Origin of the sequence: Ferruginibacter paludis (genome assembly GCF_030409685.1) — a bacterium.
GTDB lineage: Bacteria > Bacteroidota > Bacteroidia > Chitinophagales > Chitinophagaceae > Ferruginibacter > Ferruginibacter paludis.
In genome coordinates this window covers 288,358-346,028 of the sequence record NZ_JAUFQJ010000006.1, presented here as the reverse complement: position 1 = coordinate 346,028, position 57,671 = coordinate 288,358, and the positions used below count along the sequence as shown (strand labels likewise).

The following is a 57,671-nucleotide window of genomic DNA, read 5'->3' as shown; positions in this document are numbered from 1 at the left end:
CCAAAACCTGTGAATGTACAGGGTGTGCTGGCTTTGAGCGATACGGATGAATTGACCGGCGGCTTTCAATGCGTACCTGAACTATACAGAACTTTTGATGAGTGGGTGAAAACACAGCCCGCCGACCGGGATCCGTTTAAACCGGACACAACTGGTTTTGAAATTAAAAAAGTGATGTGTAAAAAAGGCGACCTGCTGATATTTAACAGCATGCTGGCGCATGGCATTCGTAAAAATGAAAGTGACCGCCCGAGACTGGCGCAATACATTTCTATGACGCCTGCGGTGGAAGATAACGAAGACCTGGTAAACTGGCGGGTAAATTCCTGGCGGCATCGCATAGCGCCGGAAGGCTATGCGTTTCCGGGAGACCCTCGTAAATGGGAACAGACCAAATATGAAAGAGCGGAGTTGACAGAGTTGGGTGAAAAATTATTGGGTTTGAAGAAGTGGCATTGATATACCTGCGGGTTAAATGCGGATTCTATAAAATAAAAACGCCATGATGCAAAAATGCATCATGGCGTTTTTTTGCTTTGGTAATTTTTACCAGATATGTATCCTGTCTTTTTCCGCAACAAACATTTTATCACCTTCCTTTACATTAAAGGCGTTGTAAAAAGGCGTGAAGCTCATCAGTGGTCCCCATACCCTGAATTTGGCGGGCGAGTGCGGGTTGGTGTTGATTTGTTGCCGCAATGCTTCATCCCTGCGTTTACTTCTCCAGCCCTGTGCGTATGATAAAAAGAAGCGCTGATCAGGTGTGTAGCCCTGAATTTTCGTTGTATCTTTTCCCTGTGCCGTCATTTTAAAAGCATCGTAAGCAATGGCGATACCGCCAATGTCTGCGGTATTTTCACCCTGTGTCAGGCTGCCATTGATGTGCAGTGTATCCAGCACCGTAAAGCCATTGTATAATTTGATCACCTGTTCTCCTTTGGCTTTAAATTTTTCAAGGTCTTCTTTGCTCCACCAGTTTTTTAGATTGCCATCTTTGTCGTATTGAGCGCCCTGGTCGTCGAAGCCATGCGTCATTTCATGACCGATGACCATGCCGATACCGCCATAATTCATAGCATCGTCTGAGTTGGCATCGAAGAAAGGAAACTGTAAAATACCTGCCGGAAAGACGATTTCATTAAAGGTTGGATTGTAATACGCGTTGATGGTTGGTGGCGTCATTGTCCATTCTGTTTTATCTACGGGTTTATCCACTTTACTAACCTGGTAAGCATATTCATTTTTACCGCATGAAAGCAGGCTGCCGATAAAATCATTGCGGTCGATTGCGACTTTACTGTAATCACGCCACTTGTTTGGGAAGCCGATCTTCTTGATAAAAGTATGCAGTTTGGCAATGGCTTTTTGTTTGGTGCTATCGCTCATCCAGTCCAATTGGGTGATGCGCTTTTCGAAGGCTGCCTGGAGGTTGTTCACGAGGTCGAGCACTTTCTTTTTAGACTCTTCACCAAAGTATTTATTTACATACAGCTGCCCCAGGGCCTCACCCAAATTTTCATCCACCACCACATAATTCCTTTCCCATCTTTCTTTTAATTTCTTCTGGCCGTTCAATGTTTTGCCATTGTATTCAAAAGATGCATTTACAAAATTACTGCTGAGGTGGTTAGCGAAACGGTCTGTCAGATGAAAATGCAGGTAAGTTTTCCAGTCTGCAAGCGGTACCGATTTTAGCAACTCATTCAATTTAATGTAATATGCTGGCTGGCTTACATTCACTGAGTCTGTTTTTATGTTAAGGTTTATCAGTAATTGCTTCCAGGCAATTGTTGGCATCTTCGCATCCAGGTCTGCCACCGCCATTTTATTGTAATTGCTTTGTGGATCCCGCAGCTCTACATTGGTGCGGTGGCTGGCTGCCAGCTGCTTTTCCAGGGCATACACAGTGGCGGCGTTTTTTGCGGCGGAGGCACTGTCGGTACCGGTTAACATAAACAACGTGCGGATGTATTGCTGGTATGCGGCAACTACGCTCAGAGTCGCTGCATCAGTTTTAAAATAATAATCCCTGTCTGGTAAACCAATCCCGGCCTGGTAGTATACCGCAATATTTTTTGCACTGTTTTTTTCATCGGATCCTACATATTGCCCGATCAGCATAGGGATACCCGAGGTGCATAAAGCAGTTACAAACTGCAGCATTTCTTTATTATCTTTTAACGAATCAATATTTTTCAGCAATGGTTTGATGGGTTCGTAACCCAGCTTTTCTATTTTGGCTGAATCCATACTGGCGGCATACAATCCGCCCACCTGTTGTTCGATACTATCGCTTTTTTTTGTGCTTGCAGCGGCTTCTTCCAGGATCGTTTTAATGCGGGATTTTATAATGTTTTGCATCTCCAGGCCTGAACTGGCACCGGATTCGGTCGGCAGGATAGTAGCTGTATCCAGCCATTTTCCGTTGGCGTATTGAAAGAAATCATCGCCTGGCCTAACGGACGAATCAATGTATTGAACCGATAATCCTCTTACCTGTGATGTGTTCGTTTGCGGCGAATTTTTACAGGCAAACAAACTAATTGCCATTAATGAAATAATCCATGCTGCTGGTGAATATTTTGACATAAAAAATTGTTTGGTGAAAGAAAAACTGACTGTACAAGATAAACATTTTAAGCAAGCCCGGCTGTTTAAGTTGCTTGTTTTCTTTGGCAGTTGGACGGCTGGCAAAATGCCGTGGCAGGCGGTGATTTATGGCGCTACGGAGTGAAAGGCCGCGAGGTATTTGTCAATATACAATTGCTTTGATTTTGATTTGTATTGCATTACAAACCTGGGATGTTCCAATGCGATGATGTTGTTGAAAAAGCCGTGTTTGTCGTTTACTTGCCGTAAGAATTTTTCATTTTTACCATTGCCAAAACAAAAACAGGTATCAGTTTCAACACCAAAGCTGATTTGTTTTTGAATGTTTTCGATAATGAAATCGTATACCGCATTGGTAAGTTCCTTGCTGTCGTAATAATTATAATTGATTTCTTTGCCATTGGCTGTAGTGGCAGTAAAGCCAAGCGGGCAGATTGAGTTGATATAAAAATCCCGGTAAAAGTTGGTTGCTCCGCCGTATGCATCAATTACTTCGTATACAAATACGGACGATGGTTCATGTGTTTCTTTGCCTTCATATTGCAGGTGACATTTTTCAACCAGCCTTTTGGTATCTGTAAACGGAATGCCGGTTACGCCACCGCCGAACCTGCCGGGATTGATGCCTAAAATTAAATGACGGCGCCCGGTATCGTTATAATATTTTTTATAAAAAGAAGTGGATAATGCAAGTACGTTTTTATTTTCTTTGAAAGGATTCATCATGCTGATACTGGCGGGGAGACTGCCTTTAAAATCAATTGTTTTATTAAAGGCAATTACTTTATCAGCGAATGTTTTCATTGTGTTGTTTTACACAAAGGTATTTCACACAAAGGGAACAAAGAATACAAAGAGCGCAAAGGTTTTTTCGTTGTTTGCTTTGTACTCGTTGCGGTCGTTGTGTGAAATTAAATATACGGCAAAATGCAAAGAGGCAGCATTGGGTTTTGCTGCCTCATTTGTTTTTTCATGCCGCTTTAGTTAATCACTATGTCACGTTTTGCTGCTTCCTTTCCGGGAACCAGGGGCAGACTTACCTGCAACACACCATCCACATACTTAGCGGTAATGTTTGTTACATCAACCGTTTCATCCAGGTCGAAGGTTCTTTCAAATCCTCCACGGCTGTATTCTCTTAAAATCCAGTCGGGGCGGGGGAAACCCTCCGGCGGAAGATAAGAAACTGTGAGGGTGGAACCTTTCACATCCAAATGAAAATGTTCTTTGATGCGGCCGGGAGCAAACACCAGCATTTCGTAACTGCTGTCTGTTTTGTAAATGTTTACTGAGGCCCTTTGCATTGAACGGATAAGCATGCCACGGTGGCGTGGGTTGCTTCCATAGTTGTTGCCTTTTGCGGCGCATGACTGATTGTAGTGCATGTTTTTCAATTTTAGAATTAACAATATTGTTATATTGGATTAGACGAATGAGGAGCAAGCATATTTTAATTGAAATCCTTTTTGATAATGAAAATATTTCAGGCTCCATCTTAATTGCCCCGCCCTTCAGGGCGGGGATAAATAAAAAATAAGAAGAGGCTTTAGCCAGGTTTGTTTGGCTAAAGCCACATAATGTGGGTTGTTACATTGGCCCCCGCCCTTCAGGGCGGGGCAATGAAAAAGTTTGGATTAATATGACGTCGTAGTAGTTTGATAATTCAATTATCTCCGGGAAATCAGGTGAAGTCATAAGTTTGTTGGACACACCAACCAGGAGGCTGAAGATGCCATGAAAATATACAGTTAAATGGTGCGACGCCAATGCGGCTGCCATGAAAAATTGATGCTGGTCAAAAAAAAATTATGACCGCTTATGATAATTTAGAATAGCCCAGGTGTTAAAAACTACCGCCAGGCCAAGTACGGCCAACAGGTGATACTTGATGTCTGCAAAGCCGCTTCCTTTTAAAACGATCATGCGCATCACTTCAATAAAATACGCAACGGGATTTACTTTGGTGATCCATTTGGCCCACTCCGGCATGCTGTCGATAGACGTGTATAAACCTCCGAGGAGCATAAACACCATCATCACAAAAAAGCCTACAAAAGTGGCCTGGGTTTGGGTTTCAGCATAAGTGGAAATTAATAAGCCGATGCCTAATAAGGCCAGCAGAAAAACCATGGCGAATAGATAAATCAGGGCGATGTTACCTACGGGAACGATTTGATAAAATAACCGGGCGATCAATAAACCAATGGTAAGCGTGATTAAACCCATGATCCAAAAAGGGATGAGCTTGCCTAAAATAAAGGTTGTTTTGCTGATGGGACTTACGTTGATTTGTTCGATGGTGCCGCTTTCTTTTTCCTGCACAATGTTGAGTGACGTAAGAAAGGTGCCGATCATAGTGAGCAACGTAACGAGGATGCCGGGCACCATAAAATCTTTATAATTCATGGTGGGGTTGTACCAGTTGGAAGAAGTGATTTCAATGGTTGGTATGGCGTTGAAAGCCGGGAAAGTCATCCAGTCCAATCGTATTTCCTGGTTAAAATCCCGGATGATGTTGGCCGCGTAAGCGCCGCCCAGGTTGGCTTTGGCGCCATTCACAGCATTTACAGCGAGCAGCATACTGCTCTTGGTTTCTTTCACAAGATCTTTCTCAAAGTTTTTGGGGATTTCAATTACCAGGTCAGCCTTATCTGATTCGATGGCTTCCAATGCCTTGTTGTATGAAGGCGAATAATCGGTTAAAATGAAATACCCGGAGGCCGTAATTTTTGAAATAAATTTTTGTGAGTAGGAAGAATGATCATGATCAACGATACTAAGCAGTACATTCTTTACTTCGTAATTGGCGGCGAATGGAAAGATGAGCAACTGTATGATGGGCATGATAAGTACCGACCGCAGGATAGCAGGATTGCGGAACACCTGCCTGAATTCTTTTTCCAGTAAAAAAGACAATTGTTTCATGCAAGCCTGGTTTTAAATTTTGAGAAACTGATAGCAAGAAAAAACAAGGTCATTCCAAAAAGTATCAGCGTTTCTTTCCAGATCATTTTAAAGCCGAGGCCTTTGATCATGACATCTTTTACAATGATAAAAAACCATTTGGATGGTACGATGTTCGACATAACCTGCAGTGGCTTTGGCATGCTTTCAATAGGAAACATAAATCCACCCAACAATAAAGTAGGCAACATTAAACCCAGCAAAGAAATCATTTGAGCGGTTTGTTGCGAACTGGTGACGTTTGAAATCATCAGTCCCAATGAGACTGCTGTTGTAATAAACAGCAATGCTTCGCCCATCAATAACAACAGGTTTCCGTTGATGGGAACTTCCAGCAACGTGACGCTTACGATCAATATGGTTGATACATTTACAAGTGACAAAAACATGTAGGGAATGGCTTTGCTTAAAATAAACAGCAAGGGCTTTAAAGGCGATACCAGCAATACTTCCATAGTATTGATTTCTTTTTCCCGTACGATGGAAACCGAAGTCATCATGGCTGAAATAATAATCAGGATCATCGCCATTACACCGGGCACAAAAGTATAAGCGCCCTTTAACTGTGGGTTGTACAACATCCTTACCTGCGGCTCAATCTGGTAGGGCAGGGGAGTATTTGTGGTGAGATCGTTTTGATAGTCGCGAATAATACTGGTGGCATAATTGGTAACGGTTGTGGCTGTGTTGGGATCCGTTGCATCAGCCAATAATTGTATCTGGGCATGATTGGTATGCAGCAGGTTTTCGCGGAATTTATTTTGGAAAATCACCACCAGTCTTATTTTACCGGTTTTAAAGGCCGCTTCAATATCGACTTGTGAATGCAGGTAGCGGGCAACATTAAAATAGCGGCTGGCATCCAGCCGGTGAATAATTTCTGCAGTGGCAACATCTTTGGATTCATCCAGCACGGCAATGTCAGAATCTTTTATTTCATTGGTTAATGCAAACCCAAAAAGAATGATTTGCACAATCGGCATCAGGATAATAATGAGCAATGATTTTCTATCCCGAAAAATGTGGTAGAATTCTTTTTGAACAAAAATTAGAAATTGCTTCATTGTATTTTTTATATGTTATTCGATTGCTCTAAATACCTTTCATCTTTTTTGCACTGCGTTTTATTTTCCCCTTGGAGAGTTAGTGGGCGCTAGTCGTCGCTCCGCTTCGCACCTCTTGCCAGTTGTAAAAAAACTTCATCCATTGATGTTGCGTTGAATGTCTTTTTCAGGTTGCGGGGTGTATCCAGCGCTTCAATTTTTCCATCCACCATGATGGATACCCGGTTACAATATTCCGCTTCATCCATGTAATGCGTGGTGACAAAAATGGTAATGCCTCTTTCTGCAGCCCGGTAAATCAGGTTCCAGAATTCACGCCGCGTTATAGGGTCAACGCCGCCGGTTGGTTCATCTAAAAAAACAATTTTAGGTTCATGAAAAATGGCCACTGAAAATGCCAGTTTTTGTTTCCACCCTAGCGGCAATGCTTTTACCAATGTGTTGGCTTCGGGAGTAAGGTTTAGCTGATTTAAAAGCTGCGCCGTTTTTTCTTTGATTGCTTGTCTTGCCATACCATAGATACCGGCGTAAAAGCGGATATTTTCGGATACGGTGAGATCTTCATACAGAGAAAATTTCTGGCTCATATAGCCGATGTTTTGCTTTATTTTTTCTGTTTGTTTGTACACGTCGAAACCTGCTACAGTGGCTGACCCGCTGGAAGGCATGGAGAGTCCGCACAGCATCCGCATGGCAGTTGTTTTGCCTGCACCGTTGGCGCCAAGAAATCCGAAAATTTCTCCCTTGTCTACCTCAAACGATACCTCATTGGTGGCGATAAAATCGCCAAACTTTTTGGTGAGCTTATTGGCTGTTATAACGGCTTCTCTCATGTCTGTAAAATATTATTGGCTCATCAGCTCAATGAAGCAATCTTCAATATTGGGCTTGGCCAGCTGCATTTCAATTTCAAGATGGGACAGATGCTCTAAATAATGCATCACCGGGTCCATTCCTTCTGCATCATTTTTTAATACGAGGTGATGAAATTCACCAAAGGCGTAACATTTTTCCGTGTTGCTGTATTGCTGCAGATCATTGAGCAAGCGGAACATTTCTGCTGAACGTACTGACCACATTTTTTTTGTAAATTTTTTGATGATAGACTGGGGTGAATCAATGCTCATAATTTTGCCGGATTGAATCAGCGCCACCCGGTCGCACAATTCAGCTTCGTCCATATAGGGGGTACTCACCAAAATGCTGATGCCTTGCTTTTTCAAGCTCTTTAGCATCTCCCAGAATTCTTTTCTTGACACCGCATCCACACCGGTAGTAGGTTCATCCAGGAACAATACTACGGGGCGGTGTATTAATGCACAACACAAAGCCAGCTTCTGTTTCATACCACCCGATAACTTGCCTGCACGGCGGGTTTTAAACGGTTCCAGCTGAATATAAATATCTTTAATAAGGTCATAATTTGCTTCAATACTGGTATTAAAAATGGTGGCGAAAAAGCGCAGGTTTTCCTCCACCGAAAGATCCTGGTACAAAGAAAATTTGCCGGGCATGTAGCCAATGCGGTTGCGGATTTGCTTGTATTGTTTTACCACATCAAAACCATCAACGGTTGCATGGCCGCCATCTGCCAACAGCAGGGTTGTCAGGATTCTGAACAAAGAAGTTTTACCAGCACCATCCGGACCAATAACGCCAAACAATTCACCTTGTGCAACGTCCAATGAAACATCATCCAATGCAGTCACAGTCTCTTTTTTTGAGCCGTATTTTTTAACAATATGTTCAACAGTTACTGCTTGCATTTAGATTGTTGGATGGTTGAATTGTTGGATTGTTTTATTGTTGGATTGTTGATTGTTAGATTGTTGAATTGTTTTATTGTTAATGGTTACATGTTGCTTGTTTCATTTTTTGATTGGATGGGTTGCTCAACGATTGCTACGATGATGAGTAGAGTGAAATTTTTTATGTTTAGAATGTTAAAAAAGCAGTAAGTTCTTTCCAGCATTGAACTTCAAATAACCATTCAGCACTCCAACAGCCAAAAGCATTAACTAACAACCCGAAAGAAATCAGACATCAGCCATCAGCCATCAGACATCAAAAAATAACTTCCCCATACATCCCAATCTTCAAATACCCATCGTTCTTCACATTGATTTTTACAGCATATACCAGGTTGGCTCTTTCTTCTTTTGTCTGTATTGTTTTTGGTGTAAATTCTGCCTTGTCAGATATCCACGTAATGATGCCTTGCAGCTCTTTGTATTTTCCCTTTCCGTCATCTACCAACACTTTTACTGGCTGGTTTAATTTTACCTGTGCCAGTTGGTCGCCGGTGATATAAGCACGCAATTTCATGTTAGTGAGATCAGCAATTTTATAGATGGCTTTGCCGGTGTTGGTAAACTCATTTGCATCGGCATATTTAGTAAGCACTGTGCCTGTAACAGGATTTACAATATTGGTTTTATTCAGTTGATCCTGAATCTGCGCCACTTTTTTCTCCATCGGATTTTTTTCACTTAGTATGCCGCGGTTTTGTATAGCCACTGACTGGCGCTGCGATTTTACCTGGCTTTGCAAAACAGCCAGTTGACTTTTGGAAGCCAATATTTGTTGCTGTAACACATTTACCTGGCCGTTGATATCATCCAGTTGTTTCACAGGGGAAGCGCCAGCATTCACGAGGTTCGTAAAACGTGCCTGTTCTTTTTGCAGTGTTTTTAATTGTTCTTCCTGCACGGCGATTTGTCTTGTTTGGGCAACCATCTGGGCTTGCAGAATATTGATCTGTGGCAGCGCATCGTTTGTTTTTTGCGTGATGGCATCTACTGATGAAGCTGCTTGTTCCTTCTGCAATTCAATAGCAGAAGGATCAATGTTGCCGACTACCGAATCCTTTATCAGTGTAGCACCTTCTTCAACATTCAGCCTCATGATTTTACCGGTAGCTTCTGCTGAAACAATAATTTCATCTGCTTCAAAAGTTCCTGTAGCATCATATTTTGCATTGCCATTTTTACAGGAAACTGTACTTATCATACAACTCAGTAAAAGCAATTTAATAGTAGACTTCATATTTTCAGATTGATTAATTATTGAACTTAAATTTACTCACCTGTGATGATTTTATAATTGTATTGCGCCTGCAGCAGCGACACTTCATGTAATTTTTGGTTCAGCATTGCCTGGCTTTCTGCATTCTGTTCCCTGATAAAATCGTTGGAGGTGATGATACCATTGCTTAGCTGAAGCGCTGCATTTTCCCTGATGCTAGTCCGCAGGTTTATAATGGCCGAATCACTTTGCACCAGCTGATTGTATTTATCTATTTCGCCTTTTTGGCGCACGAGTAGTTGCTGGTTATTTTTTAAAAAATTTTCTCTTTGTTTGCTCACTACCTGCTGCTGTATCTTTAAAACGTCTTTATCTTTTTGTTGTGTAATGCGGCTCATGATAGGTATATTTAACCGTACACCCGAAATATAAAACCACTGAAAACTATTTTTTAATTGATTTAATCCGGGTTTGCCATAACCGCCATCTGCAAAAAGTGATAGCTTCGGGTTCGTTTTTGCATTGATCAATTTGGATTGTAATTGGATACTTTGTTGCTGAAAGTCAAACAATTTCAATTCCGGTCGTGCAACAATAGAGTCTGCATTTTTGTAGGAAGTAACAGGTTTAGAAAGTACAGTATTTTGATCCAAATCGGCGCCGGTAATAATTGCCAGCATTTCAACCACCTCTTTTTTGGCCGATGCGAATTCTATTTTTTGCTGATCTGTTTTCAGCAATTCAGCCCTTAATACATCTGCGTTGCTTTTAATGGCCACACCATTTGTAACCTGCGCTGTTACTACCTTCAGACTGTTGTTTAAATTATCCTCTGCAACATTCATCAATTGTATATTCTCCGCCATCAGTAATGCAGTAAAGTAATAATTGTTGATGGTAGTTTTCAGTTGATATAAATCCACTTCCACTCTTTGTGCTTCTGTTTGAGTTGTGATGCGTTGCAGTTTTTTCTGCCCGGCAATCAGTCCACCATCGTACACGGGTTGCACCAAGTCAAGCGTTCCCTTGTACTGATCTTTATCCAGCGATTCAATGGTGAGGTTGGGCAATTTGATAGGTAACGACGTAACGTCCGATTGATAGGTAGCCTGTGCATTGATATCCAACTGGGGTAGCCATTTCAGGTTAAGATTTTTTTCTGTTTTGTTGCCTGCGGCAATCGTTAATGCCTTCTGCTGGTATAGCGGCGAGTTGGCAGCTGCCAGATTATAACACTGTTCTATTGTAACCTCATTCAAATGCTGAGCACGCAGTAATTGATTAGCTGAAAGGAAGGTAATCAGCAGCAGTATTTGTTGAGGTATAAATTTTTTGTTTTTATGCATATCTGATCGCTTTAATCATGGTATTCATTATTATATCATGCTTTGATGGCGTTGATGATAAACTGCGCTACTTCTTTCTTTCGTGCCTGTATCATTTCCTGGTATTGTTTTTCCGTCATCTGCATTACTTTCCTGATCATAGGTTTGGCTACAAAGGGAAAGATGCTCAGCGACTGGATATTGATCAGTAATTGTTGGGCGCTTATCTTCCGGATAATTCCCTTTTTTACCTCAGCATCAATTTGCTGCTGAAAGCCAGCTAGAACGTTTTTTGCCTGCAGCTGTTTAAACTGTTTTACCATCATAGTAGGGTTACGGCTTATCTCGTTTAACACAAACAGGGGCATGTCAGGAAACTGGCTGATGCGCTCGATATCCAGCGCTACAATTTCCTGTATTTTGTCAAACAGGCAAATATCGGCAGACAAAACAGCCGCCAGGTTGGAAAAGAATTTCCTGAACTCCTGCTGAAAAATCAGTGCGAATAATTTTTCTTTTGATTCAAAATAGTAATGTACCAGCGCTTTATTGATACCTGCTCCATCAGCAATATCCTGCATGCGTGCCCCTGTAAGACCCTTTTGGATAAAGGCTTTTCGGGCTACCTGCAAAATGGCTTCTTCTGTCTTGTTGTCTTTTTGCTTCATGTCAGGAATTTAACCATTTGGTTAAACTGGATGTAAAGGTAAGCGATCAATTATTACAACACAAAAAAATTAACCATTTGGTTAATTTTTGAATTCATTGAACTGAAGTGATACGTTGAGATGGAAAAAAACACGATTTAGTTATAGCAGACTTGCATCAATAGCGGCACTGATATTTTGCAGGCCCTGTTGCAGAATAAGATCAGTTGTCCAGCCAAAGCCAATACGCATGTAGGTATCGGGCATGCCGAACCAATGGCCCGGCCCAACCATTGTGTGGTAAGTGGCCATGAGGATATCATAAAACCGGTTGGTATCAATTTGCAGTTCCTTTTTAAAGCGTGCAAAACAAACCACGCCACCTTCCGGTAAAATACATTCCATGCGGGTTTCCTTTTGAAGCCATTCTTTAAGGAGTTCGAAATTCTGCAGGCACTTTTTATTAATATTAGTTGCAAATATTTCTTTCTGAAGGTAAAACTGGTATGCTACCTCTTCATCCAAAACAGAGTTGCTGATGTAGATCATTTCTTTGGCAGCAAGAAAGCGTTCCATCATCACTTCATCCAGCGTAATCAGCCAGCCGATGCGCAACCCAGGTAGTCCAAATGCTTTTGATAAAGAAGATACCGTAATGACCTTGTTACTTTTTGTAGCAGCAAGCGGGTAAGGCGTTTTAAAACAGGCATCCCGGTAGGTTTCGTCTACCAGCAAATGAATATTGTGCCGTTCGGCAATAAGAATAATTTCGTCTATGGAAGCTTCGCTCATCAGCATACCTGTAGGATTGTGCGGCGTTGTAATGCTGATCAGCTTTGTGCTTGGCTGAATGGCTGCTTCAATTTCAGCGACATCCAATTTCCATTCGGTTTCAAAATGCAGGTCAATAAAAGAGATGCTGCAGCCAATGGTTGAGGGTACTTCAATATTGGTAGCGTAGTTAGGCCGCACAACAATTAAATGATCATCCGCAGTAAGCAGGGAACTGTTGATAATAAATAAAGCTCCAGCAGCTCCGTTCGTGAGTAATACATTTTCTTTATCAAGATTGATAAAGTCCTGCACAATCAATTCCCTAAGAGCCGGTTTACCCCGATGACCAGTGTACTCCAGTGTAAGGTCATTAATTGAAAGATTTAATTCTCCGATTGTAAGATCAGTAACTGAGCTTTCTGAAAGGTTATAGTGGATATTACCATAACCGATCTCCTCCGGAGATTCCTTCTCAATAGGCATGCGTTTGTACAGCATAATAATTGTTTATTTAGCAGGATAGGAACGCGGATGACACTGATTTTGGCTGACTAAAAACGGATTTTTCTGTTTTAATATACTAACCAGTTTGGCAAAATACAATCCGCCATTATCCGTTCAACTCCGTGTCATCCGTGTTCCATTCATCCGCAAGAAAAAATCCGTTTTTAATCTGTGCTTTCCGCGTCATCTGCGTTCCATCCATCCGCAGGATGAAATCCGTTTCAAATCAGTGCCTTCCGCGTCATCAGCGTTCCTATAAATGTTGCGCCGCAACTATTTTAATTGTGTTGCATCAACCCTTGATGGCGTATCTTTTCCGCTTATAATGGTCGCAGAACTCAGCGCAATGGCTTTTATAATTTCAGCCATGTTCTTCATATCCAGCGTACCGATTTCATCAGATGCTGTGTGGTAATTTTTTTCGTCATCCATTTTTGACGTTGAGATAGTATGCGCCGGAACACCCAGCCTGGCAAGGGTTGCATTGTCTGACCGGTAAAATAATTGTTGCTCGGGATAGGGGTCAGGATAAAAATTAAAGGAACTGCCTTTCAGGTTTTCCTGCAGAATTTTACCCATGTTTGACTTTTCAAAACCGGTGATGTAGGCGGATTTAGTCCCCCATTTGGACTCGGTGCCAATCATTTCAATATTAAACATCGCCATCACTTTTTCAGGAGCCAATTGTTTGGAAAAATATTGCGAACCAAAGCCGCCCAATTCTTCCGCCACAAAAGTCGTGAATACCAGCGTGCGTTCGTTGTTGTTCAGTTTTGCAAAGTATCTGGCCAGCATAATCACTGCGGTGGTACCGGCAGCATCATCATTGGCGCCGTTATAAATAGAGTCCTTCTCACCATGCGGTGCACCTTCTGCAGGTGAACCAACACCCAGGTGATCATAATGACCAGAGAAAACAACATACTCATCCGGCTTGCTTTTGCCTGGCAAAACGCCTACTACGTTATTCAAACTTTTCTTAGAAATAGTATTGGTACATTCAACCGAAAATGCAGCAGCCTCTTTAGTTCCAAAAACAAAAACAACTGTATTGCTGCCAGGAGAAGAGGTAATTTTATCAATATGCTGTATGTTCTTTAAACGGTTGCTAAAGCTGCTATCAACCAGTACCAGTAAATTCTTTTTGCTTTGATAATACTCATAAAATTTGGGTCCGAATTTATCGCCGGCATTTATTTTCACTATTTCCACATCACTTTTCTCTGTAAGACTAACTGAAGGCTGGTAAGAAAAAATTGCCGTTAGTGAGTCTGGAATTGCTTTTCCATCAATCACAATTTTGCTGTTTTGGGTTTCAGCCTGCGTCATGCTAAATTCCTGTCGGTAGTTGGCTGAACCGTTAAAAGTCTGCAAACCCGCCTTTCTAAATTGTGTTTCTATAAAAGCAGAAGCTTTATCAATACCGGGGGTAAAAGTTCGACGGCCCTGCATGTCATCGGCTGACAGTACCTTTTCAATTTTCTTTACCTGTTTAGCCGTAATAATTTTTAGGGCTGATTGCGCATGAACTGTAAACAGCATGCCTGCACTAAGTGACAATAAAACAATTTGCTTAAGCATAGTTTGTAAGAAGCGTTATTTAAATGAGTAATAAAAATCCGACCTACGGTTCTAAGAGGAAAGATACTTGTTTTTTTAAAAGACCATTGCAGCGGAAGTATTTTGTAACAAACTGCTTTCGAAAAAAGGAATTTAAAATAATAAAAGTATTTAAATACTTTTATTAAAAATAAACTCCTATCTTTGTGGAGTAAAAAATTAAAAACAACATTTTATGCAAACACTCACAGACAATATCCTGAACGTAACCTTACTGGAACCCCGTCAGAAACACCCTACTATCTTTTTACGTTTTGATGAACTGACAGAAGGGGAGAGCCTGACCATTCACAATGACCATGACCCGAAACCTTTGTACTACCAGTTGCTGGGCGAAAGAGGTAATATTTTTGTTTGGGAATACGTGGAACAGGGACCCGAATCATGGAAGGTAAAAATTACCAAACGCATCAGTACCGAAGGTGAAGAAACCCTGGGAGCCCTTGCTGCAGCTGATTTTCGCAAGGCGCAGATATTTAAAAAATATGGTCTTGATTTTTGCTGCGGTGGTAAAAAAACGGTGAAGCAGGCTTGTGCTGAAAAAGGTTTGGACGTTACTAAAATAGAGCAGGAATTGCAACAGGCTGATCAGCTGCCGTCATCAAGACCCATTCCATACACTGACTGGCCGCTTGATTTTTTAGCAGATTATATTGTGAACACACATCATAGTTATGTTATCAAAAGTCTGCCCGATTTAAGGAGCTACGCACATAAAGTATTGAAGGTGCACGGTAGCCATCATCCTGAACTGGCAAGAATTTATGAACTGGTGGAAGCCATCAACACAGAGCTTACTTCACATCTTGCAAAAGAAGAAAAAGTGTTGTTTCCTTACATCAAAGAAATTACGAAAGCAGGTAAAAATACCGAGCCATTGCATGCTGCACATTTTGGAACAGTGCAAAATCCAATCAATATGATGGAAATGGAGCACGAAGAAGTGGGCAAAAACCTGGAAGAGATCAGGGAACTTACAAAAAACTACACCTTGCCTGAAGATGCCTGTGCCAGCTATAGTTTGCTGTACCGTTTGCTGGATGAGTTTGAAGAAGACCTGCACCTGCATATTCACCTGGAAAATAATATCCTGTTTCCCAAAGTGCTGGCCATGGAAAAACAATTGCAGGCTTAATACAATTATTACCTGTCAGCGTTCATAAAAATTATTAGAAGTGATCATCAATGTCAATACTAAAATAGGTACAATTATCAAACACCAGCCAGGTGCGCTGGAAGCTATTGTTGGTATCAGCACTGCATTTGAAAAACTCCGCAATCCTTTATTGCGAAAGATTATGGCAGGCAGAACAAGTATAGCAATGGCCTCTAAAGTTGGTGGATGTACGGTAGAAACATTTTTTAATGCATTGAAACCGCTTGGCTTTGAAACAGACACCAATGAATTGCCGGCTGCCATTGTTAAAAAGCAGTGGCCCGGCTTTTTATTGTCGCTTAAAAAAGATCAGCTGGTTACCCTGGATGTAAGGCCGGTAATTGCCAAAGGCGAAGACCCGTTGAATAACATCACACAAAAAGTAAAATCATTAAAGCCGAGGCAGGTGTTAAAGATCGTCAATACTTTTGAACCGGTTCCGCTGATTCAGTTACTGGAGAAAAAGGGATTCGAAGTATATGCTGACGTGATCCATCAACAACTGGTGGAAACTTATTTTTATAAAGCTACTGCTTCTGAACAAAGTGATTTACCCGCTGAAGTTGCTTCATCAAAAAGCTGGAAGGAAACGCTGCAAAAATTTGGTGACAGAAGAAAGTATGTTGATGTACGGCAGCTCGAAATGCCCTTACCTATGATCACCATAATGGAAGCTTTACAAACGCTGGCTGCAGACGAAGTGTTATTTGTATACCACAAGCGTATCCCGGTATTTTTGTTACCCGAGCTTACCGAACGGAATTTTGAATACCTGATCAATGAAACGACAGAGGCTGGCGTAGAGTTGCTAATTTATAAATCCTGAGATGCCTGCAATAAACCATACAGCTGATTTTGCAAAGACCACGGATCACAAGCTGGTGCTGCCTTTTTATCTATATGCAGCTCTGTCTTTCCTGATGGCAACTATATTGTTGCTATTATCTACCAATGCTTTTACCCGGCATTATTTTCATCCACATGTACTCGCCATTACTCATGCAATGGCACTGGGCTGGGGGACTATGATCATTCTTGGCGCAAGTCACCAATTGATACCTGTGTTGATTGAAACCAGCCTGTACAGTAATAAATTAGGCTACGCTTCTTTTGTGCTGGCCGCAATTGGCATTCCTTTATTAGTGTATGGATTTTATGTATTTAACCTTGGCTGGCCTGCAAGATGCGGTGGCATTTTAATCAGTGCGGCCATACTTTGTTATCTTATTAATATAGGGGTTAGTATGACCAAAAGCAAAAATGAAAATGTACATGCATTTTTTGTTTTTACCGCTACGCTCTGGCTATTGCTTACAACCATTGTGGGCCTTTTACTGATTTATAATTTCACCCTATCTATTTTGCCGGTCGATTCATTACATTACCTGCCACTGCATGCGCACATGGGCATCGTGGGCTGGTTCCTTTTACTGATTGTAGGTGTTGGTTCCAGGATGGTGCCGATGTTTTTATTATCTAAATACACCAATACAAAATTGCTATGGCTTATCTATTGTTGTATCAACGGAGGCCTGGTTGCTTTTGTGCTTTTGTTTCTTTATAGTCATGAAACGGCGTTGTACCTTTTGCCCGTGAGTGCTGTATTTACCGGAATTGCGTTGTTTGCCTGTTATTGCTACAAATGTTTTCAGCAGCGCATTCGCAAGAAGGTAGATGAACAAGTGAAAATTTCTTTGCTTTCTGTACTGCTGATTTTTTTACCATTGATATTTTTGTTGGTCTTTATTGCACGGCTGATGGCGGGTTCGGTTGATATACCTGTTGTGATGGCGTATGGTTTTATCATTTTTTTCGGATGGATTACCGCCATCATTTTAGGAATGACTTTTAAAACTTTGCCCTTTATTATATGGAACAAAGTGTACAATAAGAATGCCGGTACAGGTAAAATGCCCAATCCGAAGGAACTCTTTAACGGCGGTGTTTTCAGGGCGATGGCTTTTGTTTACCTGGTTGGATTTATATTATTTATCCCGGGTGTTTTATCTGCCAATAATTTACTGTTACAAACTGCCACTTTGTTTTTATTAGCTGCAGCCTTGCTGTATAGCTGGAACGTAATAAAATTGTTGTTTCATAAAAGCTTACCGCAATGAATGTAATTACCAATAACAATGTTAAATGTACCATCGCATTGGCAGTGTTGCAAAATGTGGAGGATCCTGAAATAGGTTTAAATGTGGTAGACCTTGGCCTGATCTACCAGGTTGATTTTGATGAAGAGCAGGCAAAAATTTTTTGTACAATGACGCTGACCACGCAATTTTGTCCCATGGCAGCAGCATTAAGCGAAGCGGTAAAACGGGCATTGCAAAAAACTTTCACGGATATGGACGTACACCTGGAGGTAACTTTTAATCCGCCCTGGAGCCATGAACGTATCTCTGCCGATGGACAACTTTTTTTAAATCAATAACTATGCTGAGTCTTACCTGTAAAACCGCGATTAAAGCTGTTATATATCTTGCTTCAAAATTTGAAGCAGGTGAAAAAATTGGCATTAAAGAAATTGCCGTCTTCATTGATGGCAGCGAACATACTGTTGGCAAAATGCTGCAAACGCTTGTAAAAGAAGAAGTGATTCTTAGCGCCAAAGGCCCTACCGGAGGCTTTTACATTACAGCCAAACAACTAAAACAACCCATCATTAACATCATCGAGGCTATTGATGGCAAAGATGTTTTTAAGCAATGTGGCCTGGGTTTAAGCAAGTGCTCCTCTACACATCCATGCCCCATTCACAATGATTATAAAGAAGTGAGAGACCTGTTTGAAAATCTTTGCAGGCAGAAAAAGGTGGTCGATTTATGCGAACCAGTCAACGATGGTTTGGCTTACCTGGTTGGATAATTTGCCCCTTACTATAAATATTTATAATTGTAGTTTATAACCTCCTTACATCCTTGCCAATGAGGTCGTGCATTTTTATTTCACAAAACTTGCATCACATTTTAACACACCAAATTTTTTATAATTCACTTCGTATAGCGATAAAAGAATTATAAAGCCTACCTTTAAACCATTCTCGTTAATACTTTGTCTGCAAAAAGATAATTTTTTCATGAGCAATACTATGCCGTTACTCCACCAAAGCTCGCTTACAAAAATTATCACCGTCGAAAAAATATTGCTATGGAACTTATTCTTACCGATCCGATCGGGCTGCAGAAGAAAAAAGTCAATTTAATTGATCAGTTATTTCTTCCTTTGATCAATGACAAACGAGATATGGCTTTCATTTACCTGTCACTGAAAATTACATTTATCATTATTCCCGCAGCAGTGCTGTTGTTTATCTTACCAGATCTTTACTGGGCCTGGTATGTGGGCTACCTGCTTGTTTTGCTCATCGTTTTTCTGGGGCCTTATGTATTGATGCTGCACAATGTTTGTCACCGTAAATTATTTAAAAAGAAGTACGGCGTTTTCAACAGGTATGTGCCCTGGGTGCTGGGTATTTTTTTTGGACAAACACCCGAAACTTATTTTCATCACCATGTAACCATGCACCATCCTGAAAACAATGAGCCCGAAGATTTGAGTAGTACCATGAAGTTTCGCCGGGACAGCATCAGGGCTTTTATAATTTACCTGGGTTCGTTTTATTTTACGGGTGTACTTAACCTGATACTCTATTTTAAAAATAAATCGAGAAATAAATATGCTTTCCGCATCATGATGGGGGAAACTTTTTTTACGCTGATGGCTATTGGATTGTGTTTTGTAAATTTTAAAGCGACACTTACGGTTTTTATTTTGCCCCTGGTTTTTATACGCTTTGCAATGATGGCCGGCAACTGGGCGCAGCATGCATTTATTGATGCCGACAGGCCGGAGAGTATTTACGGTAACAGTATTACCTGCATCAATACCATCTACAATAAAAAATGTTTTAATGATGGCTACCATATTGGCCACCATTTAAAGCCTTATATGCACTGGACAGAGATGCCTGCGAACTTCAAAGAAAACATCAGCACTTATTCTTTAAATAAGGCGGTTGTATTTAAGAAACTGGATTATTTTCAAATCTGGTTTTTGCTGATGACTAAAAACTATAAGACCCTCGCTGCCAATTATGTTCAGCTGGGCGAGGAGCAAACCAGCACTGAAATAATCAGCTTTCTAAAAAGCCGCACCCGAAAGTTTGACCTGTAGTACTACAGGCAGAAATTGTGGCTATTGTCGTTTGGTCGTTTTTTTTAGTCTTTTTGACAATTGTTAAAAAAAAGTTACAAAAAAATTAGGCAGATTGCAAAAGAAATTTCTATATTGTGCACACGATTGCACTAATTGTCACAAAAAATTACCATACACGATATTGCGCGGGAGCTGAAACTCACGTCTGGAACGGTTTCCAGGGCATTGAACGATCATCCCCGTATAAGTGAAGCAACCAAGCTGCTTGTTAAGGAAAAAGCAACAGAATTAAAATACCAGCGAAATAAGATCGCATCCTCTCTTCGTTCAGGAAAATCCCATACTATAGGCGTTATTATTCCAAGTGCACAAATGAATTTCTTTGGATCAGTGGTGCATGGTATAGAACTGATGGCCAGCAGCAATGGCTATAGTATCCTTTTATATCAAACAGAGGAAACTACGTCACTGGAAAAAAAGGCAATAGAAACCTTCTTAAGTGCAAGGGTAGATGGCATACTGGCGTCGGTGGCAAAAGAAACAGTCGATTTCAGTCATTACCAGGATTTACAAAAAAGACATATTCCATTGGTACTATTTGACCGTACCAATGATGCATTGAATGTGCCTTCGGTAACGATTGATGATTACAAGGGGGCTTTTTTAGCTACAGAACATCTTATTGAAAAAGGGTATCATAGAATAGCGCACGTTTTAGGTCCGCAGCATATTAAAAGTTTCCGGGAAAGGTTAAGAGGGTATGAAGACGCTTTACAAAAACATAAGTTGAAAGTGGTACCTGAATTAATTTACCAGGGAGATATATCAATAGAATCAGGGAAAGCTGCGGTTGATTTTTTTTTTAGCAGACCTATAATTCCGGATGCTGTTTTTGCTGTTGAAGATTATACAGCGCTGGGGATTATTAAAGGGTTGAAAGAAAGAAGAGTCAATATTCCGGATGATTTTGGTGTAATTGGTTTTGCTAATGAAAGTTTTGGGGAGCATATAACGCCGTCTTTGTCTTCAGTAGATCAGCAAACGGTGCAGATGGGTAATGAAGCGCTGAAGTTACTGATGGAAATAATCGCGTTAAAAGAAAAGGAGACAGGGATTTCTCCAAAGCAAAAAATTGTGCTGGAACCCATCTTGTATGCAAGAGAGTCGACAAAAAGAAAACAACATATTGTTGAAAAGAAAGGAATTACAATAAGGCAATCAGTATTATCTAAATAACCAAACATTAACTCAATGCTACGAATCAACTGGAACGATAGTTAGCACATTTTTTTGTGCAATCGATTACACATTATTTCAACAATATATTAAACGGGTAATAAAAAATAAATAAAATTCAAGAGAATTTTTACCCGCAGGTTTATGAATTTAAAAGGCAAAGAATAATAAACGCACTTTTTAAAATAACCAATCAATTTAGATCAACGATTTTTTATTAACCAAAAACAATTGCCATCATGAAAAAACAAACCAATGCGTTTTGCTCAGGCAGCCTAAGCCCATCAGAGTACTCGCTTAGGAGCCTCTTCAAACAAACTATCCTTGCATCCTTAATTTTGTTGCTCGGTATTGGGGTACAGGCACAACAGAAAGTGCATGTAACAGGTATCGTAAACGACGACAAAGGAAATCCGGCCGCCAACGCGAGTGTTACGGTAAGAGGAGCTAAAACCGGTACAACAACAGATGCCAGCGGGGCATTTGCCATTGATGTACCTAACTCAAAATCAGTGCTGGTAATCAGCAATACAGGTTTTGAATCGCAGGAATTACAGGTAGGAACGAAAACTAATTTTAATGTTAGTTTAAAAGTTAGTACCAGCAACCTGAATGAAGTAGTTGTGGTTGGTTACGCTTCTCAAAAGAAAGTAACGCTTACCGGTGCTGTTGCAGTGGTGAAAGGAACTGATCTTGCGAAGTCACCTGCAACCAACCTTACCAACTCCATTGCTGGCCGTCTGCCAGGTGTAGTGGCCGTTAATGCAAGTGGTGAACCTGGTTACGATGGATCAACCATCCGTATCCGTGGATCAAACACCCTTGGTAATAACGACGCTTTAATCGTTATTGATGGCGTACCTGCCCGTGCAGGTGGTATCGATCGTTTGAATCCGATGGACATTGAAAGTATGTCAATTCTGAAGGATGCGTCTGCAGCCATTTATGGTGCAAGGGCTGCCAATGGTGTTATTTTGATTACCACTAAGCGTGGTAAAACCGGCAAGCCGGAACTTTCATACAGTCATAACCAGGGCTGGGCTGCTCCCACAGTGTTGCCAAAAATGACGAATGCGGTGGAATATGCAACTATGGCAAACGAAATTGAGCTGTATAAATTGAAACCATCTTTATGGGCCGCTGCGGCTGCTGACTATAAAACGAAGGGTAGTTTTGATTATCTGGATGATGCGGGCAAACCTGCCACATCATTTGCGCCTTTTCCTACTGCTGATATCGCAAAGTATGCTGACGGTTCAGATCCATGGGGCCATCCAAATACAGACTGGTTTAAAGCGGTGCTGAAACCATGGTCATCTCAAAATAAAGACAACATGCAATTAACCGGTGGATCGGAGAATGTAAAATACCTCGCTTCATTGGGTTACGATCACCAGGACGGTTATTACAAAAATTCTGCTACCGGCTACAAGCAGTACGATATGCGTATTAATCTGGATGCCAAAGTAAATAAATACATCAATACTTCATTGGGTATTGTAGCACGCCAGGAAAATCGTTTCTTCCCAACAAAAGGGGCGGGATCGATTTTTCGTATGCTGATGAGAGGCTATCCCACTAAGAATGCCATTTGGCCAAACGGCCAGGCTGCACCAGATATTGAAAATGGTGAACAGCCTGTGGTTATTACAACCAATCAAACAGGATATGATAAAGACACGCGTTATTATTATCAAACCAATGGTAAGATTGAAATAACCAATCCATGGGTAAAGGGTTTGAAATTTACGCTGAATGCTTCTCTGGACAAATATATACAGCAGACTAAAACATGGGTAAAACCCTGGTATATCTATAACTGGAGTGGATTTGAAGCAGATGGAGTTACACCAATTATGACTGCTGTTAAAAAGGGGCCTGCTACCCAGGCTACCCTTAACCAAGGATCAACCGACCAGTTAAATATAATGCTGGAAGCAATAGGATCTTACGATCATACTTTTGGAAACCATGCTATCACCGTATTGGCAGGCGTAACCAAAGAAACGATCAACGGTAATTATTTTAATGCCTACCGTCAATATTATGCGTCGACGGCGATTGATCAATTATTTGCCGGAGGTTTGACTAACCAGCAGACTGGTGGCGCTGCTTATGAGCGTGCCCGTTTGAACTATTTCGGAAGGGTTGGCTATAACTATAAGGAAAAATACCTTGCTGAGTTCCTGTGGCGTAAAGACGGTTCTTATATGTTTCCGGAAGCGAAGCGCTGGGGCTTCTTTCCTGGCGTAACAGCAGGCTGGAGAATTTCAGAAGAAAGTTTTTTCAAAGACAATGTAAATTTTGTCAATTCGTTAAAATTACGTGGTTCTTGGGGCCAGTTGGGTAATGACCAGGTTTATTTCGGTGGTGTACTGAGAGAATACGATTACTTGCCAACTTATGCATACGGCAGCTATACAGCAGGAAACCAGGTTGTCCAAACATTGCATGAAAACGGTGTTCCCAACACCAACCTTACATGGGAAGTTGCCAATAATTACAATCTTGGTCTAGATGCAAGTTTTTTAAATAATAAATTAACTGTTGAACTGGATGTATTCCAAAACCACCGTTCACAAATTTTGTGGAGAAGAAATGCTTCCATTCCGCAGAGTACTGGTTTGACATTACCAGCGGAAAACATTGGTAAAGTGGATAACAAAGGATGGGAATTTAAAGTAGGTTATAACAATGCCATCGGTGACCTTCGTTATAACGTTGGTATCAATGGAGGTTATGCTAAAAATAAAATTGCTTTCTGGGATGAAACTCCAGGAAGACCAGCTTACCAATTATCTACCGGAAAGCCGATGCCTACAGATGTAAACAATCCCGATGACCAGTTACTTTATCAGTATGATGGCATATTTAAAGATCAGAAAGATGTTGATGCCAATACCCTTGATTATAGTGGTGTAGGCGGTGCAGGCAAGCTGTTCCCAGGCAGTATGAAATTCAAAGATGTGAATGGTGATGGAAAAATTGACGGGAATGACAGGGTAAGAAGTGATAAAAACCAGACCCCTACTTTTCAGGGAGGTTTAACAATCGGATTACAGTATAAGGATTTTGATTTGAATGTATTGTTCCAGGCTTCAACCGGTGCTCAGTTGTTTATACAAACAGAAACTGGTACAATAGGTAACTATCTTCAGGACACATACGATCATCGCTGGACCCTTGACAATCCAAGTTCAGTATATCCACGTACAGTTGACAGAAACAACCAGTATTTTTCCAACCGTAATACTTTTTATATGGTAAGCACCAACTATGTGCGCCTTAAAAACTTTGAAGTAGGGTATACACTTTCTTCCAGAATTGGAAAAAAACTGGGCATCAGCCGTTTCAGGGTATATGTAAACGGTCTAAACATGGCTACCTGGTCTAAGGAGAAAATTTACGATCCGGAATCTCAAAACAGCGACGGACACTATTATCCGCAGTCAAAAATCATCAACACAGGCGTAAACCTAACCTTCTAAATTTACAGAAATGAAAAAAACAATAAAGACAATATTAATACCGCTGTGTGCAGTGATCCTGGTTACATCATGTAATAAGGATTTCTTGAATACAGCGCCGCTGGATAAGGCAGCGGCAGCATCAACCTGGACGGATGCAGCTCTTTCGGAAATGTTTGTTACAGATATCTATAACGGTATCCAGGAAGGTACCTTGCAACAAAACAGCCTGGATAACCAAACTGATAACTGCCTGTTCAATTTCGGAAGGCAGGACATCATGGAATCCGCAATTAGTCCGTCCAACACCGGAGGTGTACTTGGCACTATGGAATGGGGAAATATGTATTCAAGAATCAGAGCCGCCAACCTGGCACTGGAAAATCTTGCAACTGCTCCATTTGATGCAGACATGGTTGCCCGCTTAAAAGGAGAGACTTATTTCCTGCGTGCTTATTATTACAACCAGTTGCTTCGTTACTATGGAGCAGTTCCACTTATTAAATCTACTTATTCTTTAACAAGTTCTGACTTTACGATTCCAAGAAATACATACGAGGAATGTGTGAATTCAATAGTAAGCGACGCGGATTCAGCAGCATTATTACTGAATGGCAAGTCTCTTGCTCTGGGCCGTGCTACCAAAGCAGCAGCCATGGCACTTAAATCAAGAGTGCTAACATACGCAGCAAGTGATTTACATGATATGCCCACTGCAAAAGCAAAGTCTGCAGTAATTAATGGCTTTTCTAATCCAGAATTACTAGGCTATGTCAGCGGAGATCAAAATGCACGTTGGCTGGCTGCAAAAGCAGCATCTAAAGCTGTGTTGGACTTAGGTGGCCTTGGTTATAATCTTGACCTTACTGCACCACAATCCAAAGAAAGTGCAATCGCTGATTACCAGAATGTTTATTTGGGAAAAGGCGGCGGTGAAAAAGACGCCATTTTTGCTAAATGGTATATAAATGCTGCAACGGATGATTGGGGCGCATGGTTTCCGAGAAACAACATGCCCAATGGTTATCATGGATGGTCGTCTACAGAACCTACGCAAAAATTTGTTGACAGTTATGAAATGATGGACGGTACCAAGTTTGATTGGAATAAGCCGGCTGAAGCTGCTGCTCCTTATGAGAACAGAGATCCCCGTTTTTACGCGTCTATTTTTTACGATGGTGCTCCATGGAAACCCCGTACAACTGATGGTGCTGCAATCGATCCGTTCGGTGAGATGCAATTTGGTACCTATCAAACAGGAACAGGCGGTGGAACAACGGCTGGCTATTTTGGATTGGATACCCGGAACAGTTCTATTGAAAACTGGAATGGAACGAGAACAGGGTATGTAATCAGGAAAATGATGGATCCTAATCCAGCTATTGTTGATATGAACCAAAAGGAGGAAATTCCTACTATTCTTATCAGGTACACAGAGGTTGTATTTAATTACATCGAAGCTTGTTTGGAAACAGGCGACGAAGCCACAGCAACAGCGTGGCTAAACAAGATACGTTTCAGGGCCGGGATGCCTGCTGTTACCGCAACTGGTAGTGCGTTAGTGGATGCTTATCGCAATGAGCGCAATATTGAAATGTTTGCGGAAGACCAGCGGTTTTTTGATGCGAGACGCTGGATGATAGCACCGGAACACTTTGGCCAAAAAGTAAAAATTATGGTGATTACCGGAACACTAAAACCGGGTAAAACTGTCACAACTTACCGCTACAGTAAAGACAATTATAATTATAACTACCATATTCAGGAAATTGAATCCGGTGTTGAAAACCGAAGCTGGAATGATAAGGTTTATTTCCCTCCAATAAAACTGGATGAGATGAACAAGAACAGCAAGCTTATTCAAAACCCGGGCTATAATTAGTAATTAATGCCTTTAATTTAACTGCGCCGGCGAACAACCGGCGCAGTTTTTTTATATATTAATCAGATAAGTCGCTTGCATTTTACGAAAAGCTGCTGCAATTGGCGGGGATTAAAATTAATCCGTCGTTAATAAATCCGGTAATGATATAAACATATAAAAAGATGCCTACTTTCATATTATAATCATGCTGTTTTTAACTGCCAGTAATTTTTTATCAGCTTCTATTTTATGCTGGTTTGTCGCTGCATAGTGCAAAATAAAAGCTATTTTTGAAGCTACACTTTTGTTGATTTTTTAAATTAAAATACCAGTCCAATTGAACGCAAATATTATTAGAACCTGCATCATTGCCTCACTTGCATTGATGATAAATGCCTGCCGCAATAATGAAACTTCCACCGCAACTGCTGGTTCCGATTCGGCTCATCTTTTTAGTTTATTACCGCCTGAAAATACACATGTTGATTTCACCAACCAGCTTACAGAAGGCTTAAACACCAACGTACTGCTCTACGAGTATTTTTACAACGGTGGTGGTGTTGCTGTTGGTGACGTTAACAATGACGGTCTGCAGGATATCTACTTTTCAAGTAATCTTGGTGATAATAAATTATACCTCAACAAAGGCGGCTTGCAGTTCCAGGATATTACAGTTGCTGCCAACGCACAGTCAAGGCCCGGTCCCTGGAAAACAGGTGTAACAATGGCGGATGTAAATGGAGATGGCAAAACGGATATCTATGTTTGTTATTCTGGCAAAATGCCCTCTTTTAAAAGGGCCAATCAACTGTTTATCAATACCGGTAACGATGCAAGTGGCAGTCCGAAATTTGCAGAACAAGCTGCACAATTTGGCCTGGCAGATACCGGTTACAGTACCCAGGCTTACTTTTTTGATTATGACCGCGATGGCGATTTGGACATGTTTTTGTTAAGTCATAATCCCGACAACTTACCCTTGCTGGATGAAACCAGCACCGCAGCCATACTTGCAAAAAGAGATAATAACACCGGTGTAAAGCTGTTTAAAAATGATAACAACCATTTTGTGGATATCACCACGCAAGCCGGATTGAGCAGTTCAGCGCTTAGTTACGGACTTGGCGCGGGCATTGCCGATATTAATTTAGATGGGTGGCCCGACCTTTATATTTCCAACGATTACGGAGTACCGGACTACCTGTACATTAATAATAAAAATGGCACTTTCACTGATCAGCTTATTTCCGCCATGGGGCATATCAGTTTGTTTTCGATGGGCAACAGTGTATGCGATATCAACAACGACGGGCTTCCGGATATTTTCACGCTTGACATGTTGCCGGAAGATAACATGCGGCAGAAACTATTATTCTCTCCTGACAATTATGAAAAATTTGAGCTGGGCTTGCGCAGGGGATTTCATCACCAGTACATGCGCAATATGCTGCAGTTAAATAATGGGGATGGTACCTTTAGCGAGATAGGCCAGTTAGCAGGTGTATCCAATACCGACTGGAGCTGGGCTCCCTTATTTGCAGATCTTGACAATGATGGCTGGAAAGATTTGTATGTCAGCAACGGCTACCTGAGGGATTTTACCAACATGGATTTTTTGAAATACAAATACGATTTTATTCAAAAAAAAGGACGGCTGAAAAAAGAAGAAGTATTGGATATTATCAGTAAAATGTCATCCTCTAACGTCATTAATTATACATTTCAAAACAAAGGCGATTTAACCTTTAGTGATGCAGGTAAACAGTGGGGCTTGACCGTGCCTTCCAGTAGTAATGGTGCTGCCTATGCAGACCTTGATAATGACGGTGATCTTGACCTGATCGTAAACAACATTAATACGCCTGCTTTTATCTATCGCAATAACGGCGAGAAGCAAACGCAGAATCACTATCTGCAAATTAAATTAACCGGTGCAGATAAAAACACCGATGGCTACGGCGCAACCGTAACCATTTATCAAAAAAACAACAAGCAGTACCTGGAGCAAATGCCAGCCCGTGGATTTCAATCTACGGTGTCGCCTGTATTGCATTTTGGATTAGGCAAAGAAACGCTGATTGACTCGCTGCGCATTGTTTGGCTTGGCGGTAAAGAGCAACTGCTGACCAATGTGAAGGCAGACCAGCTGCTTACCCTAAAAGAGATTGATGCAACACTGCATTATAAAATACCGGCACCAGTAAAGCCAATATTTAAAGAAGTTAACAGTCCTGTAAAATATGTCAATGCAACAAATCAGATCAACGATTTTAAACGGCAGACACTGTTGGTAAATCCCTTATCGTTTAATGGTCCCTGTATGGTTAAGGGAGATGTAAACGGCGATGGCCTGGAAGATATATTTGCAGGCGGAGGAAGTGGAAAGCCGGGAGCACTTTATATCCAGCAAAAAGGCGGACAGTTTACTCAAAAATTGCCGTCGGTATTTGCAGCTGATAGTTTGGGTGAAGATGCAGACGCATTGTTTGTTGATGTGAATAATGATGGCTTTAAGGATTTATATGTTGCAGCCGGCGGGTATCATAATTACACAGCGGGTGATGCTTTATTGCAGGACCGACTTTACCTGAATGATGGAAAAGGAAACTTCACAAAAGCCGGTAATGCATTACCGGAAATGAAGGGTAGTAAGAGTTGCGTACGTGCAGCGGATGTAAACGGCGATGGCTTTATAGATCTTTTTGTAGGTGGCAGGGATATCCCTGGTCAATACCCGGAAACACCACAAAGCTATTTGCTGATCAACGATGGCAAAGGAAACTTTACAGATAAAATTGATGCACTTGCACCGCAATTAAAAAATGTCGGCATGATAACGGATGCGGCCTGGCTGGACATTAACCATGACAAAAAAATGGACCTGATTGTTGTGGGTGAATGGATGCCGGTGACTGTTTTTATAAATGCAAACGGAAAGTTGGAAAATAAAACAACTACCTATTTCGATAAGGAATATAGTGGCTGGTGGAACAAATTGCTGGTAACAGATTTAAACGGCGATAGCATACCCGATTTGGTAATTGGCAATATGGGTTTAAACACGCAGTGTAAAGTAAGTGATGCTGAACCCGCTGAAATGTTTTATAAAGATTTTGACAACAACGGATCAGTAGATCCTATACTTTGCTTTTCTATTCAGCACAAATCTTATCCTTATGTAACCCGCGATGAATTGCTGGAACAAATGAGTATCATGCGCCCAAGATTTACCGATTACAAATCTTATGCTAATACAACTTTGAAGGATATTTTTTCTGCAGATGAATTGAAAGATGCAAAACATCTTAAGGCAAATGATCTTGCTACGGCTTATTTTGAAGGCGGAGCAGATGGTAAATTTCATAAAATGGCTCTCCCCATCCAGGCCCAGTTCTCACCCGTCTTTACAATCAATGCAATCGATTATGATAAAGACGGCAAACAGGATTTATTGTTATGCGGAAATATCAACCAGGCCCGCATACGCTTTGGTAAGTACGATGCCAACTATGGCGTATTGCTGAAAGGAGATGGAAAAGGGCATTTTAATTATATCAGCCAGCAACAGTCCGGGTTTCATATCTGGGGAGATGTTAGGAGTGTACTCAGTATCAACAACACTTTGTTGTTCGGCATCAACCAGCAGCCGGTAAAGGCATATCAGCCAAGGTAAGTTGATAAACAAACAATGTTGAATACCCGGTTTATTGTATTATTATAATGATTGAATATGAAAAAACAATTTGTGAATTTATTCTATAAAAAAAAGCACCGTTTTTTAAATCCTCTTTTATTTATCGTTGTGGTTTTAATTGCCTTTCTGCCCTCCTGTACTCAAAAAAAACAACCTGTTTTTAGCAGTAACGATCAGGCCAAGATTATTACCACCATGACGGATATTATGATCCAGGATATTACCAATCCGCCGTTGGCTGCCCGTTTTTTTTCGTATACCTGTCTTGCTGGCTACGAGGTTGTATCGCAATATAATCCCTCATTCAAATCGATGTACGGCAAATTAAACGGGTATCCCGTTATAAAAAAGGCGGTGCCTGTGCAGCCTTATTCAAATCAATTAAGTGCGTTGATCGCAATGATGGAAACTGCCAAAAAGCTGCAGCCATCCGGCCCACTGCTGGCGGCCTTTGAAAAAGATTTCCTTGATTCATGCCGTAAAACAGGCATCGATGAAGCTGTTATTACCAATTCAACAAATTATGCCATGTCTGTGAGTCAGCAAATACTGGCTTATGCAAAGGCAGACGGGTATAATAAAATCAGCAATTTATCAAGGTATACGCCTGCTAAAGGAGACGGGTATTGGTATCCAACACCTCCGGCATTTATGGGAGCGGTAGAACCTTACTTTAATACAGTGCGGCCATTTGCATTGGACTCGGCCAGCCAGTTTAAACCATTACAGCCGGTAGCATATAGCGGCGTAAAAGGATCTCCCTTCTATGCTTTGGCAGAAGCTGTTTATAAAGAGAAAAATATTTTACCGGAAGATCACCGTGTAATAGCATCTTTTTGGGATTGCAATCCCTTTGCCGTGCAGGATGGAGGCCATCTTATGTATGGCATAAAAAAGATATCACCGGGAGCACATTGGCTGGGCATTTCAGGCATTGCATGTGCCAGGGCAAAAAAGAGTTTTGAAGAAACACTGCAGGTGTATACAAGCGTATCAATCGGCCTGATGGATGCTTTTATCTGTTGCTGGGATGAAAAATACCGTAGCAACCGGGTAAGACCGGAAACTGCCATCAGAAAATTGATTGACCCAACATGGGAACCGTTATTGCAAACCCCGCCTTTTCCCGAATACCTGAGCGGGCACTCCGTAGCTTCTGCTGCATCTTCTGTAATCCTGACGCATTATTTTGGAGATCATTTTGCTTACAGGGACAGCGTGGAAGTTGCCTATGGATTGCCAGCAAGAAATTTTGAATCATTTCACCAGGCAGCTGAAGAGGCTGCTATATCAAGGTTTTACGGGGGTATCCATTTCATGGATGCCATTACCAATGGTTTACAACAGGGAACAAAAGTAGGGGAGCTGGTTCTAAAGAAATTAACTAATCAGTAATTGGGCAAATCTATTTTAATATAATTAATGCCGGGGGATCTGGTAATTTCTGATTGTTCCTTGCGTCTGAGGGCGATAGCTATTGGTTGCAATGCAACAGCAGATTCAAATAGTGTTAGATGAGGCCTCTAAAAAAACTCAATATTAAAATGATAGTTTTAGTAAAATGGTACTAAAACTATTTCAAATATCAATTGCTATTGTTTAACGATCCCGCAAAACCGAGCTTCCATTATTATGAAATTATCTACACCAGTTTTTGCAGCACTATTATCTTTTGTATTGTATAGTTGCGGCACTAAAAAAGCTGGCACGGATGATTTTCATTTTACTCTAATGAACGCATCGCACACCAATATTGATTTCAACAACAAGCTCACCGAAAATGATGCTGTCAATTTTTTGATTGATCAGTACATCTATATTGGCGCTGGTGTTGGTGCCGGAGATTTCAACAATGATGGGCTGCAGGATCTTTTTTTTGCAGGGGGGCAGGTTAGCAGTAAACTCTATATCAATAAAGGAAATTTTGAATTTGAAGATGTAACAGAACGTGCAGGGTTGAAAACAGATGAATGGTGCACAGGGGTTAGTGTCGTTGACATCAATAATGACGGACTGATTGACATATATGTTTGTGTATCACATGCACACAATCCGGAACAAAGGAAAAATCTTCTCTTTATCAACAAGGGCAATTTGAAGTTTGATGAAGAAGCCAGAGAGTATGGGTTAGATGATCCCGGCTTTTCAACCCAGGCCGCTTTCTTTGATTACGACAAAGATGGGGATCTTGATATGTATCTGATGAATCATAAGGCATTTCAAAGGGAGCCCAACAATATAATGCAGGATGGAAAGACTTCTTTTGTTGCTGCTGATAAATTGTATAGAAATGAAGGTACTCCGCCAGGCAAAAATCATCCTGTTTTTAAAGATGTATCTGAGCAGGCAGGCATAATGGAAATGGGATATGGTCTTGGCTTATCAATCAGTGATTTTAATAATGATGGCTGGCCTGATATATATGTTGCCAACGATTTTGTAAGCAACGACCTGTTATGGCTGAATAATAAAAACGGCAGTTTCACCAACTGCATTTCCAACTCAATACGTCATCAGAGTTTTAATAGCATGGGTGCGGATGCTGCGGATATCAATAATGATGCGCTACCGGATATGGCCGTGCTTGATATGCAGCCCGAAACTAATTATAGAAAGAAAACGATGTTTTCCGGTAGCAATCCCGAGCAATATGAAATGGCAACAACCACGGGTGGTTATCAACCAGAATTTATCCGGAACATGCTGCAATTAAACAATGGTAACACAACATTTAACAACAGCAAACAACCTTTTTTCAGTGAGATCGGCCAACTCTCCGGAATTTCAGAAACAGACTGGAGCTGGAGTATATTAATGGCAGATTTTGACAACGATGGATGGAAGGATATACATATTACCAATGGACTTGCAAAAGATGTGACCAATAGTGATTTCTTGTTTTTCAAAAATGGACAAAAAAATGGAAGTTTAAGCAATACCAGCCCGCCAGTCAATACTGATAACAATCAATCAGTACGAAAGGAATTGGAAAATTACGGGAGCATAAAAATAAACAACTATTTCTATCGTAATAACGGAGATCTTACTTTTAGTAACCTAACAGAAGCTGCCGGCATCGATGTGCCTTCTATTTCTCATGGAGCAGTGTATGCAGATTTAGATAATGATGGCGATTTAGACATGGTAACTAATAATATGAACCAACCAGCCTTTATCTGGAAAAATGAAATCAGGAAAACAGTTAAAGACAGCACCAATAATTTTCTTACCCTTCAGCTAAAAGGAAGCGAACTAAACAAGTCAGGCATAGGTGCAAAAGCAACCCTTTATGCCAATGGAACAGTGCAATTTCTGGAGCAGTACCCTGTAAGAGGTTATATGTCTTCCGTGGATAACAGGCTTCACTTTGGTGCAGGTAAGGCAACCGAAATTGATTCATTAAAAATTGTTTGGCCTGATAGCAAAGTGCAGTTGCTGAAACACATCAAAACAAATCAGACACTTACTATCGATTATAAAGATGCCCAGGAGCAACTGCCTGCATACAGCATAGCATTGCCAACGCTTTTTGCAGATGTTTCAAAAGAACAGAATATTCAGTTTAAGCACAATGAACTATCATTTTTTGATTATGCCAATCAGCGTTTGCTGCCGCAAAAATATTCTCAGTTAGGACCAGCTTTGGCTACTGGAGATGTGAATGGAGATGGGCTTTCAGATTTTTTTGTGGGTGGGGGCAAATATCAGTCTGGCAAAATATTTATTCAAAACAATAATGGTACGTTTTCTTCCAGCCCTTTGTTGCTGACAGGAAAAATGATGGAAGATGCCAGTGCTGTATTCTTTGATGCAGATGGTGATAAAGACCTTGATCTGCTTGTTACAGAAGGCAGCCTGGAGTTTGGCAACAGTACAACTTCTAACCGGCCCCAGTTATATAAAAATGATGGGCATGGTAAATTTTTATTGGAGGAAGATGCCATACCTGCGGGGGTTAATGGCATCTCACAGGTAATTGCAGTAGCGGATTATGATGCAGATGGTGACATGGATATTTTTATTGGCGGCCGTATTTTAGCTGAGCTGTATCCTTTATCTCCACACAGCTATATACTTCAAAACAATGCGGGTAAATTTACCGATGTTACAAAAGAAGTTTGCCCGGCACTGGAAAAACCTGGCATGATAACCGGTGCCGTTTGGTCGGATATGGACGACGATAAAAAACCAGATCTTGTAATATGTGGTGAATGGATGCCAGTGCGGTTCTTTAAAAACATCAATAATAAGTTACAGGAGGTTACTGAGAATACCGGTCTTGCAAACACAAATGGTCTGTGGCGTTCATTACAGGCTGCTGATATTGACAAAGATGGCGACTTGGATTTTATCGCAGGCAATATGGGGCTCAACAATAAGTACCACGCCTCACATGAAAGACCGATGATGTTGTATGCAAAAGATTTAGATGCCAATGGATCAATAGATATTATTCCTGCCTACTACATAAAAAATGATAAAGGATTGTACGAGCTTTTTCCAGCTATTGACAGAACGCAGTTTGCTGAAGAAGTACTGTACATAAAAAAGAAATATCTTTTGAATAAAGACTATGCTGTGATCAATATGGATGAGTTGTTTAAAATCTTTGATCAGAAAGATATGCTGGTATTGAAATGTGAAACAACCGCTACTGTGTGGATTGAGAATCTTGGAAACAGTCATTTTAAAATGCACCAACTGCCGCTTGAAGCACAGTTTGCACCTGTAAATGCCATTGTTGCAAATGATTTAGACCACGATGGTAATATTGATTTACTGCTCGGCGGTAACGAATATCAAACCGAAAGTTCCACAGGTCGTTACGATGCGTCTTATGGCCAGTTTTTAAAAGGTGATGGAAGGGGTGGGTTTAGATCTGTAAAACCAACACAAAGCGGATTTATTGTAAGCGGTGATATGAAAAATTTAAAACTATTTGCGAATAGAAATCAGCACCAATTTGTTTTAGCAGCAGTTAACAATGACTCTTTAAAGTGTTTTAAAATTAAACCGGACAAATAAAAAATATCCCATGCTATGAATATCGTTTGTATTACATAGCTGATGTGGTAAAATCATACAATGCATCCGCAGTTCCTCGCCACTACATGTAAAGTCAACCGCTATTCAGCAGTTTATCCTTTTTACCAGGCTGGGCGTTAACATTATGCGTAAGTATATAGCCAAGATGAAAATCAGGGTTGTTTTTATAAAAGTACAATAAAAATAGAGCGATAAACAAAATTCTATTGTGTTAAAGCAAACCTGAATTCTTTCTTATTGCAGCTATTGAAAAGTAGTAATAATGAGATACATTGCAACACGTAAATTGAAATTGCAATACTAAAAATAACATCGGTTATGCCAACAAAAAAAATGACAGATAAAGAATGGTTTCATCAACATTTATCCGATCGTTCAACAAAATTAATACCGTACAAGAGTGCGACGCCAAAGAAGTTTAATAGTAGTACTGTCGCCTGGTCAACATTGCTTTTATTATTTGTTACAACCAGTATCTCCTTAGCCCAAACCACTGTAACCATCCCCGTTGAAACAGAAAAAAATGCGATGGTGTTACAGACCGATAATGAAGGCCGCCTCGGTGTAATTTACTTTGGAAGCAAACTTGCAAACACTACAGAATATGAGGGCATACCCAGCCAGTATAATTTAAAAAGTGACAATGCACCAACTTATAATTCCTGTTACACTCCGGCTGGCACATGGAACCTGATCGAACCGGCTGTACAGATAACGCATGCTGACGGCAACATGTCGCTCGACTTAAAATATGTTAGCAGCGAAACGAAAAAAATAGACGCAAACGTAAACCTGACAAGCGTTTTGCTGAAAGACCCTTTATATGCGAACGAAGTGACCCTCTATTATAAAACCTATTATAAAGAGAACGTGGTGGAACAATGGAGCGTAATAAAAAACGGGGAAAAGAAAGCCATCCACATGCAGAAATACGCTTCGGCAAATTTGTATTTAATGGGCAACGATTTTTACCTCACGCATTACAACGGTACCTGGGGCAACGAAATGAAACCAGAGGAAGATCATTTGTCGCATGGCATAAAATCAATTGACAGCAAGTTGGGAACAAGAGCAAACCTGCTGGAGCCGTCTGCGTTCATGGTGTCGTTTGATAAACCCGCTACCGAAGATGAAGGAAAAGTTTTGCTGGGTCAACTGGCCTGGTCGGGAAATTTTAAACTGGATTTTGAAGTTGATAATTATAATAACCTACGGCTAATTGCAGGCATCAATCCTTATGCTTCCGAATATCAGTTGGCGGCAGGGCAGGAATTTACAACGCCCGGGTTTATCTATACTTTTTCAAACAACGGCAAAGGCGAAGCCAGCCGCAACCTGCATCACTGGGCAACAAAATACAGGTTGCTTGATGGGGAGGGTTCCAGGCTTACTTTGCTAAACAACTGGGAGGCGACCTATTTTGATTTTGATGAAAACAAGCTCGTAGGTTTATTTAAAGGCGCCAAAAAGTTAGGCGTTGATATGTTTTTGCTGGATGACGGCTGGTTCGCAAACAAGTATCCAAGAAACGCCGACACAGCGGGTTTGGGCGACTGGCAGGAGAATAAGAAGAAGCTGCCGCATGGCATCGGCTACCTGGTAAAAGAAGCGACTGCTGCAGGCGTAAAATTTGGCATTTGGGTAGAACCGGAAATGGTAAGCCCTAAAAGTGAGTTGTACGAGAAGCACAAAGATTGGGTAATACGCGAAATCGATCGTCCTGAAAAATATTACCGTCACCAGCTGGTGCTGGATCTTTCAAATCCTGCAGTTCAAAATTTTGTATATGGCGTACTGGATACTTTATTCACAAAAAATCCAACGCTCGCATTTATAAAATGGGATTGCAATGCGGTAATTTACAATGCGCATTCCGCGTATCTGCAAAAGGCAGGTTTGCCACAATCGCAGTTGTACGTTGATTATGTAAAAGGTTTGTATAAGGTACTGGAAAGATTGCGTGCAAAATATCCAACGGTGCCAATGATGTTGTGCAGTGGTGGTGGTGGCCGTGTTGATTATGGCGCCCTGCAGTATTTTACAGAATACTGGCCCAGCGACAATACCGACCCGGTGGAACGCATTTTTATTCAATGGGAGTACAGTTATTTTTACCCGGCCATTGCAAGTTGTAACCATATAACAGACTGGAGTAAGCTACCTCTTAAATTCAGGACAGATGTGGCAATGATGGGCAAAATGGGGTATGATATCGTCGTTGATAAACTCAATGAAAAAGACTTACAATTCAGCCAGCAGGCGGTTACGAACTACCGGTCCATCAGCGATCTTGTTTGGCACGGGGATTTATATCGTCTTGTAAATCCAAATAAAAATCCCATTGCATCGCTGATGTTTTCAAATACAGATAAAAGCCGGGCCATTGTATTCAACTATCTTGTCAACACCCGGTTTATGCCAAGCGCCACACCATTACCCGTTCAGTTGAAAGGACTGGATGCTGCAAAAAAATATACCGTAAAGGAAATTAATGTTTATCCCGGAACAAGCTCTTCCATACAACCATCCACTGTTTATTCCGGCAATTTTTTAATGACCGTGGGCATCAATCCGGATGTGCATTTGGGAAGAGCCAGTGTGTTGCTGGAGGTGAATGAGGTAAAATAATATTTGTTGTTATTACAGGCGGAGTAGCAAAATACACAGGCGGAGGATATCTCAACAGATGCCTTCGCCTGTTTTTTATTATGTTGATGTAACTTCAAAATGGCCGCCGGCGGTAGTCAGGGATTCTTCACTGTAATTTTTTCTAACACCAGGCGAATATTGGTTTGCACCACACGTAAAATTTATTTTTATAAAATGAATGACTTAAAATTGATGATGGTGCTGGTGGGATGCCGGCCTGCCGGAAGACACACGGAACAGCACGATGTATTTTTTGGCATTGGCGGCGCGGTGAAAGATCTGATTGCAGGTATTGAAAACTTTTGGCCGGCTGCGAAAAATACAATTCACCTGGATGCCTGGCGGGAAGTGACTTCAGTGGATGGTTATGCAGTAGATGTGTCATTGTTTGATTCAGCAAAGCATGTTAGTGGTGCCAGGTTATTTTTTATAAATCTCGGTGGCTATAAGCGAAATGAATTTGAAGAGTTTCATTATAAAATGATTGTTGCGGCAACAGGTAAAGCGGAAGCAATCAGCAAAGCAAAGGCAACTGCCTTTTACAGGCATACGGGTTTTAAGGGAGCGCCGTCACATGTGGATGATAAATATGCCGTTGATGTGGATGACGTGTTTGAAATAAAAGATATTTTACCCACTGAAATTAAAAACAAATACAGTATTACTTTAACCCCGCAGGCCGGTTTACCGGATGATGAATTGCATCTTGGTTATATGCCGTTACACAAATTGTAGTTTGCCGGCCCATTGCATATTCAATTCAAATTGTGGTCCTTTTAACAATAGGCGCAGCCGGGTAACAGCCTTGAAATGCTGCGCATGTTCTTGTCCTGCTTGGGGAAATATATTCCTCTTTTATCGCTGGTATTTACTGGTGTAGAGAATTTAGCCTGCCTGGTTACATCACTGTTAAACAAACGCCATTGTAATGAGGTGGCATGAATTTTTCATCCCCTTAAATATTATTCACTTCAAAAGAAATAGTTATGAGCACAAAAAATTTAGCCTCTGCGGAAGCAATTGATAAGTTAAAAGAATTAATAGAAAATATTGATATTTGCCTTTTTTGTACCAACCTTAAAACAGGCGATGGTGCTACCACCCGGCCCATGAGCACACAGGAGGTAGATGAGGAAGGTAACTTGTGGTTCTTTAGTGATATCAACAGTGATAAAAACAGGGAAATCAAAACCGATAAAAGGGTACAGCTGTTTTACAGCCATCCGGCCAAAAGCAGTTATGTCGTAGTGAATGGTGAGGCAGAAATACAGGTTGACAGGCAAAAGGTGGATGAACTATGGTCGCCGTTGGTTAAAACCTGGTTTACGGAAGGAAAGGATGATCCCAATATTTCTATTTTAAAAGTAACTCCCACCAGCGCTTATTACTGGGATACAGAAGGTAACAGGATGATTAACTTTTTTAAAATGATTGCTTCGGTCGCTACGGGTAAAACGTTGGTAGATGCACAGGAAGGCAGTATTAATATATAGTAGATTTTGGTCTCAAAAACTAACCTGGTTACGAAACTTGATCATCTTAAAAAGAGGGGACATTTACATAGAAAGAACAGGAGTTTGCGCTTAAAGAACGGATCGACTATATAAATAAGTCTTTAATTATAACAGCAGGGAAGAAATAAAGCATGCAGGCGTTAATATGATAAAAGCTTTGTATCCTTATATAAAGCAAAAAGCTAAGAATACAAATTATACAACAAAAGTTTTTGTATGGTTTGTATTCTTTTTATTTTAAAAAATCACGCCGATGTTACCGCAGGGTAGTTGCTAGATAAGGGCAAATTTTTATAGGACATTAAATATTATTTGATAATTCAAAAGCTCTGAAAATCGAAATGTTAAAGCTTTCAAATATCTTAAAACCAAATTAACTTTGGATTATTTTTAGTATCTATAATAAAAACCTTTTTATGAACAACATTAAAAATTTGTGTCGTGTACTGCTTGTAACAGGTGCTGCAATTGTTTTTACTTCAGCTGTATCTGCCCAGCGTGGCAGAGGCGGAGACCGGGGAGGAGGTGGCAGGTCTGAAGGCAGGGGCGGTGGCGGCTTTTACGATCGCGGTTCCGTTAATTCGAGAGGTTACCAGGGTGGGTCTGTATATAGAGGAGGAGGAAATTATAATAACAATTACCGTGGTTATCGCGGTGGTGGTATTTACCGTGGCGGCAATATGTACACTTATCGTCCATCGTACGGCTACCGGCCTTCTTATAATTATGGCCGCGGCTACTATAATAATTATTTCCCGTCTTACAGGTATCGTCCTATTTACCGGTCTTACGGTTTTGCACATTTTGGACCATCATTTGGATTTCGCCTAAGCATTCTTCCTTTTGGATATTATCCTTTTTACATTGGAAGTAACCCTTACTATTATTACGATGGTATTTACTACCGCCCTTACAGCGATGGAGGTTATGAAGTAGTAGAACCACCGTTGGGTGCAACTGTAAAACATTTGCCAACAGGCGCAAAAGCTACTGTAATCAATGGTCAAAAGTATTATGAACTGGGAGGGACTTATTACCAGGAAGAATTGACTTCAAATAATAAGATACAATATGTGGTAGTTGGTACTGATGGTGTAATCAATACGATTGAGCCGGAAGATAACCAGGCTGCACCACAAAATCAGGACAACAATCAAAATGATTATGCTCCGCCGGCAAATGCACCCGATCCATCGGCACAAGAAACAGCGCCGGAAAGGTTGACGCAATTACCTGCAAACAGCAAAGTGGTAACAATCAACCAGCAAAAATTTTATCTTTCACCTTCAGGTACATATTACCAGGAAATAACCGACGCCAATAACAATGTAAGTTACGAAGCAGTGGGTGGTAACGATGTTCCGAATAATAACGGCAGTGTTTTATAAAGACTAAAATTTTATTTTAAAAGCAGGTTGAATGCCTGCTTTTTTTATGCCTGTTGCAAAAAACAGATCACCAGTAAGCGTGGATAATAAAAATAGTATTCTTATAAAGATCAATACTGGGAAACCTTATTTTCTTTTATAAAACAAACTGAATAAACCCGGCACTTTGCCAGGTTTATTCAGCATGTGCAAACTACAAGCTTGCTACTAACTCTTTTTCCACCTCAATGTTGGTAGAAGGGTTTATTTTATAAGTGATTACTTTTTTTGTAGTTACATTTTTGATGGAAACCTTCAGTACATCTTCATCAGATCCGTCATTTACAAATTGAAATTTACGTACCAGTTCTTTACCGGTTATTTTCTCCGTGTAAATAACATTGTTGCTTTCAGTAACTGTAATTTCATACGTTTCCGGTTGTTCATTGGTGAATGACAACTGGAAAACAGGAATGCTGTTTAAAGTTCCTACATATTTTACTGATACGGGAGCTGTGTCTGTTGCGTGTGCGGCATTGGTAAATGCAGTACTGAATAATGCGGTTAATGCAATTGCAAAAATGCGCAAAGAGATGGTTGAATTTTTCATGATTAGTGTTTTAAAGTTTAATAAATAATTAAATGGTATTTAATTTTCATTAACAGCGGCGATCGTGGAAAATAACGTACGTACTATTTTTTCTTCGTACGGCAGGCAATGTTGGGTGACAGTGGTGAGGCTTTATCAGCCTACGGATTTTTTTGATATGGTAAAAGTAGTGTGAGTTTATTTGTAAAAAAAGCTAACTTAATACTACTTTAATGTTGGTTAATGTTGGGTATAATTGATGAAACCCGTAACAGTAAAGGATTTTAGGAAGTGTGTAATATGATGTCCAACCCATTTTCATGCATATATGGGTTTTTTATTAGCAGTATAACAGACTTAAACCGGAAATATGGTTCGCCCGTGGTGTAAACCTTAGGATGAGTTTATTTTTTATCTGTCAATTCAATGTAAAGAGTTTCTGTTTTTTTTCTTGCCCATGGAGTTTTACGTAAAAAAGTAAGGCTCGATTTGATAGACGGATCTTTAATAAAACAGTTGATCCTGATGTGCTGCCCCAGTTTTTCCCAACCATAACGGGCTACCAATTCGGTGAGGATTGCTTCCAGTGTTTTGCCGTGCAAAGGGTCTTTCGATATCATAATAATCAAATGGTATTAATTTTTTAATCCTGCAATTAAATTGATAGTAAGCGCTACGACAAACGTGTTAAGCAAAAATGAAATCAGGCCATGCACAAGTGCTACACGCCGTATTATCCTTGAACTGATTTCAACATCGGATACCTGGAAAGTCATCCCAACCACAAAAGAAAAATAGGCAAAATCAAGGTAGTCCGGGTGCTGTTCTTTCGGAAACTCAAGACCACCTTTTGTGGGCTTTATAACATCATCTACATTATAAAATAAATGTGCATAGTGAAAACAAAATGTGGTATGCACCAGTATCCATGAAAGCAATATGCCTGCAATAATTACTGGAAGATAAATGATGGTAGATGCGCCGGCGTTTTCTTTTGAAATAACTAATAATAAAACAGTGAGCATGCTTGCAAAGGAGGCAATAACTACTACAATAAAAACAAATATCCTGCTGCCATCATCCTTTTGGGCAAGTGTTGAAATATGGGTTACTGAACTTTTAAAAAAAACAATCCAGCTAAGTATAACATAACTCAAAGCAAAAGCATCCCACATAATCATGCCGACGATCATGGCATTTAAATTGCTTTCCCGCGTTATTAAAAAAGTCATTGCAGCAAACAACAGGCTGATTACAATCCGGTGCACAGGGCGCATGGAGAGGAATATATTTTCACTTTTTTTTCTTGACATAACAAACATTGATTTGATATAAATATCCCCGCGAATTTGGTTGTGGGGGCACAAAGTAAAACTATTCTTTCATTTGTTTCAAAAGCTCGTACTGCTTAACACGCTTATAATGGAGCGAAAGCTATCAAGACATTTTTATAAATTTATAAAAATTAAAAAATTGTTACAGCATCTTCCACCGGTTGTTTGATTAGCTGTGATGTTAAGATGATTAAAATTTTCTGATTTTGTAAATTTATATTGTGTTCGTTTTTTACCTTTACTAAAATTGAGATCATGAAAAATACTTCTAAGATAGTGGCGGCATTAGCAGTAGTTGGTGTTGCGGCAATTGTAGTCACCCTTGCAAAAAAAGTGAAAGACAGGCGTATGCTTACAAAAATAGCCGATGAAGGTTATGAAACTGCGCAGGATATATTATTTCCCAACAAATACAATAACGGTGGTCAGTTACAATATGGGCCTGTACTACCGGCACTATAATAATTTATGCTATCAAATAATGGCCCGTCGTTTAAAACGGGCCATTGTTGTTTATTGACTACCAGGTACCATTTCCTTCTCCCCGTATTTCGTACTTCTTAAAAAAAATGATTACGGATTTGCCGGAATTAATTAACTTGAAAAACAATTGAAGAATGCCTTTAATTGGCTTAACTCTTTCTTTATTTTTTAACGATCGCTGCATGATTAAAAGTTGTTTGATTTCATTTTTACTCGCCTCTGCCTTAACGGGCGCCGCACAAAACAATCAATGGAAAAATCTTTTTAATGGTAAAGATTTGTCGGGCTGGAAACAGTTAAATGGCAAAGCAAAATATACCACCAGCAATGGTGAAATTATTGGTACGACTGTGTTGAATGAGCCCAATTCTTTTTTAGCAACAGAAAAAGACTATGGGGATTTTATCCTGGAGTTTGATTTCAAAGTGGACAGCACCATGAATTCAGGTGTGCAGTTTCGCAGCGAAAGTACAGCTGATTATAAAGAAGGAAGAGTGCATGGTTACCAGTATGAAATTGATCCCAGCAAACGCAAATGGAGTGGCGGTGTGTATGATGAAGGCCGCCGTGACTGGTTATACCCGCTCGATTTAAATCCTGCTGCCAAACCTGCGTTTAAGCAAACCCAGTGGAACCATGCCCGCATTGAATGTATTGGTACCAGCATCAGAACCTGGTTGAACGGGACACCTGCAGCATATGTGATAGATGATATGACGCCAAAGGGTTTTATCGCATTACAGGTACATGCCATCAACGATAAAGCAGATGAAGGCAGGCAAATACGCTGGCGCAATTTGCGGATACAGACAGACAATCTCAAACCCTCTCCCTACAATAACATCTTTGTTGTCAATTTAATTCCCAATAATCTTTCAGAAGCGGAAAAAAGAAATGGCGTATCCATGTTGTGGGATGGTAAAACCACCAATGGCTGGAGAGGTGCTCACAAGGATAAATTTCCAGAAAAAGGTTGGGAGATAAAGAACAATGTATTAAGCGTATTGCCTTCGGCCGGTGCCGAAGCTGCCAATGGAGGCGACATCGTTACAGATAAATTATATGGTGCATTCATTTGCCAGTTTGAATTTAAACTAACTGAAGGTGCCAACAGCGGCGTAAAATATTTTGTTACGGAAAATGAAAATAACCAGGGTTCGGCCATTGGCCTGGAATACCAGGTGCTGGATGATGCAAAACACCCCGATGCTAAACTGGGTGTTGTCGGTAACCGCACCCTTGCTTCGCTGTACGATCTGATACCTTCTTCAAGAGAACCTAGGGCAAGAAGGCCCATTGGCGAATGGAACAGGGGAATGATTGTAGTATATCCGGATAACCGCATTGAGCATTGGCTCAATGGATGGAAGGTGCTGGAATACCAACGGGGGACGGGCTATTATTATGCGTTGGTAGCAAGAAGCAAATATGCGCAATGGCCCAACTTCGGAATGGCAGACAAAGGACATATTTTATTGCAGGATCATGGAGATGCTGTGAGTTACAGGAGCATAAAGATTCAGGAACTGAGGTAAGGTCAATGGGCAATTGTCAAAGTTCAATTGGCGGAAAGGCAAAAGTTAAAAGTAAAAAATGATGGCGTTAAGATGACACTTCAGATATAAAGAAATCAGCCGTCAGCATCAAAAAATCAGACATCAGAAATTATTTCTTCATAAATAAAACTGTAACCAATCATGCCTTCAAGAAGAGATTTTATAACGCAGTCAACCAAAGCGGCGGCGGGTGTTTACCTTGGATCGCTTGCATTTAACGCAAAAAGCTATGCCCGTATTTTAGGCGCCAACGATCGCGTACAAATTGGTGTTGTTGGTTTTAGCGACCGTTTCCGGAGCTCTTTGTTGCCCGCTTTTATGAATAATTATAAAGCACTGAATTTCGATATTGTTGCAGTATCGGACATTTGGAAAATGCGCCGGGAAGATGGCAGCAGTTACCTGGCTCAAAAAATGGGGCACGATGTAAAACAATTCGTCAATAATGACGCCTTATACGCGAGTAAATCTGTTGATGCAGTCATTATCAGCACAGCCGATTTTCAGCATGCCACACATACCATTGAAGCTGTAAAAGCAGGTTGCGACACCTATACTGAAAAACCCTTTGCAGAAACAATGGACGATGCCATCGCCACATTAAAGGCGGTAAAAGCGGCGAACAAAATTGTGCAGATAGGATCGCAAAGACGCAGTGGCGCCAATTATAAAGCCGCCGCTGATTTTGTGCAACAGGGAAAATTCGGGCCCATTACCATGGTTGAACTTACCTGGAATGTTAATCAGCCGGGCCGTTGGAGAAGACCCGCGCTGGTGCAAAAAATAAGGGAAGAAGATACGGACTGGACACGCTTTTTAATCAACAGGCCGTTTGAAGCCTGGGACCCGAGAAAGTACCTTGAGTTTCGGTTATTCTGGCCATATTCATCAGGCATGCCCGGCCAGTGGATGAGCCACCAGATTGATACCGTACATTGGTTTTCCGGCTTGCCGCACCCAAGAAGTGTGGTGGCCAATGGGGGCATTTATCAGTGGAAAGATGGCCGCCGTAACTGGGATACCACAACGGCTGTTTTTGATTATGGCCCGTTGAATGACGCTACTTCGGGCTTCCAGGTTACCTTTAGCAGCCGTATGCACAATGGCGATGAAAACCCGGCGGAAATGTATTATTCCAATGGCGGCGAGATGAACCTGATCACCAATAAAATTTCACCACGCGGTGGCCTGGAAAAAAGGTTTGCAGATGAAATGAATATGCAGCCCAATCTGCTGCCAGAAATGAACCTGGTAACAGAAAATGTCGCAGTAGTAGCCTCCGCCAATACAGGCGGGGATTCACTTACCACAGCGCACATGCGTAACTGGATGGAGTGTGTACTCAGCCGCAAACAACCCAATGCACCGGTGGAAGCAGGGTATGCCCATTCCATTGCCAACATCATGACCAACGCCGCAATTCATACAGGGCAAAAAGCTGTTTTTGATGAAGCAACCCAACAGGTGATGGCGGGCGGTAAGATATTTAAATATTGATTTTTTCTAAACGACTTATAATTTGTAAAGCCCCGAAAATACTAATTTTCAGGGCTTTTGCTTTTAAGAAAAATCTTTTACATAAAAGATTGATTGAGGTGATTATTGTACGGAATATTCTCTTGTATCTGCTATAGGTAATATGCATAAAATGGCACATTATTTAGGTAATTATCTGATAGGATATTCCTCATTAAAAAACTTCAATTATGAAAAAGCAATCATCCGGTTCAACCGCAAAAGATCAAAAAGGAACAGGCGCCAATAAAGCAGCCTCACAGTCTAAACAAGCCAAAGGGATGCAGGGTAGTAGCAGTTCAACTGCAGGAGCAACGTCAAAAGTGAAATCAAAGGTTGGTCATGGCCTGGCGAATGAAGGCACCAATGTTAGTTATGATGAAGGGTAGTAATTAAGTCATTTTGCGCTTATTTTTGGTAATGGTTTGTGCATAGCAAACCATTTTTATTTCAACTGAAAATATAGCGATCCCATAAATTAAGTATTAAGTGTGCGGACAAAGCCGCTGTTTGGATTGTGTCAGGACTTTCTAATAATTACTTAGAAATTGTTTGCGAGCCTGATAAATTGCGGATACTGGTGAACAAAAACACCGGCAGTATTTGACTTTGCAGCAGCTATCATTGCCTTTGCCAGGTCTTCAACAGCCACACCCCTGTATTTCCGCAATCCGCCTTTCAGCAAAAAGGATACGCCTTTTACCAGGCGCTGGAAAATAGCTTCACCGGTGCGCTTTTCATTTCTATGCCCCAACAGCATGGAAGGCTGCATAATATGAACGGTCTCCGGCCCCCGGCTTTTTACCACTTCTTCCATTTCGCCCTTTAACCTTAAATAAAAATTGCTGCTCTTGCTGTTTGCACCAACGGCACTTACAACAATAAACTTTTTGCAGCCGGTTTCCCTGCAATAACGGGCTGCATTCACCGGAATGTCATAATCAATTTTGCGATACAGGGCTTTATCGCCTTTGACACTTTTCTGCGTGGTACCGATAGTACAAAAAACGGCATCACTTCCGGCGATCGCATTTTTGAACGCGGTGGTGTCTTCAAAATCAATCAGGCGTACATCTGTATTGGCAGTAGTTTTTGATACTGCATGCCGTACAATAAGCCGGATGCTTTCAATGCTATTGTCATGCGATAACAAGTTATAAAGTGTACTGCCCGTCATGCCTGATGAGCCGATGATCGTTGCTGTTTTTACCTGCATACCAATATAGTTTATTTAACTAAAGTTACGGCAATCAACGATAGTCATTTGTATTGACCAATAATGGCGAAAAATGATTTTCTTTGCTGCTGAAATGGCGCTATTTATCACCTCTTTAAATTCGGGCAGTAACGGTAACTGTTATTATGTGGCAAACGATACCGAAGCGGTATTGGTGGATGCCGGTATATCCTGCAGGGAAACAGAAAAACGGATGCGGCTGCTGGGACTTTCCATGGACAAGGTAAAAGCCATTTTTATTTCGCACGAACATACCGATCACATTAAAGGCGTTGAATCAATCGCAGAAAAATATGCACTGCCAGTTTACATAACCAACGCTACTGCACAAAGAGGACGTCTTCATTTTAAAAAAGAACTCCTCCATTTTTTTGCAGCTTATGACCCGGTGAACATTGGCAAACTTACGGTGACTGCCTTTCCTAAATTTCATGATGCCATAGATCCGCATAGTTTCATCATAACCGGCAATGGTGTTACGATAGGTGTATTTACAGATATTGGCACCAACTGTCAGCATGTTACCAAACATTTCGGCTTATGCCATGCAGCTTTTTTAGAAGCCAATTATGACGAAGTAATGCTGGAGCAGGGAAGGTATCCTCTCTTTTTAAAAAACCGTATCCGTGGGGGAGAAGGACATTTATCCAACCTGCAGGCACTGGAAATATTTGTACAACACCGGCCTTTTTTTATGACACATTTATTGCTGGCCCATCTGTCAAAAGATAACAATGATCCGGAAAAAGTAAAGGAACTTTTCACTAAAAAAGCGGACGGCATTGAAGTGATCGTAGCTTCAAGGTACGAGCAAACGCCATTAATTATGATCACGGCAAATGCCAGCCAGAAAAGCCAGCTAAGCCAGGCCGTCATTGCACGTAAACCCGAACAACTATCATTATTTTGATTTGACATTTTCGTGTTTAAATCTGTTATTAGCCGTCCCCAACTTGCAATAATTAATTTAAAAATGTAAGTTGCGACACAAGCGACTGCATAAAAATAATTTTACTCTAATGCTACGGATAACCAACGACCTAAAAAATAAAAAAGCCATCATGAAAAAAAGAACCTTTTTAAAAACCACTTCTATTCTTGCAGGCGGAGCCGTGTTAAGCCGGATGATGGCCTGTAGTCCCAAAAAAGCTGCGCCGCATTTAAAAAACTGGGCCGGCAATTTGGAGTACAGTACAGGAAATGTACATTATCCAAAAACGGTAGAGCAGGTTCAGGAGGTAGTGAAAAAATGTGATAAACTAACTGCTCTCGGGTCCAGACATTCGTTCAACAAAATTGCAGATAGTACTGAAAACCAGGTTTCCTTACAGGAAATGAACAAAGTCGTTTCATTGGACAAAGCTGCTAACACCGTAACAATTGAGGCCGGTATGAAGTACGGCGAACTGGCTCCCTACCTGCATGAAAATGGTTTTGCATTGCATAACCTGGCTTCGTTGCCGCATATTACTGTTGCAGGTTCATGTGCCACTGCAACGCATGGCTCCGGCGTACACAATGGCAATTTATCAACAGGTATTGCTGCTATTGAATTTGTGAATGCAGCAGGAGACCTGGTGAATTTATCAAAAAAAGATGGCGAGCAATTTCAGGGCGCTGTGGTAGGACTTGGTGCATTGGGGGTGGTAACAAAACTTACGTTGGATCTGCAACCCACTTTCAATATGAAACAATATGTTTACCGTAACCTGCCGATGGGGGAACTGGAACAGAATTTTGATACCATTATGTCAGGCGGTTACAGCGTAAGCCTTTTCACCGATTGGAGAAATAAAAACGTAAACGAAGTATGGATCAAAAGCAAAGTAGCGGCTGATGACGCAGCACCGGCACCTGAATTATTTGGCGCTAAACTGGCTACAAAAAACTTACATCCCATCGAAGATTTATCTGCCGAAAATTGTACAGAGCAGATGGGGGTTTCCGGCCCCTGGTTTGAAAGAATGCCGCATTTCAAAATGGGTTTTAAACCAAGCGCCGGTAAAGAATTGCAGGCAGAGTATTTTGTACCCATTGAACATGCTTACGAGGCAATGATGGCCATGGAATCACTGCATGAAAAAATTACACCGCACTTATTTATTTCCGAAATCAGAACCATCCATGCCGACAATCTCTGGATGAGCCCCTGTTATAAAAAAACCTGCGTAGCCCTGCATACAACATGGAAACAGGAAGTAGAAGAGGTGATGAGTTTATTGCCTCTGATAGAAGCGAAGCTGGCTCCTTTTAATGCACGTCCACACTGGGCAAAAGTATTTACCATGGCACCGGATGTATTACAATCAAGAATTGAAAAGCTGGCCGACTTTAAAACGCTTGTTAAGCAGTATGATCCCAACGCTAAGTTCAGAAATGATTTTTTAAATAAAAATTTATACAACGGATAATAATAGTTAACAACAAACACAGGGCATTGGCTTTGTGTTCGTTGCATTCCGATGCAGTCTTTGCGTGAAAAAACTACTGTTCATCCCTGAAATACACTTTGTAAAAATTCATGTTCTTTTCTTCATCAAAACCTTTTTCAATCAGCTCTTTGTTGCCATGAATGTAGATGTGAAAATTCTTATCCAGCTTTAAAATACTTTTATATACACGGGCTTGTTTTTTTACTGCAGCGGTGTTAATGGCAAAGCTGTCATCAATCGGCATATCAAATTCCTGCTCATAGCTTTTTTTATAATTTTTAAAAGATTCTATGCCTTCTGCATAGCCAATTACTTCATTGCTGAATTCGTCCATGTTGAACTGGTCCTTCTCTTTAAAATATTTCATGGAGCGGTTCAGCAGGTCTATCTTATCCGTTTTGCTTACACTAAATTCTTCATCCACCTGGGTGGTAATAAATTTTTTATAAAGGCTTAACGTGTTATTGGTTTGGTTATAACTGTCGTTGCGGATGGTTAGTTTTAGAAAGTCATCCATCCAGTACGACGCTTCACTGCTGTTGGTTTGATCGACTACGGACACTTTATAGCCTTCTGCTTTTTCAGTGTTAAAAATCAGGCAACCCTTATCTAATTTTTTGATATTGATGGCTTCCTGCTCGTAGTTTAAATTAAAACCATTTTCATCCGGCTGCACTTTCAGGTAAGCTTCTTTTGTTTCCGATTTAAAAATACCGATGGCCTGGTGCAGCTCGCCTTCAATTTGTAAATCATTAAAATGAACTACATAAATCTCTCCTGATTTTATTTTAGGATGACCGGAAACATCATATAAATGTTTTACAATCTGCTGCGAATTTTCATGAAAATTTTCTGCTGCAGAAAATACCTCGGTTGAAAAATGGAACAGTTCATTCAGCTCAAGATTGCCCGAAGGATGCGACAGGCGATAAACCTCGTTTCCCTTTTCAAACGGCTTTAAAAAATACTGCATCAGCAAATCGCTTAGGGTATCATCTTCCAACACCAGTGGTTTCTCCGACAGGCGATAGAACTCATCCTGCAATTTGTTGCCGGAATAATGAATAGAAATCTGTGTAAGGGTAGCGTCGAAATAAGTAACCATTTATTAGTTATGAGTTATGAATTATAAGTTATAAGTTTTAGTCATCAAACGAACGGATCGAGTTGAGCAATAAGCATCCAGTATCCACAGTATTAAATACCAAGAATCCAGTATCCAGCATCCTGCGCTCAGCCTCTCAATACCCCGTCACCTCAAACAAAAGCAACTGCGTTTTTTCAAAAACATTAAAATTATTGTCTGAAATAAATAACAGAGTCTTATGTCCGTTCGGCAAGTCCGGACCAAATGTTACGCCTTCAATATTATCTATGTAAATGCCTAAGTCATCCATGTTCAGTAATAACTTTTTTGCTATCGGCGTAAACGACTTTCCCGCATTCATTAACGTCATATTGGTTACATCCGTTGCGGCACTCAAATCAGCCAGGAAAACTTTAATCGTACAAGGAAGTCTGCCCGATGAAAATGAACGTTCAATCACCAAAAACTGATTGTTGCCCAGCGATAATATATCAGGTACGCCGTTTATTTTAAAGGCATTTGCCGGAACGGCCGGATATGCCACTGGTTCTAACTTGTAAGCATACTGCGCCGTGTTTTGCAGGGTGGCAACATCAAATTTTAACAAACGAATAAATGCATTGTTGGCTGTAACATCCGCCCTTGGTCCATCTTCATACAATGGTTCTTCTACATTTACAAAAAGTGTTTTATAATTGTCTGCAAAGCTCATCCCTTCCAATACGCCATTTTGCCTTGGTCCTTTTAAAGTTGATTGCATCGCCAGGTTTGTTGGCAGTTTATAATTCGCTATATAGTCACCAGTGGTTGAGATCGTGTTGACCTCCGGATTCTCCAAAACCGTATCTTTCGCATTTACAATACGTTCACCCTCGCTGCTCCATACCAGTTGTTTGCTAAGCGGATTGTAGCGGATGGTTTCGGGATCAGGGGTATGTACCGCATCCTGTTTACTGGAAGGGTATGGCTTACCATCGGGCTGCAACAAACTATGCACGCCGGTGAAATAAATACTGTCAATTCCTTTTGAAGAAAAATCAATATCTGCTGTATAAAAACGTGCAGGATTGATAGCGCTTCTGTCATCACTGATTAAATAATAGGTTTTGCCGGCAGTATCATAATCAATACCAGACAGGCCACCAACAGTTGTGTTGTTGTACAATAAGTTATATGGAATATCTTTTTCACCTAAAAAATGCAGTGTACCCACGCCGGCTGTACCAGCCACCGGCGCCAGTTTTTTTGAACCATTGCAGGATGCAAAAACTACAAAGGCAATTAAAAAAGTTGAATATAATTTGATTAAATGCATATACAATGTTGAGTTGTAAAGTTGCGAAAATAGTCTGAATGAACTGAATACAGATCATTTGGTAATAACCCCGTTTTGAAGTGGTCTCATGTTCTTCACCTGAAACCGGAATCATTTATCTTTACAAACTAAACGGTAAATCCATATGAAGGAAGTATATATCATCTCGGCCGTGCGCACGCCGATAGGCAGTTTCGGCGGATCATTAAAAGGTTTTACGGCGACACAATTGGGCGGCATAGCCATCAAAGCTGCGGTTGAAAAAGCCGGCATTGCGCCATCAATGGTAAACGATGTACTGATGGGGGCGGTTATCCAGGCTAACCTTGGTCAGGCACCTGCACGACAAGCAGCAAAATTTGCTGGTCTGCCCAACGAGGTAAATTGTACTACTATCAATAAAGTTTGCGCCAGCGGAATGAAATCCATCGCACAGGCAGCGCAAAGTATTACGCTGGGCGATGCTGATATTGTAGTGGCAGGAGGTATGGAGAGCATGAGCAATGTACCGTATTACGCAGATGCCGTAAGATGGGGAAACAAATACGGCAACGTATCCCTGATTGACGGGCTTGCCAAAGATGGTTTAACAGATGTGTACGATGGCAAAGCCATGGGTATGGCAGCCGAGTTGTGCGCCAGTACCTGTGGCATCACCCGGCAGGACCAGGATGCATTTGCCATAGAGAGTTACCAGCGTTCGCAGGCGGCTATTAAAGAAGGTCGCTTCAATGATGAAATTATTCCGGTGGCCATACCGCAGAGAAAAGGTGATCCCGTTTTATTTGATAAAGATGAAGAACCTTTCAATGTTAAGTTTGATAAAATTGCCGAGCTGAAAGGTGCCTTTACAAAAGACGGAACAGTGACCGCAGCAAATGCATCTACAATGAATGATGGCGCAGCTGCACTGGTATTAATGAGCAAAGAAAAAGCAACCGAACTCGGCTTAAAGCCAATCGCAAAAATATTAAGCTATGCAGATGCAGAACAAGCACCGGAATGGTTTACTACCACACCTTCCATTGCGGTACCCAAAGCTGTCAGTAAAGCCGGGTTAAAAATGGATGACATTCATTTTTGGGAACTGAATGAAGCTTTTAGTGTAGTGGGTATCGAGAACAGCAGGAGGATGAAGCTGGATCCGGCTACGGTAAACGTCAATGGTGGTGCGGTTTCTATCGGCCATCCGCTTGGGTGCAGTGGCGCCAGAATTATTGTTACCCTCATTAATGTTTTAAAGCAACGCAATGCAAAATATGGTGCTGCAGGCATCTGCAATGGCGGTGGCGGGGCCTCAGCTATGGTGATTCAAAATATGCAGGTGATGGTGTAAAGATTGGATTATACAAAGTGCCTTTTGATTATCAAAAAGCACTTTGTAAAAAGGTGTTTTTCCAAGATGTTATTAAAGCGGGGAAATATCAGATTGATTTTATAAGGTGCTGTTAAGATAAAGTCTTTTTTTTATAAAAAAAATTTCGGCTTCGGTTTTCAAAAATAAAGCAGTCTTTCGGCACAATAATTTTAAACATGCCCATTAAATTATCATTATATAAAGTAGCGCTACATAATAATTATGGACCTCTTGTTCTAAAACGCAAGCCGATTTGCTGATATGGTTACTATAAGATAAATTTGCCACTCAAAACAGAATAATCAAACGCTAAATAAATAAAATACATGCGACAAATTGCTTTTAGAGAAGCCCTTAGGGAAGCTATGCAGGAAGAAATGAGAAGGGATGAAAGGGTATTTTTAATGGGAGAGGAAGTAGCAGAATACAATGGTGCCTACAAGGTAAGCCAGGGTATGCTGGATGAATTTGGAGATAAACGAATTATAGATACGCCCATTGCAGAGCTCGGTTTTGCAGGCATTGCCGTAGGTGCAGCGCAAAATGGGTTGCGCCCGATTGTTGAATTTATGACTTGGAACTTCGCCGTGTTGCCTTTGGATCAAATTTTAAATACAGCTTCTAAAATGCTGGCAATGAGCGGAGGACAGGTTGGTTGCCCGATCGTTTTTCGTGGCCCGAACGGAAGTGCAGGCCAGCTGGGAGCACAACACAGTACCGCCTTTGAATCGATGTACGCCAACATTCCCGGTTTAAAAGTAATCTCAGTAAGCAATCCCTATGATGCGAAAGGCTTATTGAAAAGTGCCATTCGCGATGATGATCCGGTAATGTTTATGGAAAGCGAAGTGATGTATGGCGAAAAAGGCGATGTGCCGGAAGAAGAATACCTGTTGCCTATTGGCAAGGCTTTTGTAAAAAGAGTGGGTAAAGATGTAACCATCGTATCCTTTAATAAAATGATGAAAGTGGCGCTGGCAGCCGCTGAAGAGCTAGCAAAGGAAGGAATTGAAGCTGAAGTGATTGATTTGGCAACCATTCGCCCGCTGGATTGGTTCACAATCCTGGAAAGTGTAAAAAAGACCAACCGCCTGGTAATTGTGGAAGAACAATGGCCATTTGCTTCAGTATCATCCGAAATTACTTATCGCATACAAAAAGAAGGGTTCGATTACCTGGATGCACCTATCCGCAGGATAACTTCTGCAGATGCACCCATGCACTACGCACCTAATTTAGTAGCCCTGTATCTGCCAAACGTGGAAAGAACAGTGAAGCTGGTAAAGGAAGTGATGTACATGAAAAAATAACTGTTCATTAAAGTTATACCAGGCCCGGAAATTTTGTCCGGGCTTTTTTTGTCCCGGCTGTTAAGCTTTAATCAACACCGTTGTGTTACACCCTCCAAGTTTTCAGCCATGTGGAACCCCATCAAAGCCGTACATCTTTTCAATCCGGCGCCGGCATAAAAAATACCAGCGGTTTGCTTAGGTAGTTGTTTAAAATTTCCCAAAATAATATCACTTGTATCCGGGACGTTTCTGATCGTCCATTAATCGTTAATTTTGCAAATGTTTTTGGATGCATATTTGCATTTACCCAATAAAATTTAAACAATGGCTAGTATTTTAATAATTGATGACGAAAAGGCAATACGTAAGACCTTGTCAGAAATTCTGAGTTACGAAGGTTATAAAATTGAGGAAGCGGCGGACGGGGAAGAGGGACTAAAAAAATTCAGCGCAACAACGTACGACGTGGTGTTGTGCGATATAAAAATGCCCAAATTAGATGGCCTGGAATTTTTGGAAAAAGCAAGGGAAGTAAACAGTGACATCCCCATCATCGTCATCAGCGGCCACGGCAATATAGAAACGGCGGTAGAAGCAGTAAAAAAAGGCGCTTTCGATTACATCAGCAAGCCACCGGATTTAAACCGCCTGCTGATTACTTTACGCAATGCATTGGATAAACAAACCTTGGTTACAGAAACAAAAGTCTTGAAACGCAAGGTGGCCAGGGTACAGGAGATGATTGGCAATGGTCCTGGCATCCAGGTAATAAAAGACACAGTAGAAAAAGTAGCTCCCACAGAAGCCAGGGTATTGGTGACGGGCGAAAATGGGGTAGGAAAGGAATTGGTTGCAAGATGGATACATGAAAAGAGCAACCGCAGCACAGGTCCTATGGTTGAGGTGAACTGTGCTGCCATTCCCGGTGAACTGATTGAAAGTGAACTATTCGGCCATGAAAAAGGGTCGTTTACATCAGCCATTAAACAACGCATTGGTAAGTTTGAACAAGCGAACGGTGGCACATTATTTTTAGATGAAATTGGTGATATGAGCTTAGGTGCCCAGGCTAAAGTGTTGCGGGCATTACAGGAAGGAAAGATCACCAGGGTAGGTGCAGATAAAGATATCAATGTAGATGTAAGGGTAATTGCTGCCACCAACAAAGACCTGCTGAAAGAGGTAGAGGAAAAAAACTTCCGTCTCGATTTGTATCACAGGCTGGGTGTAATTATTGTACACGTGCCATCCCTGAACGAGCGCCGGGAAGACGTACCGGATTTGGTAGAATATTATCTTGAAAAAATTGCTGATGAATACGGTCAGCCGAAGAAAAGTATAGAAAAAAATGCGCTGGAAATGTTGACCAATTACAACTGGACCGGTAACATACGGGAATTGAGAAATGTGGTTGAACGCCTCATTATTTTGTCTGGTAAAAATATTGCGGCGGATGATGTCAGCAATTATGTTTTACCCAAAAAATAATGCCCGATGAAAAAAATTTATTGCATCAGTGGCCTTGGCGCAGATGAAAGGGCTTTTGGCCGCCTGCAGATAAAAGATCATTTGATAGTTCCATTGCCATGGTTGATGCCCGAAGCCAATGAAACTATTGGTCAGTATGCTGCCAGAATGAGTGCTGGCATTAAAGAAGAGAACCCGCTATTGATGGGACTTTCGTTCGGCGGCATGATGAGCATTGAAATTGCTAAAATAGTGAATGCAGAAAAAGTAATTTTAATTTCCAGTATCAAATCATCCAGCGAATTACCTGCCTGGTTAAGACGTTCGGGCCAGCTTCGTTTAAACAGGATATTTCCCATGCGTTCTTTTAAAATAATGGAGCCGATTCAAAATCTTTTTTTAGGCGCAGAAGGAAAAGATGAAAAAGAGATGGCCCGCTCGTACCGTAAAAATGCACCGCAGCAATACACGGATTGGGCCATTAATGAAGTATTGCACTGGCAAAATACGTGGCAACCATCCTCACTGTTTCATATTCATGGCGACAATGATAAAATGTTTCCTATTAAATATGTATCTCCCACCCATGTAGTAAAAGGTGGGGGCCATTTTATGATCATGAATAAGGCGGCTGAGATAAGTACAGCCATAAATGAAGTTATTTAACACTGTAATTTTTTCGCCCGGTAACACAATTCAGGTGCAGCCTGCAATGAGATATTGTTTATTAATATGCTTATTTTGGCTGTTAAACATTTGAAAACATTTTTTATATAAACCTGTAATGCAAGTTTAATTATGGTATTTTTGGCCCTGATAAAATTTTACTTATGAGTATTGGCTGGATTATTTTTATTGTTGCCGCCCTTGGGTGGCATATTGGTTTATATGGCATGTTTAAGAAGGCGGGTATTGAACCCTGGAAAGCACTGATTCCTTTCTACAATACCTGGTGTATGGTACAAAAAATGAAACTGCACAAAGTGTGGTTTTTTTTACAGTTCATTCCTATTGCCGGTCAGTTTATTACCATCTGGCTTACCATTAAATTTGTTGAACATTTCGGCCGTTTCGGCTTTTGGCAGCACGGTGCTGCTGTACTACTTCCTTTCATTTATTTTCCTTATCTCGGTTTTAGTAAAAATGAAAAATATGCGGGCGAACTGGTTGTAAACAATTATAAAAAATCTGCTGCACGTGAATGGATTGATGCGGCAGCGTTTGCAGTAGTCGCGGCAACTATCATCCGAACATTTGTTTTTGAAGCTTATACAATTCCTACACCTTCGGAAGAAAAAACACTGCTGGTAAGCGATTTTTT

46 protein-coding genes (2 of these 46 only partly in view) are annotated in these 57,671 nt (G+C 40.9%); 28 read left to right on the top strand and 18 right to left on the bottom strand.

Annotation, left to right across the window (positions count from 1 at the left end):
- Window positions 1-459: the 3' end of a phytanoyl-CoA dioxygenase family protein gene (locus tag QWZ08_RS11965; protein ID WP_290337650.1), read on the top strand. It extends 525 nt beyond the left edge of the window; only the last 459 of its 984 coding nucleotides appear in the window; its start codon lies off the left edge, out of view; it ends in the stop codon at window positions 457-459.
- Between the two features lie 87 nt (window positions 460-546).
- On the opposite strand, the gene QWZ08_RS11960 is transcribed toward QWZ08_RS11965, so the two are convergent.
- From QWZ08_RS11960 to QWZ08_RS11905, 12 genes are all read right to left on the bottom strand, one after another.
- Window positions 547-2,589, bottom strand: a complete 2,043-nt coding sequence (locus tag QWZ08_RS11960) for a M13 family metallopeptidase (RefSeq protein WP_290337649.1) — start codon at window positions 2,587-2,589, stop codon at window positions 547-549.
- Window positions 2,590-2,715: 126 nt separating this feature from the next.
- Window positions 2,716-3,414 (bottom strand): uracil-DNA glycosylase family protein, encoded by a 699-nt coding sequence (locus QWZ08_RS11955; RefSeq protein WP_290337648.1) that lies wholly within the window; start codon window positions 3,412-3,414, stop codon window positions 2,716-2,718.
- Window positions 3,415-3,590: 176 nt separating this feature from the next.
- Window positions 3,591-3,995, bottom strand: coding sequence for an Hsp20/alpha crystallin family protein (locus tag QWZ08_RS11950; RefSeq protein WP_290337647.1), 405 nt, complete (start codon window positions 3,993-3,995; stop codon window positions 3,591-3,593).
- Window positions 3,996-4,416: 421 nt separating this feature from the next.
- Window positions 4,417-5,535 (bottom strand): ABC transporter permease, encoded by a 1,119-nt coding sequence (locus QWZ08_RS11945; protein WP_290337646.1) that lies wholly within the window; start codon window positions 5,533-5,535, stop codon window positions 4,417-4,419.
- Window positions 5,532-6,638 (bottom strand): ABC transporter permease, encoded by a 1,107-nt coding sequence (locus tag QWZ08_RS11940; RefSeq protein WP_290337645.1) that lies wholly within the window; start codon window positions 6,636-6,638, stop codon window positions 5,532-5,534. The genes QWZ08_RS11945 and QWZ08_RS11940 overlap by 4 nt, the downstream gene beginning before the upstream one ends.
- Window positions 6,639-6,727: 89 nt before the next feature.
- On the bottom strand, window positions 6,728-7,471 hold the full coding sequence (locus QWZ08_RS11935; protein ID WP_290337644.1) for an ABC transporter ATP-binding protein: 744 nt from the start codon (window positions 7,469-7,471) through the stop codon (window positions 6,728-6,730).
- 12 nt (window positions 7,472-7,483) lie between these two features.
- Complete coding sequence (locus QWZ08_RS11930; RefSeq protein WP_290337643.1) at window positions 7,484-8,404, bottom strand: ABC transporter ATP-binding protein; 921 nt, start codon at window positions 8,402-8,404, stop codon at window positions 7,484-7,486.
- A 298-nt stretch (window positions 8,405-8,702) separates the two neighbouring features.
- A complete protein-coding gene (locus QWZ08_RS11925; RefSeq protein WP_290337642.1) occupies window positions 8,703-9,647 on the bottom strand; it encodes an HlyD family secretion protein in 945 nt (314 codons plus the stop codon).
- Between the two features lie 68 nt (window positions 9,648-9,715).
- Entirely contained in the window at window positions 9,716-11,008 is a 1,293-nt protein-coding gene (locus QWZ08_RS11920; RefSeq protein WP_290337641.1) for a TolC family protein, read from the bottom strand.
- Window positions 11,009-11,043: 35 nt separating this feature from the next.
- Window positions 11,044-11,655, bottom strand: a complete 612-nt coding sequence (locus QWZ08_RS11915; protein WP_290337640.1) for a TetR/AcrR family transcriptional regulator — start codon at window positions 11,653-11,655, stop codon at window positions 11,044-11,046.
- 141 nt (window positions 11,656-11,796) lie between these two features.
- The gene (locus QWZ08_RS11910) at window positions 11,797-12,906 is read right to left on the bottom strand and encodes an aminotransferase class I/II-fold pyridoxal phosphate-dependent enzyme (RefSeq protein ID WP_290337639.1); all 1,110 of its coding nucleotides are present in this window, start codon (window positions 12,904-12,906) and stop codon (window positions 11,797-11,799) included.
- Between the two features lie 279 nt (window positions 12,907-13,185).
- A complete protein-coding gene (locus QWZ08_RS11905; protein WP_290337638.1) occupies window positions 13,186-14,493 on the bottom strand; it encodes a M28 family peptidase in 1,308 nt (435 codons plus the stop codon).
- A gap of 214 nt (window positions 14,494-14,707) precedes the next feature.
- On the opposite strand from QWZ08_RS11905, the gene ric reads away from it, so the two are divergent.
- The 16 genes from ric to QWZ08_RS11825 all read left to right on the top strand — a co-directional run bounded on the left by ric (window position 14,708) and on the right by QWZ08_RS11825 (window position 40,707).
- Window positions 14,708-15,667, top strand: a complete 960-nt coding sequence (gene ric, locus QWZ08_RS11900) for an iron-sulfur cluster repair di-iron protein (RefSeq protein WP_290337637.1) — start codon at window positions 14,708-14,710, stop codon at window positions 15,665-15,667.
- Window positions 15,668-15,707: 40 nt separating this feature from the next.
- Window positions 15,708-16,514 carry a DUF2249 domain-containing protein gene (locus QWZ08_RS11895; protein WP_290337636.1) on the top strand — a complete coding sequence of 269 codons (807 nt, stop codon included), beginning with the start codon at window positions 15,708-15,710 and terminating at the stop codon, window positions 16,512-16,514.
- Window position 16,515: 1 nt separating this feature from the next.
- Complete coding sequence (locus tag QWZ08_RS11890; RefSeq protein WP_290337635.1) at window positions 16,516-17,805, top strand: cytochrome C oxidase subunit I; 1,290 nt, start codon at window positions 16,516-16,518, stop codon at window positions 17,803-17,805.
- A complete protein-coding gene (locus tag QWZ08_RS11885) occupies window positions 17,802-18,125 on the top strand; it encodes a metal-sulfur cluster assembly factor (protein ID WP_290337634.1) in 324 nt (107 codons plus the stop codon). Before QWZ08_RS11890 ends, QWZ08_RS11885 begins: the two co-directional genes overlap by 4 nt.
- Before the next feature lie 2 nt (window positions 18,126-18,127).
- Window positions 18,128-18,559, top strand: a complete 432-nt coding sequence (locus QWZ08_RS11880; protein WP_290337633.1) for an RrF2 family transcriptional regulator — start codon at window positions 18,128-18,130, stop codon at window positions 18,557-18,559.
- A gap of 282 nt (window positions 18,560-18,841) precedes the next feature.
- Complete coding sequence (locus tag QWZ08_RS11875; RefSeq protein WP_290337632.1) at window positions 18,842-19,867, top strand: fatty acid desaturase family protein; 1,026 nt, start codon at window positions 18,842-18,844, stop codon at window positions 19,865-19,867.
- 135 nt (window positions 19,868-20,002) lie between these two features.
- Window positions 20,003-21,085: a LacI family DNA-binding transcriptional regulator gene (locus tag QWZ08_RS11870; protein WP_290337631.1), complete on the top strand. Its 1,083-nt coding sequence runs from the start codon at window positions 20,003-20,005 to the stop codon at window positions 21,083-21,085.
- A gap of 239 nt (window positions 21,086-21,324) precedes the next feature.
- Window positions 21,325-24,573, top strand: a complete 3,249-nt coding sequence (locus QWZ08_RS11865; protein ID WP_290337630.1) for a SusC/RagA family TonB-linked outer membrane protein — start codon at window positions 21,325-21,327, stop codon at window positions 24,571-24,573.
- 10 nt (window positions 24,574-24,583) lie between these two features.
- A complete protein-coding gene (locus QWZ08_RS11860; RefSeq protein ID WP_290337629.1) occupies window positions 24,584-26,434 on the top strand; it encodes a RagB/SusD family nutrient uptake outer membrane protein in 1,851 nt (616 codons plus the stop codon).
- A 319-nt stretch (window positions 26,435-26,753) separates the two neighbouring features.
- Window positions 26,754-30,089: a VCBS repeat-containing protein gene (locus QWZ08_RS11855; protein WP_290337628.1), complete on the top strand. Its 3,336-nt coding sequence runs from the start codon at window positions 26,754-26,756 to the stop codon at window positions 30,087-30,089.
- 57 nt (window positions 30,090-30,146) lie between these two features.
- Window positions 30,147-31,505, top strand: coding sequence for a vanadium-dependent haloperoxidase (locus QWZ08_RS11850; RefSeq protein ID WP_290337627.1), 1,359 nt, complete (start codon window positions 30,147-30,149; stop codon window positions 31,503-31,505).
- A 237-nt stretch (window positions 31,506-31,742) separates the two neighbouring features.
- A complete protein-coding gene (locus tag QWZ08_RS11845; RefSeq protein WP_290337626.1) occupies window positions 31,743-35,135 on the top strand; it encodes a VCBS repeat-containing protein in 3,393 nt (1,130 codons plus the stop codon).
- Window positions 35,136-35,474: 339 nt separating this feature from the next.
- Window positions 35,475-37,784: an alpha-galactosidase gene (locus QWZ08_RS11840; RefSeq protein WP_290337625.1), complete on the top strand. Its 2,310-nt coding sequence runs from the start codon at window positions 35,475-35,477 to the stop codon at window positions 37,782-37,784.
- Window positions 37,785-37,979: 195 nt separating this feature from the next.
- Window positions 37,980-38,540 carry a DUF1543 domain-containing protein gene (locus QWZ08_RS11835; protein ID WP_290337624.1) on the top strand — a complete coding sequence of 187 codons (561 nt, stop codon included), beginning with the start codon at window positions 37,980-37,982 and terminating at the stop codon, window positions 38,538-38,540.
- 251 nt (window positions 38,541-38,791) lie between these two features.
- A complete protein-coding gene (locus QWZ08_RS11830; protein ID WP_290337623.1) occupies window positions 38,792-39,298 on the top strand; it encodes a pyridoxamine 5'-phosphate oxidase family protein in 507 nt (168 codons plus the stop codon).
- 437 nt (window positions 39,299-39,735) lie between these two features.
- A complete protein-coding gene (locus QWZ08_RS11825) occupies window positions 39,736-40,707 on the top strand; it encodes a DUF6515 family protein (protein ID WP_290337622.1) in 972 nt (323 codons plus the stop codon).
- Between the two features lie 193 nt (window positions 40,708-40,900).
- Here QWZ08_RS11825 and QWZ08_RS11820 read toward each other — a convergent pair whose 3' ends face one another.
- The 3 genes from QWZ08_RS11820 to QWZ08_RS11810 form a co-directional block, all read right to left on the bottom strand.
- Entirely contained in the window at window positions 40,901-41,296 is a 396-nt protein-coding gene (locus tag QWZ08_RS11820) for a hypothetical protein (RefSeq protein ID WP_290337621.1), read from the bottom strand.
- Window positions 41,297-41,679: 383 nt separating this feature from the next.
- A complete protein-coding gene (locus QWZ08_RS11815) occupies window positions 41,680-41,895 on the bottom strand; it encodes a VF530 family protein (protein ID WP_290337620.1) in 216 nt (71 codons plus the stop codon).
- Between the two features lie 15 nt (window positions 41,896-41,910).
- Entirely contained in the window at window positions 41,911-42,588 is a 678-nt protein-coding gene (locus QWZ08_RS11810; protein WP_290337619.1) for a DUF1345 domain-containing protein, read from the bottom strand.
- Between the two features lie 276 nt (window positions 42,589-42,864).
- On the opposite strand from QWZ08_RS11810, the gene QWZ08_RS11805 reads away from it, so the two are divergent.
- The 4 genes from QWZ08_RS11805 to QWZ08_RS11790 all read left to right on the top strand — a co-directional run bounded on the left by QWZ08_RS11805 (window position 42,865) and on the right by QWZ08_RS11790 (window position 46,552).
- Window positions 42,865-43,071 (top strand): hypothetical protein, encoded by a 207-nt coding sequence (locus tag QWZ08_RS11805; RefSeq protein ID WP_290337618.1) that lies wholly within the window; start codon window positions 42,865-42,867, stop codon window positions 43,069-43,071.
- A 203-nt stretch (window positions 43,072-43,274) separates the two neighbouring features.
- Complete coding sequence (locus tag QWZ08_RS11800; protein WP_290337617.1) at window positions 43,275-44,627, top strand: 3-keto-disaccharide hydrolase; 1,353 nt, start codon at window positions 43,275-43,277, stop codon at window positions 44,625-44,627.
- Window positions 44,628-44,789: 162 nt separating this feature from the next.
- Entirely contained in the window at window positions 44,790-46,145 is a 1,356-nt protein-coding gene (locus tag QWZ08_RS11795) for a Gfo/Idh/MocA family protein (protein ID WP_290337616.1), read from the top strand.
- A 209-nt stretch (window positions 46,146-46,354) separates the two neighbouring features.
- Window positions 46,355-46,552 carry a hypothetical protein gene (locus QWZ08_RS11790; RefSeq protein ID WP_290337615.1) on the top strand — a complete coding sequence of 66 codons (198 nt, stop codon included), beginning with the start codon at window positions 46,355-46,357 and terminating at the stop codon, window positions 46,550-46,552.
- Between the two features lie 152 nt (window positions 46,553-46,704).
- Here QWZ08_RS11790 and QWZ08_RS11785 read toward each other — a convergent pair whose 3' ends face one another.
- Window positions 46,705-47,379: an NAD(P)H-binding protein gene (locus QWZ08_RS11785; RefSeq protein WP_290337614.1), complete on the bottom strand. Its 675-nt coding sequence runs from the start codon at window positions 47,377-47,379 to the stop codon at window positions 46,705-46,707.
- 73 nt (window positions 47,380-47,452) lie between these two features.
- Between QWZ08_RS11785 and QWZ08_RS11780 the strand changes: the two genes are divergently transcribed.
- Complete coding sequence (locus tag QWZ08_RS11780; RefSeq protein WP_290337613.1) at window positions 47,453-48,310, top strand: MBL fold metallo-hydrolase; 858 nt, start codon at window positions 47,453-47,455, stop codon at window positions 48,308-48,310.
- Window positions 48,311-48,461: 151 nt separating this feature from the next.
- Window positions 48,462-49,811, top strand: a complete 1,350-nt coding sequence (locus QWZ08_RS11775; RefSeq protein ID WP_290337612.1) for an FAD-binding protein — start codon at window positions 48,462-48,464, stop codon at window positions 49,809-49,811.
- 73 nt (window positions 49,812-49,884) lie between these two features.
- Here the strand turns inward: QWZ08_RS11775 and QWZ08_RS11770 are convergent, their stop codons facing one another.
- On the bottom strand, window positions 49,885-50,937 hold the full coding sequence (locus QWZ08_RS11770; protein WP_290337611.1) for a nucleoid-associated protein: 1,053 nt from the start codon (window positions 50,935-50,937) through the stop codon (window positions 49,885-49,887).
- Window positions 50,938-51,073: 136 nt separating this feature from the next.
- Window positions 51,074-52,234, bottom strand: coding sequence for an esterase-like activity of phytase family protein (locus QWZ08_RS11765; protein WP_290337610.1), 1,161 nt, complete (start codon window positions 52,232-52,234; stop codon window positions 51,074-51,076).
- A 145-nt stretch (window positions 52,235-52,379) separates the two neighbouring features.
- On the opposite strand from QWZ08_RS11765, the gene QWZ08_RS11760 reads away from it, so the two are divergent.
- From QWZ08_RS11760 to QWZ08_RS11740, 5 genes are all read left to right on the top strand, one after another.
- Window positions 52,380-53,570 (top strand): acetyl-CoA C-acyltransferase, encoded by a 1,191-nt coding sequence (locus QWZ08_RS11760; RefSeq protein WP_290337609.1) that lies wholly within the window; start codon window positions 52,380-52,382, stop codon window positions 53,568-53,570.
- Window positions 53,571-53,917: 347 nt separating this feature from the next.
- The gene (locus QWZ08_RS11755) at window positions 53,918-54,901 is read left to right on the top strand and encodes a pyruvate dehydrogenase complex E1 component subunit beta (RefSeq protein WP_290337608.1); all 984 of its coding nucleotides are present in this window, start codon (window positions 53,918-53,920) and stop codon (window positions 54,899-54,901) included.
- A gap of 306 nt (window positions 54,902-55,207) precedes the next feature.
- Complete coding sequence (locus tag QWZ08_RS11750; protein ID WP_290337607.1) at window positions 55,208-56,371, top strand: sigma-54-dependent transcriptional regulator; 1,164 nt, start codon at window positions 55,208-55,210, stop codon at window positions 56,369-56,371.
- 6 nt (window positions 56,372-56,377) lie between these two features.
- Window positions 56,378-57,016, top strand: coding sequence for an alpha/beta fold hydrolase (locus QWZ08_RS11745; protein WP_290337606.1), 639 nt, complete (start codon window positions 56,378-56,380; stop codon window positions 57,014-57,016).
- 164 nt (window positions 57,017-57,180) lie between these two features.
- A protein-coding gene (locus tag QWZ08_RS11740; protein ID WP_290337605.1) for a S26 family signal peptidase crosses the window boundary here: on the top strand, window positions 57,181-57,671 show its 5' end (the start). The gene runs 1,072 nt beyond the window's last position; only the first 491 of its 1,563 coding nucleotides appear in the window; it begins with the start codon at window positions 57,181-57,183; its stop codon lies beyond the right edge, outside the window.

Excerpts from the sequence above, each read along its gene's own strand:
- QWZ08_RS11960 (WP_290337649.1), bottom strand. The coding sequence starts at position 2,589 with ATGTCAAAATATTCACCAGCAGCATGGATTATTTCATTAATGGCAATT.
- QWZ08_RS11955 (WP_290337648.1), bottom strand. The coding sequence starts at position 3,414 with ATGAAAACATTCGCTGATAAAGTAATTGCCTTTAATAAAACAATTGAT.
- QWZ08_RS11950 (WP_290337647.1), bottom strand. The coding sequence starts at position 3,995 with ATGCACTACAATCAGTCATGCGCCGCAAAAGGCAACAACTATGGAAGC.
- QWZ08_RS11945 (WP_290337646.1), bottom strand. The coding sequence starts at position 5,535 with ATGAAACAATTGTCTTTTTTACTGGAAAAAGAATTCAGGCAGGTGTTC.
- QWZ08_RS11940 (WP_290337645.1), bottom strand. The coding sequence starts at position 6,638 with ATGAAGCAATTTCTAATTTTTGTTCAAAAAGAATTCTACCACATTTTT.
- QWZ08_RS11935 (WP_290337644.1), bottom strand. The coding sequence starts at position 7,471 with ATGAGAGAAGCCGTTATAACAGCCAATAAGCTCACCAAAAAGTTTGGC.
- QWZ08_RS11930 (WP_290337643.1), bottom strand. The coding sequence starts at position 8,404 with ATGCAAGCAGTAACTGTTGAACATATTGTTAAAAAATACGGCTCAAAA.
- QWZ08_RS11925 (WP_290337642.1), bottom strand. The coding sequence starts at position 9,647 with ATGATAAGTACAGTTTCCTGTAAAAATGGCAATGCAAAATATGATGCT.
- QWZ08_RS11920 (WP_290337641.1), bottom strand. The coding sequence starts at position 11,008 with ATGCATAAAAACAAAAAATTTATACCTCAACAAATACTGCTGCTGATT.
- QWZ08_RS11915 (WP_290337640.1), bottom strand. The coding sequence starts at position 11,655 with ATGAAGCAAAAAGACAACAAGACAGAAGAAGCCATTTTGCAGGTAGCC.
- QWZ08_RS11910 (WP_290337639.1), bottom strand. The coding sequence starts at position 12,906 with ATGCTGTACAAACGCATGCCTATTGAGAAGGAATCTCCGGAGGAGATC.
- QWZ08_RS11905 (WP_290337638.1), bottom strand. The coding sequence starts at position 14,493 with ATGCTTAAGCAAATTGTTTTATTGTCACTTAGTGCAGGCATGCTGTTT.
- ric (WP_290337637.1), top strand. The coding sequence starts at position 14,708 with ATGCAAACACTCACAGACAATATCCTGAACGTAACCTTACTGGAACCC.
- QWZ08_RS11890 (WP_290337635.1), top strand. The coding sequence starts at position 16,516 with ATGCCTGCAATAAACCATACAGCTGATTTTGCAAAGACCACGGATCAC.
- QWZ08_RS11885 (WP_290337634.1), top strand. The coding sequence starts at position 17,802 with ATGAATGTAATTACCAATAACAATGTTAAATGTACCATCGCATTGGCA.
- QWZ08_RS11880 (WP_290337633.1), top strand. The coding sequence starts at position 18,128 with ATGCTGAGTCTTACCTGTAAAACCGCGATTAAAGCTGTTATATATCTT.
- QWZ08_RS11875 (WP_290337632.1), top strand. The coding sequence starts at position 18,842 with ATGGAACTTATTCTTACCGATCCGATCGGGCTGCAGAAGAAAAAAGTC.
- QWZ08_RS11865 (WP_290337630.1), top strand. The coding sequence starts at position 21,325 with ATGAAAAAACAAACCAATGCGTTTTGCTCAGGCAGCCTAAGCCCATCA.
- QWZ08_RS11860 (WP_290337629.1), top strand. The coding sequence starts at position 24,584 with ATGAAAAAAACAATAAAGACAATATTAATACCGCTGTGTGCAGTGATC.
- QWZ08_RS11850 (WP_290337627.1), top strand. The coding sequence starts at position 30,147 with ATGAAAAAACAATTTGTGAATTTATTCTATAAAAAAAAGCACCGTTTT.
- QWZ08_RS11845 (WP_290337626.1), top strand. The coding sequence starts at position 31,743 with ATGAAATTATCTACACCAGTTTTTGCAGCACTATTATCTTTTGTATTG.
- QWZ08_RS11840 (WP_290337625.1), top strand. The coding sequence starts at position 35,475 with ATGCCAACAAAAAAAATGACAGATAAAGAATGGTTTCATCAACATTTA.
- QWZ08_RS11835 (WP_290337624.1), top strand. The coding sequence starts at position 37,980 with ATGAATGACTTAAAATTGATGATGGTGCTGGTGGGATGCCGGCCTGCC.
- QWZ08_RS11830 (WP_290337623.1), top strand. The coding sequence starts at position 38,792 with ATGAGCACAAAAAATTTAGCCTCTGCGGAAGCAATTGATAAGTTAAAA.
- QWZ08_RS11825 (WP_290337622.1), top strand. The coding sequence starts at position 39,736 with ATGAACAACATTAAAAATTTGTGTCGTGTACTGCTTGTAACAGGTGCT.
- QWZ08_RS11820 (WP_290337621.1), bottom strand. The coding sequence starts at position 41,296 with ATGAAAAATTCAACCATCTCTTTGCGCATTTTTGCAATTGCATTAACC.
- QWZ08_RS11815 (WP_290337620.1), bottom strand. The coding sequence starts at position 41,895 with ATGATATCGAAAGACCCTTTGCACGGCAAAACACTGGAAGCAATCCTC.
- QWZ08_RS11810 (WP_290337619.1), bottom strand. The coding sequence starts at position 42,588 with ATGTCAAGAAAAAAAAGTGAAAATATATTCCTCTCCATGCGCCCTGTG.
- QWZ08_RS11805 (WP_290337618.1), top strand. The coding sequence starts at position 42,865 with ATGAAAAATACTTCTAAGATAGTGGCGGCATTAGCAGTAGTTGGTGTT.
- QWZ08_RS11800 (WP_290337617.1), top strand. The coding sequence starts at position 43,275 with ATGATTAAAAGTTGTTTGATTTCATTTTTACTCGCCTCTGCCTTAACG.
- QWZ08_RS11795 (WP_290337616.1), top strand. The coding sequence starts at position 44,790 with ATGCCTTCAAGAAGAGATTTTATAACGCAGTCAACCAAAGCGGCGGCG.
- QWZ08_RS11790 (WP_290337615.1), top strand. The coding sequence starts at position 46,355 with ATGAAAAAGCAATCATCCGGTTCAACCGCAAAAGATCAAAAAGGAACA.
- QWZ08_RS11785 (WP_290337614.1), bottom strand. The coding sequence starts at position 47,379 with ATGCAGGTAAAAACAGCAACGATCATCGGCTCATCAGGCATGACGGGC.
- QWZ08_RS11780 (WP_290337613.1), top strand. The coding sequence starts at position 47,453 with ATGATTTTCTTTGCTGCTGAAATGGCGCTATTTATCACCTCTTTAAAT.
- QWZ08_RS11775 (WP_290337612.1), top strand. The coding sequence starts at position 48,462 with ATGAAAAAAAGAACCTTTTTAAAAACCACTTCTATTCTTGCAGGCGGA.
- QWZ08_RS11770 (WP_290337611.1), bottom strand. The coding sequence starts at position 50,937 with ATGGTTACTTATTTCGACGCTACCCTTACACAGATTTCTATTCATTAT.
- QWZ08_RS11765 (WP_290337610.1), bottom strand. The coding sequence starts at position 52,234 with ATGCATTTAATCAAATTATATTCAACTTTTTTAATTGCCTTTGTAGTT.
- QWZ08_RS11760 (WP_290337609.1), top strand. The coding sequence starts at position 52,380 with ATGAAGGAAGTATATATCATCTCGGCCGTGCGCACGCCGATAGGCAGT.
- QWZ08_RS11755 (WP_290337608.1), top strand. The coding sequence starts at position 53,918 with ATGCGACAAATTGCTTTTAGAGAAGCCCTTAGGGAAGCTATGCAGGAA.
- QWZ08_RS11750 (WP_290337607.1), top strand. The coding sequence starts at position 55,208 with ATGGCTAGTATTTTAATAATTGATGACGAAAAGGCAATACGTAAGACC.
- QWZ08_RS11745 (WP_290337606.1), top strand. The coding sequence starts at position 56,378 with ATGAAAAAAATTTATTGCATCAGTGGCCTTGGCGCAGATGAAAGGGCT.